Origin of the sequence: Burkholderia sp. USMB20, from assembly GCF_000949135.2 — a bacterium.
GTDB lineage: Bacteria > Pseudomonadota > Gammaproteobacteria > Burkholderiales > Burkholderiaceae > Burkholderia.
Map to the genome: position 1 here is coordinate 339,187 of NZ_JTAN02000005.1, position 57,671 is coordinate 396,857.

Below are 57,671 nucleotides of genomic sequence, written 5' to 3' on the forward strand. Positions count from 1 at the left end.
CGCGTCGAGCCGAGCGACTGGCCGAACGCGTTGATGCGGAACGCGGAGGTCACGCCGAGCGGCCGGTTCAGGTCGACGCTCGCGCGGTAGTGGTCGTCGGTGCCGAGCGTCGTCGACACTTCGGCGGACGGCTTCAGGTTCGCCTTCTTCGACACCTGGTTGATCACGCCGCCCGTCGAGCCGCGCCCGAACAGCATCGACGACGGGCCGTACAGCACCTCGACCGAATCGAGATCGAACGTGTCGCGGTAGTACTGGTTACGGTCGCGGAAGCCGTCGAGATAGATGTCGTTCTGCGCGGTGAAGCCGCGCAGGTTGATGTTGTTGCCGATCTGCCCGCCTTCCGCGCCGCCGATCGTGATGCCCGGCGCATTGCGCAGCGCGTCCTGGAACGACGTGAGCCCCTGCGATTCCAGCAGCGCCTTGTTGATCACCGTGACCGACTGCGGAATGTCGCGCAGCGCGGTGGGGGGTTTCGCGCCGACGGTCGAACGCTCGGCCTGGAAGTCCTGATGCACGGCCTGCCCCGCCACGTTGACCGTCGGCAGCGTGTCGCTCGCGGCCGGCGTCGCACTGCCCGGTTTCGCGGTGACGGCCGGCGCCGACTCGGCGCTCGTGCTCTGCGCGAATGCAGGCGAAGCGATAGGCAAAGCAAAGGCCAGCGCGAGCGCACTCGCGAACGGGGTCTTGTTCGGCATGAAAATCCAGTCGGAATTTGAAACCGCCCCGCGTGGACGCGCGGCGACGCGCGCACGAGGCACGGATACGCTGGCTCGCTGGCCGCCGACGATCAGACCGACGGCGACACTAGCTGGCTACGGTTGACGAGTGACCGGCAGCGCAGTCGTCGCCGCGGTCATGAAAATGAGAATCGGTATCATTCCAGATATTTCTTTTCGTTTCAATTGATACCCGCTTCATCATACGAAAGCACGATGTTTCGAAAAATTACGGAAAGTTTTATGTAATTATATGAATGGCTTTTGTAATTGATCGGAATATTCAGTCTGACAAATTTAGGGCTGGGAGCCTTGTGCAGCAAGGCACTGAAGTATCAGCCTCTTTTCGGATTTCATCCTCGGCGCGCTCGATGATGCGCACCGCTTTCAGCTCCGATACCTCGCATCACGCGAAACGACAGTCGCCGGATTGATTGCTCAGATGATTATCCAGGCCGAATGCCGTTTGGAATTCGATTGAAACAAGAAAGCAATTTGAAATGAATTGCGACGCATGAGGCCGGTTTCCCGTGAACGGCAAACGCATCGCCCCTATGGCGTCGACTCAATGATCGCGCTCCAGCGACGTCATGTTCCGCAAGGTCGGGAACAACCGCATCCATGTCAGCGCGACGGCGATCGTCGCCGCGCCGCCGACGACGATCGCCGCCGGCGCGCCCCACCACGCAGCCGTCACGCCGGATTCGAATTCGCCGAGCTGGTTCGACGTACCGATGAACAGCGAGTTGACGGCGCTCACGCGGCCGAGCATGTCGTCGGGCGTGCGCAGTTGCACGAGCGACAGGCGCACGACGACGCTCACCACGTCCGATGCGCCGAGCGCCGCCAGCGCGACGAGCGACACCACGAAATTGCGTGACAACCCGAACACGATCGTCGCGATGCCGAACGCGATCACGCCGCCGAACATCGCGCGGCCCGGCCGCCCTTTCAGCGGAAAGCGCGTGAGCCACAGCGTGCCCGCGAGCGCGCCGACCGCCGGCGCCGCGCGCAACGCGCCGAGCCCCCACGGCCCGACCTGCAGGATGTCGCGCGCGTAGATCGGCAGCAGCGCGGTCGCGCCGCCGAACAGCACCGCGAACAGGTCGAGCGACAGCGCGCCGAGGATCGCCGGTTCGCGCCGGATGAACGCGATGCCGGAAAACACCGACCGCAGCGTGACCGGTTCGCGCGCCGGCGGCGCACTGCGCAGCGGAATCGTGCCGCTCAGGATGGCCGCGATCGCGAACGCCACGACGCTCGTGCCGAACGCCGCGGGCGCGCCGACGCCATACAGCACCCCGCCGAACGCGGGCCCGAGAATCTGCGCGGCCTGGTTCGCGGACGTCGACAGCGCGGTCGCGCGCGGCAGGTCGCCGCGCGGCACGACGGCCGGCAGCAGCGACGACACCGACGGCGATTCGAACGCACGCGCGGTGCCGACGATCGCGGCCAGCGCATACACGCCCGGGGCGGTGAGCCCGCCTTGCGCCGCGCCGAACAGGAATACGCCGGCGGCCAGCGCCTCGACGCCCTGGCAGATCGTCGCGATGCGCCGGCGGTCGTAGCGGTCGGCCACCTGCCCGACGATGAGCGTCAGCGCGAACATCGGCACGAACTGCGCAAGCCCGACGAGCCCGAGCGCGAACGCGCTGTGCGTGAGCGCATAGACGTACCAGCCGATCGCGACCGACAGGATCTGGAAAGCGAGCGACGACATCACGCGCGTGCCCCAGAAGCGCTGGAACGGTGTGTGGCGGAACAGGTTGGCGGGTAACGGCGACGGCGAAGTGGATTCGGGTAACGGGGTGGTCATCGGCGAGACGTCGTGGAGGAAGGCCGGCGATCGCCGATACGCGATGCGGCCAAAGCGCGATGATAGCTTCAACCAACGAAACCTTGCCGGATGGCTATCGGATGCCGATGCTGATTCGGCCGCCATTGCACGCACCGCGCGGCACAATGCAACGCCGAACCGCGCCGCATCGCGTAAAAAAGGTCTTTCGCCGATTCCCGGGCAGAGGGGGGCCTGCGTTCTGCGTTCTGCGTTCTGCGTTCTGCGTTCTGCGTTCTGCGTTCTGCGTTCTGCGTTCTGCGTTCTGCGTTCTGCGTTCTGCGTTCTGCATTCTGCATTCTGCATTCTGCGTTCATGAGTTTGTACGCGGCGCGGGCAACCTTCAATGCGACAGCGCCGCGGCGTGATCGTGCTCGCGCAGTTGGCCGGGAATCGCGCACTGCGCGAGCCCGCCCGCATCGATCCATGCGCGCGTGCGTTCCGCGGCCCTGTCGATCAGTTGCGCGCACTGCGAGTAATCGTATGACGACACCTCGAGCGGACAGAGCGGCGGCACGACATGGATTTGCGCGCGTGCCGCGTACAGCTCCAGATCGCGCACCAGTTGCCGCGCGATCACGAGCGTCAGCGCGTGCGTCGCGTGCGCGATCGCGCTGCGCGGCGGTACGCGCAACGCACAGGCGAACCCGGCCGGCAGCACGACGATCCGCCTGGCGCCGAGCGCGATCGCAACCGAGATCGGCGTATTGTTCGCGACGCCTCCGTCGACGAGCTCCACGTCGCCGATGCGAACCGACGGAAACACGCCGGGAATCGCCGCGCTGGCTTGCACGGCATCCACGACCGGGCCGGCGGACAGCACGACCTCCGCGCCGCTCAGCACGTCGGTCGCGACGATGTGGAGCGGCAACGCGGCCTGTTCGATCCGCCGGTACGGCAGGTTCGTTTCCAGCAGCACGCGCAGCGCATCGGCCTCGACCAGATGCGGCCGGTTGCGCAGCAGCATCGCGAAGAGGCTGCGCATTGAAAACGGCATGACGTCCTGGCGGCGGATCCTGCACCACAGCGCGGCGAGCATCGCGACGCCATCCGCATCCGGCCGGCCGGCGAAATAGGCGGCATTGATCGCGCCCGCCGACGCGCCGACGACGCAATCGGCCCGTTCGCCGCTCGCCACCAGCTCGCGGAGCATGCCGACCTCGATCGCGCCGAGACTGCCGCCACCGGCGAACACGAAGGCGGTTGTGGGAGTGGGATCGGAAGTCACGGTGCGTCCTCCAGCGGTTGGCTGCGACAGTGCTTTCTCCATGATGGATCGTGCGGCGCCCCGGCTGTCCTGATGAAAACCCTGCCGGCCCGCGGCCCCGGCGGTTCGGTGACGTGCCCGCCGCGTTCCCCGGCATTCCGCGCTGAACAAAAAAAAGCGCGAACCACGGTTCGCGCCAAAGAGAGACCTCGCTGAAGACGTCGAAAAAACTACCTCACCCCGCTCAGAACGAATGCCGCATCCCGATTCGCACGTCGGCCTGCGTCTGCGTCGTCGACGGCGTGAAGCTGTAGCCGACCACCGCATCGACGCCCTGCGACGCGCGCAGGTAATCGCCGGAGATGTACACATCGGTGCGCTTGGACAGCAGGTAGTGCAGGCCGGCCGTGCCCTGGTTCCAGTGGTGGCCTTCGAAGCGCGTGTGCTGGTAGCCCGCGATCAGGCTCAGCGCCGGCGTGAACTGGTACAAGCCGCCGCCTTCATACACCTGCATGTGCGACGACTGGCCGAAACCCTTGATCGTCGTGTACGAGAAGTTCGCGTCGAGCGTCAGCTTGCCGATCGTGTAGCTCGTGCCGACGCCGAACGTGCCTTGGCTGTCGACGTCCATCGCGGTGTTCGCGAACAGGTCGGTGCGCGCGCCGGTCGCCGGATCGACGGTGACGGTCTGCTGGCCGAGGAATGTATGCGTGCCGATCATCGCGTACGGGTCGAACGCGTAGATGCCGTTCGGGTTGTTCAGGCGAGTGTACGCGGCGCCGATCGAGAAGTCGCCCTTCGTGTAGCTCGCGCCCGCGCTCCATGCGCTGTTGCGGTGGAAGTTGCCGGCGACGTTGCCGAACGAATACATCGCGCCGAACTTGACGCCGTTCAGGTCGTTCGACAGGAACTTGACGGAGTTAGGCAGGCGGTCGCCGTTGAAGCGGTCGAAGTCGCCCTGGTGAATCGCGTAGCCGCTGCCCCATGCCGAGATGTTGTAGATCGACACGAGCTCGTTGGTGATGTCGAGCTGGTTGCCGAACGACAGCGTGCCCCAATCGTTCTGGAGACCGACATAAGCCTGCCGCCCGAACTCCGCCCCGCCGAAGCCGAGCTGCCCGTTGCCGAGGTGGAAACCGCTCTCGAGCGCGAACACGGCCTTCAGGCCGCCGCCGAGATCTTCCGTGCCTTTCAGGCCGAAGCGGTTCCCGTACGACACGCCGTCATCGAACTTGACCACGTGCGAACCGCCCGTGTTGTTCACGTACGTGATGCCCGCGTCGAGAATCCCGTACAGCGTCACGCTGCTCTGCGCGTGGCCGATGGCGGGAATACAGGCCGCGCATGCCAGCGCGGCTGCTACGGCAACTTTCTTTTGCTTCATTGTCGACCACCCTCCCTGAACCCTTCGATGGAAAGAACCGTGGCCTGGCGCGCACAGCAATACGCCGGCTGATTCGAATTCGGTACGTCCGCTGGCTTCGGCATTTCGTTTTCCGCAATAACGCAGCCATTGGCGAAAAATACAAACCCATATTTCAGGTCACCCGTCTGAAGGCGACACCAAATGGTCTCGATGCGACCGTTCGGGAAAACACGGAGGCGGGCGGCGCGGCGAGAAACCGGCCGCCCGGAGGCGGTCAGCGGGCGTCGAGGGCCGCGCGCACGGCCGGCAACGCGGGGGCGCCGGCCGCCGTGGTGACGCCGTCGAGCCACGCTTCGACGAGCGCTGGATCGGCCTTCAGCGCATGCTGCGCGGCGAGCGCGGGCGACGTCTTGTGGTCGAGCATGTCGGCGATCATCCGGTTCTCGACGTCGACGGAGAACGTCATCTGCCTGAACAGCCGCGCGAGGTTCGCGCACTGGCCGGCAAAGCCCGCGCGCGTGACCGTGTTGACCGTCGCGCCGCCGTAGTTCGGGCCGAAATACGCGTCGCCGCCCGACAGGTAGGTCAGGTTGAACTTCGTGTTCATCAGGTGCGGCTCCCACGCGAGAAAGACGATCCAGCGCTTGTCGCGCACCGCGCGTTCGACCTGCGTGAGCATCCCCGTCTCGCTCGATTCGACGAGTGACCAGTTCGCCGCGCCGAGCGCATGGTCGGACAGCATCCGCTTGATGTTCTGGTTCGCGGGCGCGCCGGGCTCGATCCCGTAGATCTTGTCGCCGAAGCGGTCCGCGTAGCGCGCGAGATCGGCGAACGTGTGCACGCCGGCCGCCGCGACGTAGTCGGGCACGGCCAGCGTGAACTTCGCGCCGTTCAGGTTCGCGTGCAGCACGTCGATCGACTTCTCGTCGACGAACGGCTTCACGAGCGGCGCCTGCGCGGGCATCCAGTTGCCGAGGAACACGTCGACCTGCCCTTTCTTCAAGCCCTGGTAAGTGATCGGCACCGACAGGTTCGCGACGTCCTGCCGATAGCCGAGCGCCTTCAGCACGACACCGGCCATCGCGTTCGTCGCGTCGATGTCGGTCCAGCCGGGCGCCGCCATCTTCACGTCGCGGCACGTCTGCGGGTCGGCGGCGCGCGCGGGCTGCTGCATCGCCACCACGCACGCGGCCGCGGCGAGCGCGGTGCCCAGGCTCCGGATTGCTGCATTGCATTGCCGTTTCATGATTCGCTTCCTCCGTCGTTCGTCAATGTCCGCTGCGGCCCGTTCAGCGCCCGACGCGCGGAAAGCGCGCCATCGCTTCGAGCGTGTCGAGTTCGATGTGATTGCGCATGTAGCGCTGGCTCGCGTCGGTGAACGGTTGCCAGTCCCACGCCTGGATGCGGCCCTGCGTCGTCGCCGCGTAATGGAAGCGGCGCCGCCGCTGGCTCGCGCGCACCTGCGCGTCGAGTTCCGGCAGGTCCCAGCGGCGCGCGGCCTCCTCGCGGAATGCGGCGAGCACGCCGGCGGCTTCCGGCAGGCCGGCCAGGTTCGTGCGCTCGCGCGGGTCGTCGGCGAGGTTGTAGAGCTGGTCGGGATCGGCCGGGCAATGCACGTATTTCCAGTCGCCGCGGCGGATCATCACGACCGGCGCAACCGCCCCTTCCGCGAGGTATTCGCCGAGCGCGACGTCGTGCGCGGGCGCGCCTTGCAGATGCGGCACGAGGCTCGCGCCGTCGACCGGGTCCGGCCAGCCGCCGGCCGGCGCCGCGCCGGCGAGGTCGACGAGCGTCGGCAGCAAATCGACGTGCGACACCGGCCCGCGCACGCGCGCGGCACCGAAGCGGCCCGGCGCGTGGACGATCAGCGGCACGCGGCAGCCGCCTTCGAAGAACGTCATCTTGTACCAGAGCCCACGCTCGCCGAGCATGTCGCCGTGGTCGGACGTGACGATCACGATCGTGTCGTCGGCGAAGCCGCATTGCTCGAGCGCGGCCAGCACGCTGCCGAATTGCGCGTCGACATAGGACGTCGCGCCGTAGTACGCGCGGCGCGCGGCACGGATCTGCGCGTCGGTCGGCGGCGTGCGGTCGTTTTCGCAGACGAAGCGCAGCCGCTGCGAATGCGGATCGCTCTGCTGCGCATCGAGCCGCACGGCCGGCATGTCGATCTCGTCGTCGTGGTACAGATCCCAGTATTCGCGCGTGATCGCGTACGGATCGTGCGGATGCGTGAGCGACACGACCATGCAGAACGGCCGCGCGTCATGACCGGCCGCGCGCTCGCGCGCGACGTCGTACAGCTTCTGCTTCGCCGCGAACGTGACCTCGTCGTCGAAATCGAGCTGGTTCGTGCGCACGCACGGGCCGGCCTCGAGCACCGAGCTCATGTTGTGATACCAGCTCGGCCGCTCGGTCGGGCGGTCCCAGTCGGGCACCCAGCCGAAGTCGGCCGGATAGATGTCGGTCGTGAGCCGTTCCTCGAAGCCGTGCAGCTGGTCGGGTCCGCAGAAATGCATCTTGCCGGACAGCATCGTACGGTAGCCGCCCGCGCGCAGGTAGTGCGCGAAGGTCAGCGTTTGCGCCGGCAATTCGGCGGCGTTATCGTAGGCGCCGATACCCGACGGCAGCTTGCCGGTCAGCAGCGAGAAGCGCGACGGCGCGCACAGCGGGCTCGCGCAATACGCGGCGTCGAACACCACGCCTTGCGCGGCGAGCCGGTCGAGCGTCGGCGTGCGCGCGACGCGGTTGCCGTAAGCCGGCAACGCGAACGGCGTCAGCTGGTCGGCCATCAGGATCAGGATGTTGGGAGTCGGGTTCGTCATCGGCGGTGTTGGGGAAATCGGTGTTCGAATGGAGCGGCGCGACGCTCGGGCGGCGGCACGGTCGGCATGACGGACGCAGCCTGAAGAAAGTGCCGCGCGCACCGGCCGCGACTGGCTAGAATCGCGGAAGGCCTGGCGCGGCGCCGTGCCGTCCGAAGCACTATCCCCCGCCCGAATTCGCGCGGGAAGGCGTCCGGCCCTTATGAGGCCATTAGAGAGACTTATGTCGAAATCCGAACCGTTACCGTCGATGCAGGCGCTGCGCGCGTTCGAATCGGCCGCCCGTCTCCAGAGCTTCACGGCCGCCGCGCGCGAGCTCGGCTCGACGCAACCGGCTGTCAGCCAGCAGGTGTTCCAGCTCGAAGCGGAACTCGGCGTGCCGCTGTTCGAGCGCAGCCCGCGCGGCGTCACGCTGACGAGCGACGGCCAGTGCCTGTACGAAGCCGTGCGGCTGAGCCTCGACACGCTGCGCGGCGCCACCGCGACGCTGCGCGCGCGCCGCGAGCACGGCGCGCTCACGATCGTCACGGATTTCGGTTTCGCGACCTACTGGCTGATGCCGCGCCTCTCCGGCCTGAAGCGCGTGATGCCTGACGTCGACGTGCGGGTCGTCACCTCGCAGGATTACGACGCGCAGCGCGACCACGCCGACATCGCGGTTCTGTTCGGCGACGGCCACTGGCCGTCGTGCACGGCCGCGCGGCTCTTTCCCGAATCGGTCACGCCCGTCTGCTCGCCGGCGTTCCGCGCTGCGCACGCGCACGTCGCGCGGCCCGAGCACCTGCAGGCGCTGCCGCTGCTGCACGTGCAGGCGACGCGCCCCGAACGCTGGCTGTCGTGGGCCGGCTGGTTCGACGCGCACGGCCTCGACGCGCCGGCCGCCGCGCGCGGCGTGACCTTCAACAGCTATGCACTGGTGATCCACGCGGCGCTGCTCGGCGACGGCGTCGCGCTCGGCTGGTCGCCGCTCGTCGACGAGCTCGTCGCGTCCGGGCAGCTCGTGAAGCTCGTCGACGCACCCGTCGTCACGTCGCGCGGCTACTTCCTCGTGCGGCCGCCGCAGCGGCCCGAGCCGGACGCGACACATGTGTTCCGGCGCTGGCTGCTGGATGCGTGCGCGCCGGCTTGAGCGGGCGGCTGGCCGGCGGAGCGCTGCCTGACGCTTGCTGGAGCGGCTGCGGCTGTCCCATCTGACGCGCGCTGGACTGGCTGCGCCTGCCCCACCTGAGGTCCGGTGGAGCGGCTGTGCCTGCACCGCCTGACGCCCGCTGGAGCCGCTACGACTGCGCCGCCTGACGCTCGCCGGACCGGCTGCGGCTGCACCGCCTGACGCTCGCTGGACCGGCTACGGCTGCACCGCCTGACGCTCGCTGGACCAGCCGCGCCCGCCCCGCCCCGACACCCCGCCCAGCGTCCCCAAAACCCCCGCCTCGAGCCTCGCCGCCGCCCCGCCGCGCTGGCGCGCCGATACCAGCCACACGGCGGGTTGGTTCTATCCGCGCCCGAATCGTCCTGATTTACTTGAGCCTCCCGCTACCCGCGTAGCGTGGCGCCCCGTCGCGCCGCCGCGCGCGCGTTGCGTTCCCTGACATCCGAGGAATCTCATGACCGCCGACTCACGCCCCGATCAATTCGTCCTGACGCTGTCGTGCCCGAGCGCGGCCGGCCAGGTCGCCGCCGTCGTCGGCTTTCTCGAGCGCCATCGCTGCTACGTCGATGCGCTGAACGTGTTCGACGACGATCTCAGCAACCATTTCTTCGTGCGCTGCGTGTTTCATCCGACGGATGAAACGCTGCAGATCGACGCGCTGCGCCAGGAGTTCGGTCCGATCGCGACCGCGCTCGGCGGCGGCGGTGACGGCGACACGCAATGGGCGATCCACGACGTGAACGCGCGCCCGAAGGTGCTGATCATGGTCTCGAAGCTCGAGCACTGCCTCGCGGACCTGTTGTTCCGCTGGCGGATGGGCGAACTGAAGATGGACATCGTCGGCATCGTGTCGAACCATCCGGACTTCGAGCCGCTCGCCACGCAGCACGGGCTGCCGTTCCGCCACTTCCCGATCACCGCCGACACCAAGGCGCAGCAGGAAGCGCAGTGGCTCGACTTCTTCGAGTCGAGCGGCGCCGATCTCGTGATCCTCGCGCGCTACATGCAGGTGCTGTCGCAGGAAACCAGCGCGAAGCTCGCGAACCGCGCGATCAACATCCATCATTCGTTCCTGCCCGGCTTCAAGGGCGCGAAGCCGTATCACCAGGCGCATGCGCGCGGCGTGAAGCTGATCGGCGCGACCGCGCACTTCGTGACCGACGATCTCGACGAAGGCCCGATCATCGAGCAGGTGGTCGAACGCGTCGATCATGCGCTGCGTCCCGAGCAATTGCTCGCGGTGGGCCGCGACGTCGAGTGCATCACGCTCGCGCGCGCGGTGAAGGCGTTCATCGAGCGGCGCGTGTTCCTGAACGGCGACCGGACGGTGGTGTTTCCGTAAGCGCATCCGTTCGGCGCACAGCCAACAAAAAACCCGACCGGCAGCACCTGCCGGTCGGGTTTTTTATCGCGTTGCGTTCGACGCGTCGCGCAACGGCCCCGGGTGCGGTGTCCGGGTTCGTCGCGCGACGCGCGTGCCGCGTTCAGATGCTTACTTGACCCACGCGAAGTAGTACGACAGCCAGATCGTCAGCGCAGCACCGACCAGCGCCGCATACGGCATCAGGTTCAGCCACATCGCGCGCTTCGGCACTTCGAGTTCCATGTCGCGCTGCATCTGCGCGGGGAAACGGCCGCGATCCTGCCAGTAGTGACGATAGAGAAACACCGGCACGATCAGCAGCATCGCGATCAGCCCGTTGCGCAGCGTGCCTTCGCCCTGCAGGTTCGCGCCCGCGCCGACATAGACGAGGTTCGCGTAGCCGCAGACCGAGCCGGCGACGAGCAGCCAGGTCGGGCAGCGGAACGGCCGATCCCAGTTGCCGCGGTCCATGCGGTGGATCCAGCCCGACTGGAGATTCAGGAATACGAACAGCATGTAGCAGACGTTCGAGATCGCCAGCACCGTCATGTAGTCCGACATCATCAGCAACACGAGGTTGAAGCCGAGATCGGTCCACATCGCGCGCGTGGGCGAGCCGTGCTCGTTCACGTGCGACAGGTACTTCGGCAGCCAGCCGTCGACCGATGCCTGGTACAGCGTGCGCGACGAGCCCATCATCGACGTCATCACGATCAGCAGGATCGACAGCATCAGCATCACGACGACCGCGTTCGCGACCCACGCGCCGCCACCGACGATCTTCGCCATCGCGGCCGCGACGCCGGTGCCGTCGCCGATCGCCGGATCGAGCATCGCCTGCGTGCCAAGCGCGCCCTGGAACGCCATCGGCACGAGCGTCATCACGACGAGGCACAGCGCGCCCGACCAGAAGATCGCCTTCGCGGTGTCGCGACGCGGATCGCGGAATTCGCGCGTGTAGCAGACCGCCGTTTCGAAGCCGTACGACGCCCAGCCGGCCATGAACATCGCGCCGAGGGCCATCGTCACGCCCTGCCCGTTCCACGAACCGAAGGTCGCGGTCGTGAGGTTGCCTTGAGCGTCATGACCGAGCGGCAGCAGCGGAAGCAGGTTCGACATCGGCACGTCGCCGGTGACGAACGGCACGATGCCGACGATCAGCAGCGGCGTGAGCGACGCGATGCCGAGAATGCGCTGCGTACGCGCGGCTTTCGACGCACCGCTGTGCTGAAGCTTGAACGTGATGAGAAGCAGAATCGTCGCGATGATGAACGTCGCGTTGATCCGCAGTGAAAGACCGGACTTGATGAACCCGAGATCCGCAACCTTGAACTGCCAGTGCAGCACCGCCGCGTCGGCGGGAAAGAGACTCGTGAGCGCATAGCTCGCCGCGAGGCCGCAGCCGAGCGCGAGCATCGGCGACCACGCGAGCCAGTTGCACCACACGGAAACCGGGGCAATCAGCTTGCTGTAACGGACCCAGCCGATCGCGCCGTATACCGACGCGCCGCCCGATTTATGGGGAAATAGTCCCGATATTTCCGCATAAGTCGCGCTTTGAATCAGCCCCATCGTGATCGCGGCGATCCAGATCGCCCACGCGGGCTGGCCGATCGTCGCGCATACGCCGCCGATCGTGAACAGCACGCCTGCCGGCACGCCGCTCGTCACCCAGAATGCGTCTTTCCAAGTCAGGCCACGATGCAGCGTGTGGCCCGTCGAATCATGTGAGATGGTTGCCTCAACGTCACTGGTGCGATTAGCACGCAGTCCTGCCTGACTCATCCAATTCCTCCTCTCGAGCAGAGTTAGCGCTTCAGCGCTTACTCTGGTCCGATGCAAAGCAGATGACTCCGCACAAGGGCCGTAGTGTAACAACTTATGGGCTTTTTTGCAGAATCAGTAAAAGAAAGCCGGGATATGGCCGCATGAATTCACGATTGTTTCGGATTCCTGCATGCCATTCCCGGCGTATTTATTTATGATGATTCGCGCGACGAATCGCCGCGGTCTTACTGCGCGCCTTCAGTCCACGAATTCACGCGGTCAGCATGCGCGGCAATCCATGCATCGGCGGCCGCTTCCGGCTTCGAACCGTTCTGGATCGCGAGCATCACGCTGTCGATCTCGCCCGGCTTCCACTGGAACTTCTTCAGGAACGCGACGACCGGCTTGGCCTTCGTTTCGAGCTGCGGGTTCGCGACGCTGTCGACGTGCTCCGCGCCGCCGAACACCTTCTTCGGATCCTCGAGGAAGCGCAGCTTCCACTTCGCGAACATCCAGTGCGGCGCCCAGCCGGTCACGATCACCGGCTTGTTCGCGCCGACGGAGCGCGACAGCTCGGCCGTCATCGCGCTGCCCGAACTCGGCATCAGCGTGTAGCTGAGGCCGTAGCTCTTGATCGCTTCGTCGGTCTTGCGCATCACGCCCGCACCCGCATCGATGCCGACGATCCGGCCGCCGAAGCTGCTTTTCTCGGCATTCAGATCTTCGATGCTCTTCGCCTTCACGTAGTCGGGGACGATCAGGCCGATCTTGGCGTCAGGAAAGTTCGCGCCGAGATCGACGACCTTCGACTTGTACTCGCCCCAGTAGGAGCCGTGCGTGACGGGCAGCCATGCGGACAGCGTCGCATCGAGGTCGCCGCGCGCCACGCCCTGCCACATGATCCCGGCAGCCACCGGCACGAGCTGGACCTGGTAACCGAGCTTCTTCTCGATCACGCGTGCCGCGACGTTCGACGTCGCCACGCTGTCGTCCCAGCCTTCGACGTAACCGATCTTCAGCGTGGGCTTCGTATCCGCGAGCGCCGACGCGCTCAATGCCACCATCGCCGACAGTGCGCCGGTCCACAGCAGTTTTCCGAACAACTTCATGGTCGATCTCCTTGAAATGCGCACCGTGCGCGTTGTCTCTCTAGGTTCTTCAACCACAAATCCGCGGTATCGTTGTTTTCCGACGGATGCTTGTCCGGAGGCGACGCAACGCGACGCGACGCGCCCGGACCGGCGATGGCTCGATACGACTACTTGTCGATCACGAGATCCGACAGCGGCTTGCTGCAGCACAGCAGCACCATCCCCTGATCGATCTCGCGCTGGCGGATGCCGCCGTTGTGCTTCATCTCGACCTGCCCCGACACGAGCTTCACCTTGCAGGTGCCGCACATGCCCTGCGTGCACGACGCCGGCAGCCGCACGCCGGACTGGCGCGCCGCGTCGAGCACGTGCTGCTCCGAGCCGCACGCAATCTCGCGATTGCTCTTCGCGAAGCTGACCGTGTACTGCTTCGTCGCGACGTCGCCGTCGTTGGCCGCCGGCGCGAGTTCGGCGATCACCTCGTCGCTCGCGGTCTGCGCGAGCGTCTCGAACGAGAAGCTTTCCTCGTGATACTGCTTGCGGTCGAAGCCGGCTTCGTCGAGCAGGTCGCGCACGGCCTTCATGTACGGCGCGGGGCCGCACGTGAAGATCTCGCGCTCCATGAAGTCCGGTGCGATCAGCTTCAGCAGCGGCAGCGTCAGGAAGCCCGTGACGCCCGGCCAGTTGGTGCGTGCACCGACGCGCTCGACGACGAACGACGTGCGGAAATTCGTATGGTTCGACGCGATCAGGTCGAGCTCGCGCGCGAAGATGATGTCGTCCGGCGTACGTGCGCTGTGCACGAACAGGATGTCGCGATCCTCGGCGAGATCATGATGCGCGCGGCTCATCGACATCAGCGGCGTGACGCCCGAACCGGCCGACAGGAACAGGTACTTGCGCGCCGGATGCCGCGCGCACGTGAATTCGCCGGCCGGGCCGAGCACGCGAACCGACGCGCCCGGCTGCAGGTTGTCGTGCAGCCAGTTCGACACCTTGCCGCCCGGCACGCGCTTCACCGTGATCGAGATCGTGTGCGGCCGCGCGGGCGACGACGAGATCGTGTAGCACCGGTTGATCGTCTCGCCGTCGATGTCGAGTTCGAGCGTGATGAACTGCCCCGGCTCGAAGGAAAACGCACGGCCTTGCGGCGAACGGAAGAAGAAACTCTTCACGTCGTGGGTTTCCTGACGCACGTGGCAGCACACCAGCGTTTCCTCGACGTCGCTCGTCCAGCGCTCAGGCAGCGCGCTCCAGAACGCCGGGTGCGTCACCCGGCTGTCCACCGGCTCGAAATTGGCCGAATCTCGCATCATGTGTAGCTCCACTTGCTGTCTGCTGTACTACGCGCCGATTTTTTCGGCGAGCCGGCCGATGTACCAGGCCGAGAATTTTTCGACGAGACCTTCCGTGTACGGCGAATACGGGCCCGGCTCGTATGCGCTGCTGGTCGCGCCGCGCTGCGAGAATTCGACGAGCGCGCGATCCTGGTCGTTGGTCGCGTTCCACACGGCCGTCAGGTTCTTCACGTCGTAGTCGATGCCTTCCTTCGCATCCTTGTGGACGAGCCACTTGGTGCGCACGAGCGTCTTGCCGGCCGACAGCGGAATCACCGAGAACGTCACGATGTGATCGCTCATGAAGTGATGCCACGAGTTCGGCTGCGTCCAGAACGACAGGCCGCCGAGGTCGGCCTGGTCGAACTGGCCGAGCAGCTTCTTCGATGCGACCTTCGCGTCGAGCGTCTGCGATTCGCCGTGGCGGTCGAGCGGCAGGCGCTGCGTGCGGAAGCCCGTCACGTCGAGCAGCTTTTCGATTTCGGCGGACGGCAGGCCCATCTCGGCCCACTCCTTGCCGCGGCGCACGCAGGTTTCAGCGAACGCGTCCATGCCTTCGGCGTTCGCGTCGGAGCGCTGGTAGCCGAAGCCGTATTCGTACAGCGAGATCGTCAGCTCGGGATGGTTCGCGACGCAGTGATAGCACTCGCGGTTGTTCTCCATCGTGAGCTTCCAGTTGCCTTCCTCAATGATGTCGATCTGCGCGGCGATCTTCGTGTTCGGCAGATCGTGCGGCAGCAGATACGGCTCCATCTGGGCGCGCAGCTGCGCGAAATCGACCGGCGGCTCCTCGGCGAGGCAGATGAAGATCAGGCCCGCGAGGTTCTGCACGTGCACCGACTTCAGGCTGTGCTTGCAGCGGTCGAACTTCTCGCCCATGTGCTCGGCGAACATCAGCTGGCCGGTCAGGTTGTAGGTCCAGCTGTGGTACGGGCACACGATGTTGCCGACCGAGCCTTTATCCTCGTTGCACAGGCGCGCGCCGCGGTGGCGGCACACGTTGTGGAACGCGCGGATTTCCATGTCGTCGTCGCGCACGATCAGGATCGAGTCGCTGCCCAGTTCCACGGTCACGTAGTCGCCCGGCTCGGGAATGTCCGGTTCGACCGCGACCTGGATCCAGTGCTGGCGGAAAATCGCCTCCATGTCGAGGGCGAAGATGTCCTCGCTCGTGTAGAACGGCGCCTCGAGGCTGTAACCTTCCTTGCGTCGCTCGATCAGTGCACGAATGTCTGCCGATACTTTCATCGTTTGCTCCGGATTCCTTGCGTCCCAGTGTGGTTGCCGACAGGCATCAAAATCAGTAGTCGATGAGCTGATGCTCGCGCAAATACGCGAGGATCACTTGTGCTTTTTCGACTGAACTCCCTTCATTTACGACGTTGCCGCCGCGGCTTTCGGTCGTGGTCGCGGACAGCATCCGGGCATGCCCCGAGCGCTTCTCGGCGGCGACCAGCTTTACGGGTTTACGCTCGATCGGGCCGACCTTCCAGGCCGCCGCATCGGCGTCCGCGCCGGTCGACGTGAGTGCCGGGCGGATCGCGCCGGCGCGCAGCCGCGCATACGCGTAGCGCGGCGCCACGTTGGCGAGCGGATGGACCGCGACGACGGCCGGCAGCGCCGCGTCGACGCGCCGCCGCAGCCCTTTCGGCAAGAATTGCCGGACCGCCGCGCGCCCGCCGTCGACCGTCACGTCGACGGCCGAGCCGACGAGCGGATAGCCGAGCGCCGCGGCGACGCGATACGGCAGCATCCCGGTGTCGTACGCGCCCTCGGCGCGCGTGCCGGTCAGCACGAGGTCGTAGCCTTCGACGCGCGCGGCGAGCGCATGCGCGGCGTCGTCGCCGTCGTGGCAGGCCAGCACCTCGACCTGCCGCGCGCCGAGCGCGAGGTATTCAGCAAGCGCTTCATTCGCGGGATCGCCCGCATGGATCACGTCGAGCTGCGCGCGATGCCGCTCCGCGAGCTGGCGGCCGACCTCGAGCGCGGCCGCGTCGTTGCGGCTGTAGCGCGCGGTGCCGCTGACGGGGTGCCGGCCGACGGACACGAGCACCGCGATGCGTTGCAACTGGCGGGGGGCGTTCATGCTGCGACTCCTTCGGTTTCACGCGAGCCGACCGCGGCCGGCGATTGTCCGCGCGACGCGCGCGCGACCTGCACCTGTTCGATCAGCGCGGCGATCGTCGCCTGCGCGTCGCCCACCACCGTCAGGTTCGCGCGCTTCGCGATCGGCGCGCTGCCGTCGAGGTTCACCGCGATCACGTGACGGCAGTCCTTGATCCCCTGCAAGTGCTGAACCGCGCCCGAGATGCCGAACGCGATGTACACGCTCGCCTCGACCGTCTTGCCGGTCGCGCCCACCTGCTTGTCGCGCGTGAAGTGACCGTTGTCGACCGCGACGCGGCTCGCGCCGATCGCCGCGCCGAACGCGCCGGCCAGTTGCTCGAACGCGCCGATGTCGGACACGCCGTTGCCGGCCGACACGATGAAGTCGGCTTCCTCCAGCGCGACCTGCGCCGCGTCGATTTCCTCGAGGCCGAGATCGCGGTACGGCTGCGCCGCGTCGCCGGCCGGGCGGATGAAGTCGGCCGCCAGGCGCTCGCCCGCGCCGACGAACGGCAGTTTCGCCTCGACCGCGTTCTGCGCGAGCAGGATCACGTCGGGCAGCCCGCGCGTCGCGAACGCGCGGCCGGCCTGCGCATACGCGCCGACATGCTTCGCGTCGATCTCGACCACGTGGGTCGCGACGCTCGCGCCGGCGGCCGCCGCGTACCGCCGGCCGAGATCGCCGTCGCCGGTCGCGTTGTCGGGCACGAACACGTGCTTCGGCGCGAGCGCCGCGGCGCATGCCTGCAAGGCTTGCAATTCGCTTTCGGGCGCAAACGCGCGACGGTCGAAGTCGGCCAGCTCGATCAGCTTGTCGACGCCGAGTTCGGCGGCGTCATCCTTCAGTTCGCCGAATGCCAGCAGCGCGACTTCCGTCTGCGCGTCGGCGAGCACCGCGGCGGCGGCGATCGCCTGCCGCGCATGATCGTCGAGCGCGCCGCGCTCGGCGTGCGCCACCACCAGCATCACGTGCTTCGGGTCCTGCACCGCGCGGCGCGGCTTCGCGGCCGCGGCGCCGTGGCCGTGCGCGGACCACTGCGCGGCGCTCGCATCGGCGCTGCCTTCCTCGCCGAGCGTGATGCGCTTCAGGCCCGCGGCCGTGATGATGAACGGCCGGCGCGGATCGATTCGTTTGATCGGGTTCATCGATTCACTCCAGCGAAGCGGCAACGAGTTCGGCCACGTCGAGCACGTCGGGGCGCGGGCCCACGACGCCTTCGAGCATCGCCGTGCAGTTCGGGCATCCGACCGCGACCACGTCCGCGCCGATCGCGCGCGCGTCGGCGATGCGGATGTCGGGAATACGCTGCTTGCCCGGGATATCGGTCAGCGGCGCACCGCCGCCACCGCCGCAGCAGCGCCCGCGCATGCCGTTGCGCTCCATCTCGACGACCTGGATGCCGATCGTCTTCAGCAGCTTGCGCGGCGATTCCGTCTCGCCGTTGTAGCGGCCGAGATAGCACGGGTCGTGATACGTGGTGCGCTTCTCGCGCAGCGACTCGACAGCCTTCGGCGCGATCTTGCCGCTGTCGGCCAGCTCCGCGAGGTAGGTCGTGTGATGCTTGACCGTCACGCGCAGCCCGAGCGCGCGGTATTCGTTGCGCAGGCTGTGCATCACGTGCGGGTCGGCCGTCACGATCTGCTTGTACGACAGCGAGCCGAGCGTGCCGATCAGGCGCTTCGCCATCTGCTGGAACGTCGCTTCGTCGCCGAGGCGGCGTGCGACGTCGCCGGTGTCGGTCTCGGTCCCGCCGAGTACCGCGTAGTCGACGCCCGCCTTGTTCAGCACCTTGACGAACGCGCGCAGCGTGCGCTGGTAACGCATGTCGAACGCGCCTTCACCCGCGACGAAGAGCACGTCGACCGGCTTGCCCGGTTGCGCGACCGGCGCGTTCAGGTCGACCGACCAGTCGTAGCGCGCAGCCGTGTCGTAGCCGCCCATCGTGCCGGTCTCGCGCAGGTTCGCGAGCACTTCCTGGCCCTTGCCCGGCACCGTGCCGTGCACCAGCGTGCGGTTGCGGCGCATGTCGACGATCGCGTCGACGTGCTCGATCAGCATCGGGCACTCCTGCACGCATGCGCGGCAGGTGGTGCACGACCACAGCGTCTGCTCCTCGATCAGGCCCGACACGATCGGGCCGTTCGGCTCGCCGCGATGCTGGCCGACCGCGAGGCCCGGCGTCGGGCTGCCGGCGTATGCGGCATCGGTGCCGCCCGCCATCCCGACGACGAGATCCTGGATCAGTTTCTTCGGGTTCAGCGGCTGGCCCGATGCGAACGCGGGGCACGCGGCTTCGCACTTGCCGCACTGCACGCACGCATCGAAGCTCAGCAGCTGGTTCCAGCGGAATTCGACCGGCTTCGCGACGCCATACTCCTCGTGCTCGATGTCCGGCAGCTTCAGCGCGGTCGGCGGCGTGGCCGTGCCGTTGCCCGTGAACGATTCACGGGTGGCCGCGAAACGCTCCTGGCGCGGGTGGAACGCAAGGTGCAGCAGGCCGGCGATCGCGTGCTTCATCGGGCCGCCCTTCGCGGCGCCGACGGTCATCGTGAAGGCGCCGGCGCCGATCAGCAGCGCGCAGAGCACCGCGAACGCACCCGACATCGCGCCGGTCGGCACGACCATGAACAGCACGAGGCCGAGCGCGAACGAGCCGAGCAGCCAGGGCAGCGCGTTCCACGGGCCGCGCGACAGGCGCGCCGGCACGTCCTTCGCCGCGCGGCGGCGCCAGACGAACACCACGCCGACGAGCATCGCGAGCGCCGCGAGGAAGATCAGCTTGTCGAGCCACGGCGAGTAGATCGCGAGGCCGTAGTTGACGAACACCAGCGCGAGCGCGGCGATCGCGCCGCCGGCGGTCGCGACGTGGGTCTTCGCGATGTACGGATCGCGGGCGACCACGTGGTGCAGGTCGACGAAGTAGCGCTTCGGGATCGTGAACAGGTTCGCGATGCCGAACGAGCCGGGCGCCGTCGCGCGCCCGAGACGCCAGTAGGACGAGCGCTTCGCGACCGCGAACGCGAGCCCCGCCACCGACAGCCACAGCAGTGCGGTAATGAGGAAAGCCGGATTCATTTTTTAGAAATCCTTGACGAGGCGCAGCGAGTCGTAGATCGCACCGTGGACGTTGTGCATCGAGATGCAGTCGCCGACACGGAACAGCAGGAAGCGGCCGTTGCCCAGTTCTTCCGACAGGCACGGCTGCGGCTCGGCCGCGAACAGCGTGTGCGGATCGATCTGGCCGCGGTTCACCGACTCCGGCTTGAGCTTCCAGTACAGCTCGTCGTTCGGCGACGAACCGTTCTCGATCACGACCTGGTCGACCGCGCGCTCTTCCAGCTCCTCGGTGTATTCGTTGCGCAGCACGGCGATGATCTTGCCGTCTTCCTCGTACACGCGATCGAGCATCGTGTTCGGCGTCGGGATCACGCCGAGCGCATACAGGCGGCGATAGAAGATCGGGAACGTCGTGCCGCCGCAATCGTCGGCCACCTTCACGTCGGGCGTCACGACCTCGACCTTCGAGCCGCGGCTCGCCATGAAGTCGGCCACGCCGGCGCCCGCATGCGTGCTCACGCCGTCGAACAGCAGCACGTTCTGCTTCGGCTCGACCTTGCCGGTCAGGATGTCCCACGAGCTGACCGCGAGACCTTCGGCCACGCCCCACGCCGGCACCTGCCACGTGAAGCTCGAACCGCCGGTCGCGAGCACGACGATGTCCGGCTTCTCGGCCATGATCATCTTCTCGTCGGCGGCGACGCCGAGGCGCCGGTCGACGCCGAGACGCTTGGTTTCCATGTCGAACCAGCGGATGATCCCCGACATCTGTTCGCGCTGCGGCGCCTTCGCGGCGATCATCACCTGGCCGCCGACTTCGGCGTTCTTCTCGAACAGCACGACGTCGTGGCCGCGCAGCTTCGCGACGCGTGCGGCCTCGAGCCCCGCGGGGCCCGCGCCGACCACCACCACCTTGCGCTTCGGGCCGCGCGACTTCTCGATGATGTGCGGCATCGTCGCTTCGCGCGACGTCGCGGCGTTCTGGATGCACAGCACGTCGAGGCCGTTGTACTGGCGGTCGATGCAGTAGTTCGCGCCGACGCACTGCTTGATTTCGTCCTCGCGGCCGTCGCGGATCTTGATCACCATGTGCGGATCGGCGATCTGCGCGCGCGTCATGCCGACCAGGTCGATCATGCCGTTCGCGAGCAGGCGCTCGGCCTGGCCCGCGTCGCGAATGCTCTGTGCGTGCATCACGGGAATCTTCACCACCGACTTGATGCCGGCCGCGAGGTGCACGAACGGCTCCGGCGGCAGCGCCATCGGCGGCATGCAGTTCGCGATCGTGTTGTGCGTGTCGCCGCCCGAGCCGACCACGCTCAGGTAGTCGATCAGGCCCGTCTCCGACATCGCCTGCGCGATTTCCTTCAGCGCTTCGTGATCGAGACCGTCCTCGTGGAATTCGTCGCCGCACATCCGCAGGCCGACGCAGAAGTCCTTGCCGACCGCTTCGCGCACGGCCGTCAGCACTTCGATGCCGAAGCGCAGACGGTTCTCGAGGCTGCCGCCCCATTCGTCGGTGCGGTGGTTCGAACGCTTGCTCCAGAACTGGTCGATCAGGTGCTGGTGCGCGGCGGAGATTTCGATGCCGTCCATGCCGGCTGCCTTCACGCGCTTCGCGGCGGCCGCGAAGTCGCCGATGATGCGGCGGATTTCCTCGATCTCGATGATCTTCGCGTTACCGCGGTGCACCGGCTCGCGCACGCCCGACGGCGACATCAGGTGCGGCCAGTGCTCGCCGTGGAACGACGAGCGGCGGCCCATGTGCGTCGCCTGGATCATGATCTTCGCGCCGTGCTTGTGCATCGTGTCGGCGAGACGCGTGAGCGGGTCGATGATCTTGTCGTTCGACAGGTTCACCGACTTCCACCAGCCCTGCGGGCTGTCGATCGACACGGGGCTCGAGCCGCCGCAGATCGCGAGGCCGACGCCACCCTTCGCCTTCTCTTCGTAGTAGCGGATGTAGCGGTCGCCCGGCAGGCCGCCCGGCTCGGCATACACCTCCGCGTGCGCGGTGCTGACGATCCGGTTGCGCAGCGTCAGCTGGTTCAGCTGCATGGGTTTGAACAGGTGGGGATAACGCATCGCAGGCGACCTCTGGCGTTCGAATGTCTCGTGTTGCGGGTGTTGTTTGTTGCTGTGTCGTGGGGTCGGCGCGTCAGTGCGCGATCGGCGACACTTCGAAGACGCAGTGATCGTGGTGCTCGGCCGCACACTGCACTTCCTTCGACTGCGCGCGCGGCGCGCCCTTGCCTTCCGGCGTCGTGTCGTTGACCCAGTCCATCGCGCCGGCGAACCAGCCCGCGAACATGTAGCAGAGCTTGCCTTCCTTGCCCGGCTGCTGGAGCACGAACGACGAGTGGCGCAGCTCGATCTTCGCGCGTGCGCTGGCCGGATCGGCCTCGATGATCGAGAACAGGCCCCAGCCGCGTTGCGACAGGCGCTTCAGGTAGTGCTCGAACACCGCCATGCCGGTGAGGCCGTGCAGCTTCGCTTCCTTGTCGCACCAGTGATACGCGGACTTGTAGCCGGCCTTGTAGAGGATCTCGGCATACGCCTCGACGCCGAGCGCTTCCTCGACGGCGACGTGGTTGTTCGTGAAGAAGTGGCGCGGCACGTACAGCATCGGCAGCGCGTCGGTGGTCCAGACGCCGGTATCGGGATCGACGTTGATCGGCAGTTGCGGTTGCATCGTGGTGACTCCGTGAGGAAAATTGGCCGCGCGGCTCAGGCGCAGGCACGACATCGTCCGCGTGCCCGCGCGACAGGCGCCGGCACGTCCCGATTGTTCTAGTGTTGAATCGCGGGTGGCGGTTCGGCTCGGCAGGCGCTTACGCGCCCCACACGTCCTTGAACACGCGCACCCAGTTCTCGCCCATGATCTTGCGGATGCGCGACTCCTTCCAGCCGTGGCGTTCCATCGCCGCGGTCAGGTTCGGGAATTCGCCGATCGTGCGGATGCCGTCCGGGTTGATCACCTTGCCGAAGTTCGTCAGCTGGCGATAGCGGCCCTTGTCATGCGTCAGCATGTCGAAGAATTCTTTCGCGAAATCCTGCGTGAAGTCCGTGCCGATGCCGACCGCGTCTTCGCCGATCAGGTTCACGACGTAGTCGATCGCCTCGATGTAGTCGTCGATGTTCGCCTCGATGCCGCGCTTCAGGAACGGCGCGAACATCGTCACGCCGACGAAGCCGCCGGCGTCGGCGATTTCCTTCAACTGCGCGTCGCTCTTGTTGCGCGGATGTTCCTTCAGGCCCGACGGCAGGCAGTGCGAGTAGCACACCGGCTTCTTCGAGAACGCGATCGCTTCCGACGACGTGTTGCCGCCCACATGCGACAGGTCGACCATGATGCCGACGCGGTTCATTTCGGTGATCACTTCGCGGCCGAAGTCCGACAGGCCGCCGTCGCGCTCGTAGCAGCCGGTGCCGACCAGGTTCTGCGTGTTGTAGCAGAGCTGCACGACGCGCACGCCCATGTCGGCGAACGCCTCGATGTAGCCGAGGTTGTCCTCGAACGCATGCGCGTTCTGGAAGCCGAGGATGATCCCCGTCTTGCCTTCCTTCTTCGCGCGGAAGATGTCGTCGGTCGTGCGCACCAGCGTCAGCAGTTCGCCGTTCTCGCGGATCTTCTGCTTCATCACGCCGATGTTGTCGACGGTCTTGGTGAAGTTCTCCCACACCGATACCGTGCAGTTCGCGGCCGTGATGCCGCCCTTGCGCATGTCCTCGAACACCGGCTTCTCGAACTTCGAGATGTTCAGTCCGTCGATGATGATGCTGTCCTGATGCAGCGTGCTCATATCTGCCTCTCGCTCCAGTCTCTGCTGTATGTGGGGTCGTCGATCAGTAAATCGGGAAGCGCTCGCAAAGCGCGAAAATCTCGCGGCGCACGCGCTGTTCGGTCGCGTGGTCGCCTTCGGGGTTCGCGCGCAGCGCGTCGAACACCTCGAGAATCAGGCGGCCGACTTCGCGGAACTCCGCGACGCCGAAGCCGCGCGTCGTGCCGGCCGGCGTGCCGAGACGGATGCCCGACGTGACGGTCGGCTTCTCGGTGTCGAACGGAATGCCGTTCTTGTTGCAGGTGATGCCCGCGCGCTCAAGCGCCTGCTCGACCGGCGCGCCCTTCAGGCCCTTCGGGCGCAGGTCGACCAGCAGCAGGTGGTTGTCGGTGCCGCCGGTGACGAGGTCGACGCCGCCCGCCTTCAGCACTTCGCCGAGGGCCTGCGCGTTCGCGAGCACGTTGTCGATGTAGGTCTTGAAGTCCGCATGCAGCACTTCGCCGAACGCGACGGCCTTGCCGGCGATCACGTGCATCAGCGGGCCGCCCTGCAGGCCGGGGAACACGGCCGAGTTGATCTTCTTCGCGATCTCTTCGTCGTTGGTCAGCACGAAGCCGCCGCGCGGGCCGCGCAGCGTCTTGTGCGTGGTCGACGTGACGACGTGCGCGTGCTCGACCGGATTCGCATGGCGGCCGGCGGCGATCACGCCCGCGATGTGCGCCATGTCGACCATCAGCTTCGCGCCGACGCTGTCGGCGATCGCACGGAAGCGGGCGAAGTCCAGCGCGCGCGGATATGCCGAGAAGCCGGCGATGATCAGGCTCGGCTTGTGCTCGTGCGCGAGTGCCTCGACCTGGTCGTAGTCGATCCGCATCGTGTCGCGGTTCACGCCGTACTGCACGGCGTTGAACCACTTGCCCGACAGCGCCGGCTTCGCGCCGTGCGTCAGGTGGCCGCCGGCGTCCAGCGACATGCCGAGCACCGTGTCGCCCGGCTTCGCGAGCGCGAGCATCACCGAACCGTTCGCCTGCGCGCCCGAGTGCGGCTGCACGTTCGCATAGCCGGCGTTGAAGATCTGCTTCACGCGCTCGATCGCCAGCGCCTCCACCTCGTCCGCGAACTCGCAGCCGCCGTAGTAACGCTTGCCCGGATAGCCTTCCGCATACTTGTTGGTCAGCACCGAACCCTGGGCCTCCAGCACCGCGCGCGACACGATGTTTTCCGACGCGATCAGCTCGACCTGCGACTGCTGGCGCTCGAGCTCCTTCAGGATGGCGCTGCGCACCGGCGCGTCGCGCTCGGCGAGGGGCTGCGAGAAGAAAGGCTGGGTGTTCGACATAGTGCGTCCGTGACGAAGAATAAAGGGCGTGAAACCGAAGCTCGAGGCCCGCCGTACCTGGGTTTCCAGCGCATCCAGTGCAAGGCTGCCGACGGCTCTATTCTTGTCGTTCGGATTTTCGACGGATTGATGAATTTAGACGCGTTCTTTACCTTTTCCGCCATGCGCGTCCGTTTTGTACAAGTGACCGGTCGTGCTTTTTGGGATGACCAGGCAAGCCGGCGTGTGCAGTGAATTCGCGATTCACCGATGGACAGGCACTTCGCCGGTGCCTGTGCTGTGCTTCCCGGGTGCAGCGCGGCCCGCTTACGGTGCAGTGCAGCATCCGCCCCGCGCCCATACAACGTATGGAGCTAGGGTTTAGCCGTATGGCACGGTTGTTGCGCTCGCTCCCACAATACGGCAGCCCGATCCGTGCCTCGGGCTAAAAGCTATTAGAGATTCAAGGAACGCTCCCCATGTCGCCCGACCGCACAGCGTCGCTGTCCCACTTCGCGTTCATGCCTTTACCGAACTTCACGATGATCGCGTTCACCAATGCGATCGAGGTGCTTCGGATGGCGAACTACCTGAGCGGCCAGCCGCTCTACCGCTGGTCGATCATCAGCCCGGACGGCGGCCCGGTCACGGCGAGCAATGGCCTCACGGTCGACACGGGCCCGGCCGAGTGCGTCGGGCAGCCGGATATCGTATTCGTGTGCGGCGGCGTCGACGTGCAGCGCGCGACCACGCCCGCCCATCTGTCGACGCTGCGCCGCTTCGCGCGTTCGGGCATTCCGCTCGGCAGCCTGTGCACGGGCACCTATGCGCTCGCGAAGTCGGGGCTGCTCGCGGGCTACGCGTGCGCGATCCACTGGGAAAACATGTCGGCGCTGAAGGAAGAGTTTCCGGACACGCGCTTCCTGAAGGAACTGTTCGTGGTCGACCGCGATCGCATCACGTGCACGGGCGGCGTCGCGCCGCTCGACATGATGCTGAACCTGATCGCCGCGCGGATAGGCACGCCGCGCGTCACGCAGATCGCCGAGCAGTTCATCGTCGAACACGTGCGCGACACGAGCGCGCAACAGCGAATGCCGCTCGTCGCGCGGCTCGGCTCGGCGAACAAGTCGCTGTTCGAAGTGATTTCGCTGATGGAGAACAACATCGAGGAACCGCTGTCGCGCGAGGAGCTCGCGCGGCTCGCGAACATGTCGCAGCGGCAGCTGCAGCGCCTGTTCCGCGAACACCTCGGGATGACGCCCACGCACTATTACCTGACGCTGCGGCTGCGCCGCGCACGCGAGCTGCTGCTGCAGACCGACATGTCGATCATGCACATCACGATGGCGTGCGGCTTCCAGTCGGCGTGCCACTTCAGCAAGAGCTATCGCGATGCGTTCGGCGTCGCGCCGACGCGCGAACGCCGCAAGCAGGTCGCGCCGCTCGCGCAGGGCGCGGCGGCATCCGCGCCGGCGTTTCCGGCGCATGTGATTCATGCGTGACGCACGAGTCGCGCGATAAAAAAAAGCGGCCTCGAAGGCCGCTTTTTGCTGGTGCTTACGATCCCCACACCTGCATTTCGTCGAGCGAGTACCCCCACTGCGTCGCCCGCTTCGTACCGAGCATCCGCACGTAACGCCCCTGCGCATTCAGGTTCGGCAACGTGACGTGACCGTACGACACGCCGTTGTTCGTCGAGTAGACCGTCGTCCAGTTCGCGTTGTCGTTCGACGTCTGGATCTGGTACACGAGCGCGCCCGCGTCCCAGTAGAGATCGACGCTGCTGATCTTCTTCACCGCGCCGAGATCGACGGAGATCCATTGCGGATCGACGCCCGCGCCTTCCGGCGAATCCCAGCGCGTGCTGGTCGTGTTGCCGTCGAACGCCTTGTCCGCCGTCAGCGATGTGTTGTAGCTCGCCGACGCGGCAGCCGGCCGCCCTTGCGACAGCAGCGTCGGCTGCGCGGCGGCCGGGCCGCCGTAGTAGCTCGAGCCGAGCTTCGCCTTGGTCGTGTCCGCGTTCACGCCGAACTGCGACAGGCTCCAGCGCTGGCCGGTCGTCACGTCGCCGACGTAGAGCTGGTAGCCGCCCGCCGTCGTCGACGAGAAGAACACGTAGTTCGTGCCGGTCACCGGCGCCGGATCCGAGTTGTTGCTCACGCAGTCGTTGATCGGCAGCGCGTTCGGCGTCGATGCCGGGTCCGCGGTCTTCGTGTAGATCTGGTCCGCGCCGCCGCTATCCTTCCAGCGTGCATAGAACACCATGCCGTCGCCGCGTACGATCGGATAGTAGGTCTGCAGACCGGCCGGATGATCGAACGTGGCGGTCGCGCCGGTCGCGATCGTGCGCTTCATCAGCCCCATGTTCGAGCCGGTGCCCGTCGCGTAGTAGACGGCGCTCGCGTCCGGCGCGAGGAACGGCATCGAGTATTCGGCGCCGGCCGGTGCGTTCGTCAGGCTCACGACCGACGTGAACACCGGGCCCGCGCTCGTGTACGACAGCGTGCCCTGCTTCACGTCGCCGTTCTGCTTGAACACGAGCGTCTTGCCGTCGGCGCTGAATTTCGGATCTTCGTTGCGCGTCGCGCCGGTGCTGTTCGTCAGGTTGACGGGCGGCGTGCCGGCGCCGAGCTGCAGCATGAACACGTTCCATGCGCCGTTGCTGATGCCCATGAACGCGAGCCACTTGCCGTCGGGGCTGAACACGCCGTTCATCGGATCGGTGATGCCCCAGCTGCTCTTGCTCAGCTGCGTGAGCGTATGGGCCGAAAAATCGTACAGGAACAGCTGGCTCGTGCCGTCGCCGTAGTTGACGTAGCTGTGATAGACGAGCTTGCCGGTCAGCGCCGCGGGAAACGACGCGTTGGATTGAGTCGGAGGATTGCTGATGCAGGCCGCTTCGGCGGCACCACTGGACAGGTTGAGAGCGATGCCGGCCACGAGGCCCGCAGCGAGGAACTTCGATTTCACGCTGATTGCTTCCGGGAAAGGTAGGGACGGAGCGGCCCGGGTCCCGCACACGGTGCACGGGGTTCACGGGTCCGCCATCGGAGGGCGCGAACTCGGTATCGATCACGCATCGGGAATGAAACTTGCGCAGAATGCCTGCTCGCTCGTCTGAAGAAAAGGCTCAAAGTGAGTCGAAAACAACCGGATCAGCGACAGGCGCATCAGCGTTTGAGGGCGGGATTGAACGCGGCGGAGGCCGTGCTACTCTTTTTTCACGACGGCCGCGATCGGCCGGAGGGCAGGCATGAAGCGTTATGCGGCGCTGGCTCAGACGATTGGCGACGCGATCCGGCGTGGCGACCTCGGGCCCGGCGCGCGTATCCCGACCGTGCGCGCAGCGTGCCGCGCTTACCGTGTAAGTCCATCCACCGTGTTTCGCGCGTACTACAAGCTCGAAAGCGAGGGCCTGATCACCGCGCGTGCGCGCTCCGGATATTTCGTTGCGAACCTGGATGACAAGCGCGTGCGCGCGGGTCACGACACCCCGCGCAAACCGGCTGCGCCGCAGGCCGGCGACAACGATGTGCTGTTCCGCTTGCTCGACTCGCTCAAATTCGACGACATCGTGCCGCTGGGTTCCGCATTCGCGAGCTATTCGCTGTTTCCGATGAGCAGCCTGTGGCGGTATGCGGCGGCGGCGGCCCGCAACATGGACCGCGCGAAACTGCTGGCCGGACTGCCGCCCGGCCATGAAGCGCTGCGCCGCCAGATCGCACTGCGCTACCTGAACGCGGGCGCGTCATTGCCGATGGAAGAGATCGTCATCACGACCGGCGCGGCCGAAGCGCTGACGCTGAGCCTGCAGGCGCTCACGCGCCCCGGCGACATCGTCGCGATCGAACGTCCGGCCTACCACGCGGTACTGCAGGCCGTGCGGCGGCTGCATCTGAAGGCCATCGAAATTCCGGTGGATCCGCGCACCGGCCTCGATCTCGATGCGCTCGCCGACGCGCTCGACACGCATCCGGTGCGCGCCTGCTGGTTCATGACCTCGTTCCACAACCCGACCGGCGCGACGCTGCCCGACGAGCGCAAGCGCGCGCTGATCGACCTGCTCGCGTCGCACCGCGTGCCGCTGATCGAGGACGACGTGTTCGGCGAACTGCACTTCGGCCCGACGCCCACGCGGCCCGCGAAGCTGTACGACGAAAGCGGGCTGGTGCTGCATTGCGGTTCGTTCTCGAAGTGCCTCGCCCCCGGTTTCCGGGTCGGCTGGGTCGCGGCCGGACGCTACGTGAAGCAGATCAGGCAGGTGAAGAACGCGAGCGCGCCGGCGGCCGACGTGCCCGCGCAGATGGCTGTATCCCGCTACCTGCTCAACGGCGCGTACGACCGCTTCCTGCGCAGGCTCCGCCGCAACCTGGCGGCGCACCAGGCACAGATGCTGGCGGCCGTCCGCGCGTACTTCCCGCCCGACACGGCGGTGCATGCCCCGCGCGGCGGGTATTTCCTGTGGATCGAATTGCCGCCGCACGTGGATGCGATGCGGTTGTTCGGCGACGCGATGAAAAACGGCGTCAGCCTCGCGCCCGGGCCGATTTTTTCCATGACGGGCGCCTTTCACCGCTACGTCCGGCTGAACTACGGCCGGCCGTGGACCCCTGCCGTCGAGGACGCGATGCAGACCCTCGGGACGCTCGCGCGGCGGCAACGACAGACGAGGTAGCAACGACCATGCAAGTCCTGCCCATCCGGAAAGTCCGCACGCGCGACACGTTGCGCGGCGCACTGAACCTGCGCGCCGAGCCGCGCGATGCCGTCAGCCAGCGCTGCCGGCAATGCGGCTTCATGGCATTCCGCGCCACCGAGCAATGCCCCGTCTGCGGACTCGGGGACTGGCCGTTCGCGCCGCTGCGCGAATCGAGCGAATCGAGCGACCAGAGCAACCGGAGCGACGAAGCGCAGGCCGCTCCTCCGCACGACGCGCTCCCCGTCCCGACATGGTCGTCGCGCATCGGCGCCGCGGTGCGCAGCGCGGCGATCCGGCGGCCGAGCGCGTCGAGCGCGCCGCTGCTGAGCATCCTGACCCTCGTGCTGCTGGTCGGCGGCTATGTGACGTTCGACCGGACGTGCAAGGCCGACCCGGTCTGCCGCGGCCAGGGCGCGCCGGCGCCAGCGGCAAACGACGCCAGTCTGCATGCGGCCGACGCCCAGACGTTGCCGGTCGTGCCCGCGCCCGTCTATGCATTTCATCCGGCCGACCACCCGGCGCTCGACACCGACCGGCTTGCCGCCGCCGACCGGCTGGACGCAACCGATCGAGCAGGCTATGCCGGCACGAGCCGGCACATGACCGGACGCACGGCAACCACGGTCGCGCGGCACGCACCGGCGGTGCGCGCGCGCAGCGGTACTCGCGTCGTCAACTGGAAAGGCGGCGCTACCGCGACGCGACACGCGCACGCGATCCGCCGCGTGAGCCTGCATACGCGCCACGGTCGGCGCGCGACGGCAAGCGCGACCCAAGTGGCCATGGTCTATCGCGCGCACTGAGCGCCGGGCGCGCCGGAATTCGGCGCGATCGCGGCCGCGATGCTGTCGTACGGGATCGCCGCATACGACTCGAAGCGCAAGCCGGCGAGCGTCCGGCCGTTCGTGTCGGCGTTCGGCAGCCGGTTGGTCGCGGCGATCGGTCTCGTGCCGCACGCCATATCGCAGCAATCGCGGGCCGCAGCGATCAGGGTTCGCCTGCGCCGGCAGCGCCCGCCCACAGCAAAAACGGGCGGCACCGTTTCCGGTACCGCCCGTTTCATGTTCCGCCCGTTCGTGCGTCAGGCCGCCAGCAAGCCGTGCGGATCGATCACGAATTTGCGCGGCGCGCCGCCGTCGAACTTCTTGTAGCCTTCCGGCGCCTGATCGAGCGAGATCACCTCGACGTTGACGATCTTCGCGATCGGCAGACGGTCGAACAGGATGGCCTGCATCAGGTTGCGGTTGTACTTCAGCACCGGCGTCTGGCCCGTGAAGAACGAATGCGACTTCGCCCAGCCGAGGCCGAAGCGGATGCTCAGGCTGCCGTGCTGCGCGGCCTTGTCCTTCGCGCCCGGATCGTCCGTCACGTACAGGCCCGGAATGCCGATCGCGCCGGCAGGACGCGTGATTTCCATCAGCGAGTTCAGCACCGTCGCGGGCGCTTCCTCCGAATGGCCCGACGAACCGTGGCCGTGCGCCTCGAAGCCGACGCAGTCGACCGCGCAGTCGATCTCCGGCACGCCGAGGATCTGCTCGATCTGCTCGCCGAGCGACGCGTCCTTCGACAGGTCGACCGTCTCGAAGCCCATCGCCCGCGCGTGCGCGAGGCGTTCCGCGTTCATGTCGCCGACGATCGTGACCGCCGCGCCGAGCAGGCGCGCCGATGCGGCCGCCGCCATCCCGACCGGGCCCGCGCCCGCGATGTAGACCGTCGAGCCCGGCTTCACGCCCGCGCTCACCGCGCCGTGATAACCGGTCGGCAGAATGTCGGACAGGCAGGTCAGGTCGCGGATCTTCGCCATCGCCTGGTCGCGGTCCGGGAATTTCAGCAGGTTGAAGTCGGCGTACGGCACGAGCACGTACTCGGCCTGGCCGCCGATCCAGCCGCCCATGTCGACGTAGCCGTATGCGCCGCCGGCTCGCGACGGATTCACGTTCAGGCACACGCCCGTATGCGTGTCCTTGCACATCGCGCAGCGGCCGCACGCGACGTTGAAGGGCACCGACACGAGATCGCCGATCTTCAGCGTCTCGACGTCGCGGCCCACCTCGACCACTTCGCCCGTGATCTCGTGACCGAGCACGAGGCCGATCGGCGCGGTCGTGCGGCCGCGCACCATGTGCTGGTCGGAACCGCAGATGTTCGTGCTGACCACTTTCAGGATCACGCCGTGGCCGATCGCGCGGCCGGTCGGATCGACCATCTTCGGATAATCGATCTTCTGAACTTCGACCTTGCCCGGCCCAAGATAGACGACACCTCGATTGCTGCTCATCGTATTGTCTCCATGTCTCGTTGGATGGCGCTGCTGTGCGCCGGCAGATGCGGTGCTACGCAACGTGCTGTTCGAGAGTAGTCCCGGAGGTGGGGGCGTCGATGTCTCAAACGCGACACGCGTTTGATCGGTGCCGACATCGGTGGCGGAAATGCGAAAGTCGGGCCGGAAAAGGGGTTCGGGGTGGGGGCTGCAGGAGATGCAGGCCGCGAGGCCGCCGGAGCCGCCGATCGGCGCGAACGACCCGCCAATGCGTGCGTTGGTCGGGTGCGTTGGTCGGGTGCGTTGATTGGTACCTTGATCGGGGCCTTGATCGTGCCTTGATCGTGCCTTGATCGGGGCCTTGATCCGGGGGCGCCGATCGGGTGCCCTATTGGGGCGCGTTGGTCGGATGCACCGGTCACCCGCCCCCGCCATCTGTCACCCGGATTGGTTCGTGCGTTTTCTGCGTGCGTCGGCGTCGGAAACTCACCCGCCCTGATTCTCGCGGACGATCGCGGCAGCAGCCGCTTCCGCGTCGCTTGCGACACCGTCGTGCATGCGCGTGCTGACGGCCGGCGTCGGCGGTTCGCTGTCGAGCGCATGGCCGTCGCGGTTACGCGTATCGACCGTCGCGCGCATCGACAGCCCGACCCGCAGCGGATGCGCGGCCAGATCGCGGGGATCGAGCGCGATCACGACCGGCACGCGCTGCACGACCTTGATCCAGTTGCCGGCCGCGTTCTGCGACGGCAGCATCGAGAACGCGCTGCCGGTGCCGGCCGAGAAGCCCTGCACGCGACCGCGATAGACGACGCGCGACCCGTACAGGTCCGACACCACGTCGACCGGCTGGCCGACGCGCATGTGGCGGATCTGCCCTTCCTTGAAATTCGCCTCGATCCACAGCCGGTTCAACTGCACGATCGACATCAGCGGCACGCCGGGCCCGACTTGCTGGCCCGCCTGCACCGAACGCTGGCCGACCGTGCCGTCGACCGGCGCGACGATCGTCGTGCGCTTCAGGTTCCGGTACGCGAGCTTGAACTGCGCGGCGGCCTGCACGACGGCCGGGCTCTCGTCGACCGGCAGCTTGCTGCCGAGCGCGCGTGCGGCGTCGAGCTGCGCCTGCGCGGCCGCGAGGTTCGCCTGTGCGCCGGCGACGGCCGCGCGGGCGCGCGCCAGCTCCTCCGGCGCGACGATCTCGACCGACGCGCCCGAACGCGCGGCAAGCGCGCGCTGCGCGAGCGACAGGTCTGCCTGGCGCGCGTTCACGGCTGCCACGTACATCGTGTTCGAGATCTTTGCGTTCGCGACCTGCCGCACGGCCTGCGCGAGTTGCGCCTTCGCCTGCGCGAACGCGACGGACGCTTCCGTATCGTCGAGCCGCACGAGCGTCTGCCCGGCACGCACGGGCTGCGTATCGGCGACCAGTACGTCGGTCACGGCGCCCGGAATCTGTGCGGCGACCTGCACGATGCTGCCGGCGACGTACGCGTCGTCGGTATCCTCGTAATAGCGGTCGCGTAGCAGCCAGAACGCGATCCAGACGAGCGCGGCGAGCATCACGATCGCGAAGAACAGCATGAAGCGCTTGCGACGCGTCGCGCGGCGCGCGTCGAGTGCCGGGTCGTTCAGGGCGGCCGGCTGCGCCGCGGTGTGAAGGTTGTCGTGGTGCATCAGTCGCTTTGCGTAACGATCAGGCGGTCATGCTGGAACAGGGGGAGCGCGGACGCGCGCGTGTCGGCGGCGACGGTGGGGGGCGCGTGGCGCGAGCCGACGCCGAGGCTCGTGTTCGTGTTCGTGTTCGTGTTCGTGCTCGTGCTCGTGCTCGTGCTCGTGTTCGTTCTCGTGTTCGTGTTCGTGCTGGTATTTGCGCTGGTGCTCGTGTTCGCGCTGGTACTCATACTCACGGCATCGGCAGCCGGACTACGCGGCGCGACCGACACCGCCGGCGGATCGATCCGCGCGGCACGCGGCGCGGCGCCGCTACCTGCCGCGGCCGCGCGCCGCGCTTGCGCGCTGCTGTCCGCCGAGCTACCGCGGGCAGCGGCGTTCACCGTCGCGCCGCGTTTCGTCCGCGCGCCTTGCGCGGTACGCGCCGCGGGCATCGCCGCACCCGCAGTCGTTGCGCTCGCATCGAACCCGCCGCCGAGCGCACCGACCAGCCCGACGCGCAGCGTCCGCTGCCGCCCGAGCAGCGCGATCAGCTGCGCACGCTCGTCGATCAGCGTGAGGTCCGCGACATCGACATCCTTCTGCATCAACACGCCGCGCCGATGGCGATCGGCCGCGATCTGCACGATCTTCTGCGCGGCGGCGACGGCATCCTGCTGCTGCACGACGAGCGTCTGCGCGGTCTGCAGCGACGTGACGATTTGCGCGACCTGCCCGAGCGCGTCGTCGACGGTCTTGTTGTACAGCCCGATCGCGACGTCGGCCTGCGCGACGTCCGCGCCGAGCTTCGCCTTCAGCCGGCCGCGATCGAACACCGGCAGCGAGATCGCCGGGCCGACGGAGCCGGCGAGCGAATCGCGCGAGAACAGCGACGCGGGTGTCAGCGCGAACACGCCGCCGAGCGCGACGAGGTTCACGTCCGGATAGAACTGCGCTCGCGTCGAATCGGCATTCGCGAACGCGGCTTCGACGCGCAACCGCGCGGCGACGATGTCGGGCCGGCGGCCGAGCAGATCGGCCGGCAGCCGCGCGGGCAGCGCGCCGCCGGGGAATGCGCCGACGCGCGGCCGCTGCAACGCGAGCCCGCGCTCCGGCCCGCGGCCGGACAGCACGCCCAGCTGCAATTGCGCGAGCTTGATCTGCTCGTCGTTCAGCGCGATCTGTGCGAGCAGGCGGCTGCGCTTGATCGACGCGTCGCTCGCGTCGTACGCATTGTCGAGGCCGCGCGCGGTGCGCTCGCGCAGCACGGCCGTCACGCGCTGGCTGATCTTCAGCTTCTGCTGCAGCAGATCGCGCACCGCGTACGCCTCATCGAGCTGGCAATACACGGTGACGATCGCGACCGCGAGCGTGAGCCGCACCTGCTCGGCCTCGACACCGGCCGCGTCGCGCAGCGACATCAGGCTCTTCGTCGCCGCGCGGTTCTTGCCCCACAGGTCGAGCTGGTAGTTCAGCCCGACGAACACCGACGACGGCGACACGACCGGATCGCCGAAGATCTCGACCGGCACGCGATAACCGCCCGCCGTCACGTCGGCGATGTCGCCCGGCTTCGGCATCCGCGCGCGGCTGACCGTCGCGCCGGCCGTGCCGGTCAAGCCCGTCAGCGAATCGAACTGCTGAAGCTGCGACTGCGCGATCCGCAGCCGCGCCTGCGCGACCTGCAGATCCGGATTGTTCTGCGATGCCTCCACGACCAGTTCGTCGAGCTGCGGATCCTGCAGCTGCTTCACCCAGTCGGGCGCGGGCCATGCGCCATCCGCGCCGGGCCCCGCGGTGCGAGCGAGCGCGTCGCCGGCCGGTGCGCGCAGCGACAGCGACGGCAGGAACCCCGACGGCACGCAGCCGCCCAGCGCCAGCAGCGCGGCGGCCGCGACGATCGCCCAGCCACCCTGCCCGCGCCGCGCCGGCCGAGCAGCTCGCGCCGCTTTCATGATGCGTTCCATCGCCGCCCTCACCCCCGCTGGACGCGCCGCGCGCGTGCGGCGAGACGCGGCCGCGTGCGCTCGAGCGGACCGAGCCGCCCGAACAGGCCGTCGGCGATGCCGAACGCGATGCCCGCGAGCTTGGCGCGCTTGTCGCGCTCGACGAGCGCGATCTGCACGACCTGCCACACGGTCAGCAGGTTCGGCACGATCGCCACCGGAAAGCGCAACCCGTACTGCATCCCGAGCTGCACCGCATTGCGTGCGCTGTAGTAGCGCCGTTGCCACGAGTGATTCATCGACGTCATTTCGAAAGGGCCGAACGCGTGCCGCTGCTTCGCGCCGATCCGGTGCGGCAGCACCAGCGACGGCACGACGTAGAGCGGCACGTTGCGCGCAAGCGCGCGGAAGCTGTACTCGGTATCGACGTGATCGATGAACAGCGTCTCGTCGAAGCGGCCGAGCACGTCGAACGCGGCGCGCGACACGACGCAGCCCGACGAGATCAGGAACGCGCAGCGCTGCGGCGGCGCGTCGGGCGCGAGATGCAGCCGGCGCAACGCGATCCCGTCGGTCGCGAGTTCGGGCAGGAAGCTGCGCGCGTTCTCGTCGAAGATGCGCGGGCCGGCCAGGAACGCGCGCCCCGCGAGCCCCGTGCAGGCGTCGCGCATCGTCGCGAAGTAACCGGCCGGCACCGACGAATCCTGGTCGAACAGCGCGACCGCGTCGACGTCGTCGCGAAACAGCGCCGCGAGCCCCGCGTTGTAGGCGCCCGCGATGCCGCCGCGATTGCCGTGATGCAGCAGCGCGATGCCGTCGCGCGCGCACACCTCGCGAGCGCGCGCATCGGGCTGCGGCGTGTTGTCGACGACCAGCAGCGCGTCGCACGCGTGCCGCCACGCGCCGAGCGCCGCGAGCTGCGCGTCGCTCGGGTGGTACAGGATCACGAGTGCGCCGAGTGTCGTCATGTCGCTCTCCTCAATGTCCGAACGAAGCGGCCGCGCCGCGCTTCGGCCGCGTGAGCCACATCATCGCGGCGAGCACGAGGCAGGTCATGCTCGCCATCCAGAACATGTCGCCCGTCGCCATCATGTACGCCTGCTGCATCACGACCTGATGCAGCGTGGACAGCTCGCGCACGCCGTCCACGCCCATCGCGTTCAGCGTGTGCACGAAGCGCTGCGTGTTCGCCGACGCGTGCGTGACCGATTGCGACACGACGTCGTAGTGATAGGTCGCGCGGTTGTCCCACAGCGTCACGCTCATCGCGGTGCCGAATGCGGCGGACAACGTGCGCAGGAAGTTCGACAGGCTCGACGCGGCCGCGAGCCGGTCGTCCGGGATGCGCGACAGCGTCGCGGCCGTCAGCGGAATGAAGAAACACGGCAGCCCGATTCCCTGGATCAACCCGGGCGCGGCGATCTGCGCGAACGTCATCTTCAGCGTGAAATGCGCGTCCCATGCGAGCACGGCCGCAAATATCAGGAATCCGAACGTCGCAAGCACACGCGCGTCGAAGCGATGCGCGTGCAGGCCGACGAGAATCGAGAACACGAGCGCGAGCACGCCGAGCGACGCGGTGGCGAGCCCCGCGTGGAACGCGTTGTAGCCCATCACCGCCTGCATCCACAGCGGGAACACGACGCCCACCACCGAGAAGCTCATCATCCCGAGCGAGATGATCAGCACGCAGAACGAGAACGTGCGGTCGCGAAACAGGCTGAGGTCGACGACCGGATGCGCGTCGCCGGCTTCCCAGATCAGCAGCGACACGATCGCGAGCGCCGCGACCACCGCGAGCGTGACGATCAGCGGCGAATCGAACCAGCCCTTGTCATGGCCGAGATCGAGCATCGCCTGCAGCGAACCGACGCCGATCACGAGCAGCACGATGCCCGGCACGTCGATTGGGCCGGCCGCGCCGCGCTGCGCGTCGGGGCGCAGCATCGCGGTGCAGACGGCGAACGAGAACAGCCCGATCGGCAAATTGATCAGGAAGATCCACGGCCACGAGAAGCTGTCGACGATCCAGCCGCCGACCACCGGCCCGAAGATCGGCGCGAGCAGCACCGTCATCGCCCACAGCGCGAGCGCGACCGTGCGCTTGTCCGGCGGGAACGTGCGCAGCAGGATCGTCTGCGACAGCGGCACCATCGGCCCCGAGCACAGCCCCTGCAGCGCGCGGCAGACCACCAGCACGTGCAGGTCGCGCGCGAGCCCGCACAGCAGCGACGTCAGCGTGAACAGCAGCACCGCGCCGACGAACAGCCGCAGCTCGCCGACGCGCCGCGCGAGCCAGCCGGTCAGCGGCACCGCGATCGCGGCCGCGACCGAATACGAGCTGATCACCCACGTGCCCTGGCTATTCGACACGCCGAGACTGCCGGAAATCGCCGGCACCGCGACGTTCGTCACGGTCGAGTCGAGCACTTCGATGAAGGTGGCGAGCGACAGCGCGAACGTCAGCAGCGCGAGCCGCGCACCGCGCACCGGCCGCGCGGCGGCTGCGGGTTCGCGTGCATCGACGGCGGCGGGCGCGTCCTGAAGCGGCGCTGCGGTACTCATGCGCCCGCCGTCGCGAGGTAGGCCTGCACCCGCGCGCGTCCGTGGTTCGGTGCGAAGCGCTCGATGAAATCGGCGGCGCGCTCGCAGCCGTCCGGCGCCGCATCGATCAGCGCACGCGTGCGTTCCGCATGCACCGCGAATTCCGGCTCGTCCAGCACGCGTGCGAGCGCCGCACCGAGACGCGCGCCGTCGACGGGACCGTCGATGCGCACGCCGGCGCCGCTCGCCGCGACGCGCTGCGCATTGTCGAACTGGTCGTGCGCGAACGGCGTCACGACCTGCGGGATCCCGGCTTCGAACGCGAGCGCCGCGGTGCCGATTCCGCCGTGATGCACGAGCGCGCGGCAACGCGGCAGCAGCGCGCGCATCGGCACGAAGCGGCGCACCAGCAGCCGGTCGCCGTCCGGTGCCGCATCGTGCGGGCTCAGCAGGATGCCGCGCGCGCCGGTGGCATGCAGCGCGTCCGCGACCGCGCGCGCATACGCGGCGTGATCGACCCGTGTCGACCCGGCCGTGAACATGACGGGCGGCTCACCGGCCGCGAGGAACGCGTCGAGCGCGCGATCGTCGTCGGGCGTCGCGATGTCGTTGAACAGCGGAAAACCGCTTTGCAGATGACCGGCCGGCCAGTCGCGCTGCGCCGGTGCGAACCAGTCGGGAAACAGGCACAGCACGCCGTCGGTCGAATGCAGCCAGCGGCCGAGCACGCGCCGCGCGGGCGCGAGCCCGAGCTCGCGGCGCACCGCGTTGAGCGCCGGCCCGCACACGCGGTCGAGCACCTGCCGCTCGATCAGCGTCATCAGCGCCGCCTTCACCGGCAGCGGCCAGCGCGCGGGAATGGTCAGGCGCGGATGCGTCGGCGGCACGTGCGCGGACAGCAGCGTCGACGGCGACACCTGCACCGACACGTACGGCGTGCCGTGCAGCTCCTGCATGAAGCGCGCGGAAAATGCCCACAACGTGCCGACCAGCACGGTGTCGCGATCGGTCAGCGCGCGCAGCGCGTCGTAGTGCGGACGCAGCACGGGCGCGATCACCTGCCACAGCGTGCGAAACGACGTGCGCGGATCCCACAGCGCCGGGTTCGCCATCGCGGCCTCGTACTCGGCCGCGGTGCCGACCGGCACGAACGTGAAGCCGCAGCGGCGCGCGGCCGCCTCGAACGGCGGATGCGTGCAGAACACGACGTCGTGGCCACGCGTCGCGAGCGCGCGCGCGACGCCGAGCAGCGGATGCACGTCGCCCGCCGAGCCGATCGCGGTCACGATCACCTTCGCCATCGCGCGCCTCGCGGGAGTCAGTAGAAGCCGGGGATCAGCGCCGCGACCTCGCGGCGATACTGCGTGTACGCCGGCCCGAAATGGCCGGTCAGCCAGCTCTCTTCGACACGCACCTTGTACGCGAGCGACGCGAACACGAGCGCGACGCCGAGCGCGCCGCGCCACTCGCCGCCGATCAGCGCGGCGCCGACCAGCGCGATCAGGCAGCCGGTGTAGATCGGATGACGCACGAGGCCGTACGGGCCCGTGCGAACGAGTTCGTGGTTTTCCTTCAGCGTGACCGACACGCTCCAGTTCGTGCCGAGATGCAGCCGCGCCCACACGGAGAACAGCAGCCCCGCGACGAGCACCGCGAGCCCGCATTGCGCCTGCAGGCCGAAGCGCTGCCAGTCGGGCACGAGCGCCTGCCACGACGGATCGGGCAGGATGATCAGCGCGCCGCCGACGATCAGCGGAATCGACTGCAGCGTGCGCGAGCGCGACGCCTCCTTGCGCACGGTCGTCTTCACGGCCTGCGACGTCGCGATCCAGTAGGCGAGCCAGATGGCCCACGGAGCGACGATGGCGATGGTCTGAACGATATTCACGGCTGGCCTGCCTCGTGTGGATGAGAATTCGGATGTATCCGGTGCGCGACGTGCTGCGTTACGACGACAGCGCCGGCATCGGCGCGGACACGCACGCATGCGCGGCGCCGAGCGCGATGCCCGCGGCAACGGGCGGCGCGTCGCAGAAGTAGTCGAGCAGCGCCGCCCGCGTGGCTTCGCGCTGCGCGCGGCCTTCGATGTCGAGGAAATGGCCGGCGTCGGGAATCGTCGCGAAGCGTGCGCGCGGCACGTGCGCGGCCAGTTGGCGAACGTCGGCCGGCGTCGTGTATTCGTCGCGCTCGCCGTTCAGGAACAGCAGCTCGCAGCCGATGTTCGAGAACTCGCTCAGGTAGCGCTCCGGCTGCAGCGACAGGATCTGGTCGACGTGGAACGCGACCTGGTCCTGCTCGTCGCGCGGCAGCCGCGTCAGATACCGGTAGTTGTACAGCTTCATGATGCGCGGCAGGTAGCGGCCGACCGTATCGTTCAGCAGCTGCGCGGCCTTCAGGTTCTCGCCGGCCGCGATGTGGTCGCGGGCACGCGTCACGTAGTCGACCATCGCGTCGTTCAGGAACGGCGAGAACGAGCAGATCGCCGCGCGCCGCACGCTCGGGCAGCCGCGCGCGAGCGCGAACAGCGACGCGACGCCGCCCCACGATACCGACACGAGAAACGCGGGCGCGAAACGCTCGACCAGATGCTGGAGGATCGCGGCCTCGTCGTCCTTGGTCAGGATGAAGCAGCCGGGGTTGTGCTGGCGCGACTGCCCCGCGTACGGCAGGTCGAAGCAGATCGTGTTCATCCGCTCGCCGAGATACTGGACGGTCTGCCCGAACGAGGCGGTCGTCGCGAGCGCGCCGTTGACGAGCATCGCCGTGTCGAACGACGGATCGAACACGTTCCGTTCGACGTAGACCTTCAGACCATTCGGTAGCGGGACCACGTATTTTTCGGTCGGCATCGTCGTTCTCCGGTGGATGCGGCGTCTCGGCGTCGCGGCATGCTGCAGGTGCGCAATGGCGGGCGCCGGCCCTGTCGCGGTCGTTGGCCGCGCCCATTGCCGACGCACCGCGGGAATAACCCGCGGCGCCGATTCATTCCTTGTGGTGCGGCGCCATACTAATACGGGCAATATTACTTACTCAAGTCATTCCAACGATCCCCTCTACTCCACCTGGAAATACGCCAGATTCGAATATTTTTGGCATTTTTTATGGTATGCGGAATCGATCAGAAGGTGGCGGCAATCGTTTGCGAGCGAGCCTTAAATCAATGGCACAACCAAATCATTTCCTTTAAATTCAAATAGATAAAATGTTTTAATCGATCGATTGAAGCGAGTTTTCAGAAATTTCCGTTAGCGGCGCCGGGCAATCGAATTTCCGGATTTACGAGAATTTCACATAGCTCGACATTCTTTCGTTAAGTAATAAATCGAATCCGGAAACATTCGCGGCCATTGCACCGTCTTTACTGAAACCGTTTTAAACAAACTTCAAATTATTTAACCACCTTTCAATCTGTTTTTCCGCACGTGCACAATCGCGGCGGCATCGTCGGCTTGGTTCCTCCACCCTTCCATCTACCGTCGGACCCCGATTTTTTATTGATTGAACGGTCAATAAAAAACCGCTAAGCTCTCGACTTCCAGGAACGGCCCGTCCGGGCGAAGGAGTCGCAATGCCGAAAGTCGGAATGCGGGAGATTCGTCGCGCGCAGTTGATCGACGCGACGCTGCGCTCGATCGACGAAGCCGGCCTGCCCGGCACGACGCTCGCCTCGGTCGCGCAGCGCGCGAACATCTCGACGGGGATCGTCAGCCACTACTTCGGCGACAAGGACGGCCTGCTCGAAGCCACGATGCGGCACGTGCTGCGCGATCTGTGGGCGGCCACCACGCGCCGCCGCGTCGCCGCCCGCAAGGACCCGCGCTCCCGGCTGCGCGCGATCGCCGCCGCGAACTTCGACGTCACGCAGGTCAGCACGCCCGTGATGAAGACCTGGCTCGCGTTCTGGTCGCAGAGCATGCACGACGCGATGCTCAAGCGCCTGCAGCACGTGAACACGCGGCGCCTCCATTCGAACCTGTGCGCGGAATTCGCCAAGGCGCTGCCGCGCGCGAAAGCACGGGAAGCCGCCAGCGGCCTCGCCGCGCTGATCGACGGCCTGTGGCTGCGCGGCGCGCTCGCCGGCGGCCCGATCGACACCCGGGCTGCACTGAAGCTCACCCACGATTACATCGACCTGCTGCTCGCGTCCGACTGACGCGTCGCGCACTCGCCCTCAAGGAGATCCTCATGTCCGTATACGGTTTGCAGCGCCTCTACATCGGCGGCGGTTACGTCGACGCCACCAGCGGCAAGACTTTCGACACCTTCGATCCCGCCACCGGCGAACTGCTCGCGCAGGTGCAGCAGGCGAGCGCGGCCGACGTCGACCGCGCGGTCGCATCGGCGCAGGAAGGCCAGCGCGAATGGGCCGCGATGACCGCGATGCAGCGCTCGCGCATCCTCCGGCGCGCGGTCGACCTGCTGCGCGAACGCAACGACGAACTCGCGGCGATCGAGACGCGCGACACCGGCAAGCCGATCGGCGAGACGCTCGCGGTCGACATCGTCACCGGCGCGGACGTGATCGAGTACTACGCGGGCCTCGCGACCGCGATCGAAGGGCTGCAGGTGCCGCTGCGCGCCGAGTCGTTCGTCTATACGCGCCGCGAGCCGCTCGGCGTGTGCGCGGGCATCGGCGCATGGAACTACCCGATCCAGATCGCCTGCTGGAAGACCGCACCCGCGCTCGCGGCCGGCAACGCGATGGTGTTCAAGCCGAGCGAGGTCACGCCGCTCACCGCGCTGAAGCTCGCGGAAATCTATACGGAAGCCGGCGTGCCGGCCGGCGTGTTCAACGTCGTGCAGGGCGACGGTTCGGTCGGCGCGCTGCTGACCGGCCATCCGGACATCGCGAAGGTGTCGTTTACCGGCGGCGTCGAGACCGGCAAGAAGGTGATGTCGCTGGCCGGCGCATCGTCGCTGAAGGAAGTGACGATGGAGCTCGGCGGCAAGTCGCCGCTGATCGTGTTCGAGGATGCCGACCTCGACCGCGCCGCCGACATCGCGGTCACCGCCAACTTCTTCAGCTCGGGCCAGGTCTGCACCAACGGCACGCGCGTGTTCGTGCACGGCTCGGTGAAGGACGCGTTCACGCAGAAGGTGCTCGAACGCGTGAAGCGCATCCGCGTCGGCAAGCCGACCGATGCCGACACCAACTTCGGCCCGCTCGTGTCGGCCGCGCAGCTCGACAAGGTGCTCGGCTTCATCGAGAGCGGCAAGGCCGAAGGCGCGAAGCTGCTCGCGGGCGGCACGCGCCTGACCGACGGCCACTTCGGCAACGGCCAGTACGTCGCGCCGACCGTGTTCGGCGACTGCCGCGACGACATGAAGATCGTGCGCGAGGAGATTTTCGGGCCGGTGATGAGCATCCTCGAATTCGCATCGGAAGACGAAGTGATCGCCCGCGCGAACGACACGCACTACGGCCTCGCGGCCGGCGTCGTGACCGAGAACCTGTCGCGCGCGCACCGCACGATCCACCGCCTCGAAGCCGGCATCTGCTGGATCAACACGTGGGGCGAATCGCCGGCCGAGATGCCGGTTGGCGGATACAAGCAATCCGGTGTCGGACGCGAGAACGGCATCACGACGCTCGAACACTACACTCGAATCAAGTCGGTACAGGTCGAGCTCGGCCGTTACAACCCGGTGTTTTGAGAACGAGAGGAGATTCCCCGTCATGACGACACGCGAATACGACTACATCATCTGCGGCGCGGGCTCCGCGGGCAACGTGCTCGCGACGCGCCTGACGGAAGATCCGAATGTCACGGTGCTGCTGCTCGAAGCGGGCGGCCCCGACTACCGCTTCGACTTCCGTACGCAGATGCCGGCGGCGCTCGCCTATCCGCTGCAGGGCCGTCGCTACAACTGGGCCTACGAGACCGACCCCGAGCCGCACATGGACAACCGCCGGATGGAATGCGGCCGCGGCAAGGGGCTCGGCGGCTCGTCGCTGATCAACGGGATGTGCTACATCCGCGGCAACGCGCTCGACTACGACAACTGGTCGACGCACAAGGGGCTCGAGAACTGGACCTATCTCGACTGCCTGCCGTACTTCAAGAAGGCCGAGACGCGCGACGTCGGCCCGAACGATTACCACGGCGGCGACGGCCCCGTGTCGGTCACGACCAGCAAGCCGGGCGTGAATCCGCTGTTCGAGGCGATGGTCGATGCGGGCGTGCAGGCCGGTTATCCGCGCACCGACGACCTGAACGGTTATCAGCAGGAAGGGTTCGGCCCGATGGACCGCACCGTCACGCCGAAGGGCCGTCGCGCGAGCACCGCGCGCGGCTATCTCGACCAGGCGCGCGCGCGGCCGAACCTCGAGATCGTCACGCACGCGCTCGCCGATCGCATCCTGTTCGACGGCAAGCGCGCATCGGGGGTCACGTACCTGCGCGGCAGCGAGCGCGCGACCGCGCATGCGCGCCGCGAAGTGCTCGTGTGCAGCGGCGCGATCGCATCGCCGCAACTGCTGCAGCGCTCGGGCGTCGGCCCCGGCGCGTGGCTGAAGGAACTCGACATCCCCGTCGTGCTCGACCTGCCCGGCGTCGGCCAGAACCTGCAGGATCACCTGGAGATGTACATCCAGTACGAGTGCAAGGAGCCGGTGTCGCTGTATCCGGCGCTCAAGTGGTGGAACCAGCCGAAGATCGGCCTCGAATGGATGCTGAACGGCACCGGCCTCGGCGCGACCAACCACTTCGAGGCGGGCGGCTTCATCCGCACGCGCGACGACGACCTGTGGCCGAACATCCAGTATCACTTCCTGCCCGTCGCGATCAACTACAACGGCTCGAACGCGATCGAGATGCACGGTTTCCAGGCGCACGTCGGTTCGATGCGTTCGCCGAGCCGCGGCCGCGTGAAGCTGCGCTCGCGCGACCCGAACGATCATCCGAGCATCCTGTTCAACTACATGGCCGAAGCGCTCGACTGGCGCGAGTTCCGCGATGCGATCCGCGCGACGCGCGAGATCATGCGGCAGCCCGCGCTCGACCGCTATCGCGGCCGCGAGCTGAACCCGGGCGCCGATTGCAAGACCGACAAGGAACTCGACGCGTTCGTGCGGGCCCGCGCTGAAACCGCGTTCCATCCGTCGTGCTCGTGCAAAATGGGTTACGACGACATGGCCGTGGTCGACGAGGAAGGCCGCGTGCACGGGCTCGACGGGCTGCGCGTGGTCGACGCGTCGATCATGCCGATCATCACGACCGGCAACCTGAACGCGCCGACGATCATGATTGCAGAGAAGATCGCCGACAAGATCCGCGGACGCAAGCCGCTCGCGCGTGTCGACGTGCCTTACTTCGTCGCGAACGGCGCGATGGCGCGCAATGTCGCGAAGGCGGTTCGGCAGCCGGAAACGGCATAACCGCGCAAGCGCCCTCCCCGGGCGCAGCAGCAACCTGCACGGCTCGCGGCGTTCTCGCCGCGAGCCGTTTTTCATTTCATCGGGCGCGCTCGGCGCCCGTATTGAACCGCGTGGTCGCAGCCGCCCTCGGCCGCACGCGTTTCGCGCGCACGATCGGATTCGATCGCGACGTCAGGCTCATCGCGCCGCGCAAGCGATCGAACGCGACATTCTCCGTCGGTCCGAAGCGGCCGACCGCCGGCCACGCGAGCGCTTCATCGAGCCACGTCTGCCACGCGTCGCCGTGAAAGCGCCGCGCGAATTCGCGCACGATGCCCGGCGCCGCGATCACGATGCCCGCCAGCAGGTAATACGCCCAGAAACTGCCCGCGCCGACGAGCCGGTCGAGACGGCATACGGACACCGCCGCGAACAGACCGTCCATCGACGCGAGATCGGTGCGCCGTTCGCGAATCGCGCGCGCAACGAGGTTGTGCCGACCGCCGTACGCAGCGAAGGACACCCCGTTGCCGGCGGCAAGCTCCGCGCAGAACATCACGAGCGCGGCCATCTCGTCGACGCGCGCGGCATCGTCGCGCGGCCCGCAGATGCGCAGCACGATTGCGTCGATGATCGCCCCGGGCCGGGCCGACGGCGCCACGCAGGCCGCCGCGACGGCCGCGCGTCGTTCTCTCAGGTTCTTCGCGGGCGGTGCTTCGCCGTTCGCGGATGGTTCCCGTACTTCGTGCTCGCCGCCATCGTCGCCGCCGGGTTCGACACCGCCGGCAATCCGCTCGAGCGCGGCCCAGCCGTCGTCGGGATCGTCGAAAGCCCATGCATCGACGAAGCCGTGCGCCGACTCGAATACCGCGCGCGATCCGCGGCAGCGTCGCTCGGCATCCGCGAGCTGTGCCGTGTCGGGAACGTGCAGGCACGCGCCGAGCGGATCGCTCGCGTCGCACGCGCAACCGCCGCCGTCCGTTGCAATCCACGGCGCGAGTTCGTGCAGGACGGCGATCGCTTCGCGCGACGGGTTCGCACCGGCTCGCCCGCGGGCCGCGCGCGCCGGCAGGACGGCCGGTGCATCGGCGTCGACCGTCGCCACGCAAACCGCTTCGTTCAGGTGTTCGATCAGGTACTGCAGCCACGCGGCCGTGCGCAGCCGGTCGAGCGTCGCACCGCGGGCATCGCCATACTTCGCTGGGTCGGTAAGCATCGGGGGTCCGCAATGGTTGTCTTGTGTCGGTCGAAGCAGGCGGCACGGTGCGCCGCACCGGCCCCCTGCACGGCCGCCCGCCTCGGATCGCAAGGCAGGCGGCCCGCCGGCCGTCGCGCCGCTACGCGCGACGACGCGGATGCATCGCGAAACCGGAACGCCCGCCCGCGCATTCCTGCACGGCCCTCATTCATCGCGGGCGTCCGGCCTCGATCAGGTGCCGCTTACTGCACGTGGAACTTCGGCGACGTGGCAACCGTGCCGCTGACCGTACAGTCCGGCGTCAGCACCGCGTTGTTGAACGTCAGCGACGAGTTCGGATCGCTCCACGTCGTCACGATCTTGCTCGGCCCGCAGGTACCGAGCAGCGTCACGGTCACCTTCGCGTTGTTGATCGTCAGTTGCGTCGTGCTGTCGGCCTGCCCCGTCCACGGTGCCGCGCTGGTCGCACTGCCGCTGATCAGGCCGCACGTCGCGCCGCCCGCGAACGTCGTCGACGTGATGTTGACGATGCCCGTCGAGCTGATCGTGCCGTTGAACGTCGCGTTGCAGCTCGCGTTGATCGCCCCCTTGGCCAGGACCGTGAGGCCCGTCGCGGAGAACGGCTCCCCGTTCGGGTTCATCGCGTGCCCGTCGACGCGCGAAACGGTCACGGCGAAAGCAGGCGCGGCCGAAACCACGGTGAATGCCACTGCAGCAACAAGCGATACGAGTTTGCGAATGCTCATTTGAACTGCCCCCTCTCTCTTCACAAATGGCGGCACGCCGCCAGGAACGCGACACGCCGGCCGGATTCGCCCGGCCGCGCGGTCGCAGGAAGCCGCCGGCGTGCGCGATGCACGCCGGACGGCTCAGAACCTGTAGGAAACACCGACGAACGTGATCAGCGGGTCCGCCTTCAGCCGAGTGCGCGTGGTCGCGAGCGTCGAGCCGTCGGCGGCCTTGATCACGAGCGACGAGTAGGTCTTCAGCGGCATGTAGGTCAGCGTCGCCGTGAGCCCCCAGTGCTTGTCGATCGCATAGCTCGCGCCGACGTTGTAGACCGGCGTGAACGACGACGACGCCTTGCCCTCCACCGACGTCGGCCCCGGCTTGCTGGCGCCGGCCGCGAGCACGCTGCCGAGGTTCTCGTTGATGTCCTTCGCGAAGTTGCCGTTCAGTTCGATGTTGCTGAACCAGCTGTAGGCCACGCCGATCCCGACGAACGGGCGGAACTTCGCGGTCGGTGCATTGAAGTAGTACTGCAGAATGATCGTCGGGCTCCATTGCCGCGCGTTCTTCACGGCCGGCTGGTTCGCCGGCTTGTCCATGTCGACGCTGCCGAGCGAACCGGCCGGACCCGGCGGCCTGATCACGCCGTGACCGGTCAGCGTGAACTCGGGCGGCACGCCGAGCACCGACGTCACCGCGATGTGGTCGGTGAAGAAATGCGTGAGCGTGAGGCCGACCGTATCGGCGTTGTTGACCGTCAGGCTCGTGCCCGGCGACGTGAACGAACCGGGCAGCCGCAGCGGCCCGTTGATCGGCATGCTCGCGAGATTCGTCGTCAGCCCGTTGGTCGAATCCTGCGGCATGATGTGCAGCCAGCCCAGCGTCGCGACGTTGTCGCCCGCCTGCTGGGCCGATGCGAGCGTCGACACGCCTGCGACGACACCCGCGACAATCAGCTTCTTCATCAAGTCTCCCCTCGTTTCGTCCGGGCACCGCGCCGTTGCGCGCGGCACCGCCGTATCTCCATCCATGCGCGGTTACTGCACGAACGCACCGACCGTGAAGTACGGATTGCGCGTATCGGCCATGTCGAGGAACCCGAACACGCCGCCGGTGAACACGAACTTGCCGGTCGCCGGCCCCGACGCCGCGTCCGCGTGCACGGTCGTCACGACGCCCGGCACCTTCTGCGTGTAGTCGAGGTTCAGCGCGCGCGTGAGCGCGGCCTGCGATGCGTTGAACGGATCGAGCAGCGTCGCCTGCGCACCGACGAGCGCGGTCGCGCGATAGTTGAACGCACTGTCGACGCCCGTGTACTCGCCGTTCTGCGAGCCCTGCGCGATCGCCGCCTGCGGGCTCAGGAGCGAGATGCCCGATTCGTCGTCGGCGCTCGGCGGGCCCTGCGTGAGGTCCGCGTTCGCGGCGCCCGTGCGGATGAAAACCGGCACGAGCTGGTTGCGCAGCTTGCCGACGATCAGGATCCCCTTGCCGGCCTTCGCCGGATCGAGCGCGGCGAGCGTCGGCGCAAGCTGCGGCTGGTAGTTCAGCGACTGGAACGCCGGTGCGTCCGCGCGCAGCGTGAATGGCTGGTTCACGGTCGCGCTCGACGCGAGCGGCTGACCGCCGTTCTTCTTGCCGAAGTTGTCGGTCTCGACATAGCTGCCGTCCGCATGGATCGTCACCTGCTGGTCGAGCGCCACCGGCTGGAAATTCTGCGACGGCACCTGGTGGTAGCCGAGCTGGTTGTACGTGCCGGCGATCTTCGACAGATCGGTTTCGAGCGACGAGAAGCTGATGAACGGGTAGTACGGGAATGTCGTCTTCGGAATCCTGCCGACACCGATCACGCCGTCGAACTGGATCGTCGCGCCGGGAATCGCGCCGCCGAGCACACCTTCGCCGAGGAACAGGCGCGCCGGACGGCTCGGATCGAGGCTCGCGTTCTGCATCCGGAACGTGCACTGGTTCAGCTTCACGGTCGGCAGGCCCGTTTCGTCGACCAGCGTGCCGTCGACGACGTTGGCCGGCGCGGTGTCGCGCGTCGGTTGCACGGTGCCGGTGGCGGTCGGCACCGGCGAGGCGAGGTAGGTCATCCGGTACGTCATCTTCGTCGTGTCGAGCTGCACCTTCACGAGTTCGCCCGAGCCGGAGCCGCCGACGAACACCGTGCCGTAGTCGATGGCCTGCGGGCACAGCCGGACCACCGGTGCGGGCGGCGGGTCGCCATCACCGCCGCAGGCAGCCAGCACGGGCGCGAGCGACGCCGCGGCCATCCAATGCTTCACATTCATAGGATTCCTCTTGAATTTCGATTCGCCGGCGGCGACGCGTGCGCCGCCGGTGTTCCGGGTTCAGTCCGCGGTTACTGGACGAACGCGCCGACCGTAAAGAACGGATTGACCTTGCTGTTGTTGACGACCATCGCGTAGACGTTCCCGGCCGTCACGAGCCAGCCCGTGTCGCCCTTGCCGAAGATCGCCACGTTGCCGTTCGCCCCCTTCGCGTCGAAGTCCTGCGAGGCCGTGACCTTGATCTTGCCGGGCGTCGCCTGCGTGTAGTCGAGCGCGAACTGCGATGTGACCGACGACGTCTGCGGATCGATGAACGCTGCGGTGGCGCCCTGGAACAGCGTCGACGTATAGTTCGCGGCCATCGTCGACACGGCGGTGCCGTCGTTGCAGCTGCCGGCCTGCGCCAGGAAGAAAGTGCCGTCGAAGGTGCCGGGCAGATCCGGATGCGGGACGTTGTTGTTGAAGCTCGGCCCCGACGTCGCGATCGCGAACGTCGCGGTACTGGGTGCCACGACGCCGCATGCGGACGCGCTCGTTGCGCCGATGAACCCGCCTTTCAGCGAATTCGCGCCGACGGCCGTGGTCCGCGACAGCATCGAGATCCCCACCTCGGCATCGGCGACCGATGCCAGCAGGTTGCTCGCGTCGATATGCGTGTAGCCAACGCGAATCACGATCGGCACCAGCACGCCGTTCAGCTTGCCGACGATCATGATGCCCTTCGCCTGACTCGGCGCGACGATGACGATTGCCGAGCCCTGCCCCGCGAACGGATAGATGAGGTTTCCGCCCGCCTTCGCCACCGGGTGGCTCACGAACACGTTGTCGGGCGAACCGTCCGTATTCTTGCGCAACGCCCACGGCGTCCCGGTGGTCTGGCACGAGTAGTCGCTGCCCGCCGTGATGGTGCACGAGCCGTCGGCATTGAACGTCTGGTTCCAGTTGACGACATCGGGTTGCCAGCCGACGGCGCCCGTGCTGCTCTGCGCGCTGCCGCCGACCGGCGACAGGTGGATGCCGAGTTCGTTGTAGTTGCCGGCGACCTTCGAGAAGTCGGTTTCGGTGTCGGTGAAGCCGATGAACGGATAGAAATCGAAGGTGCGCGACGGCACGGTGCCGAGCACGACGCCCGGGAACGGCTCGAGACCGGCGAACGCGATCGTCGCGCCCGGAATCCCGCCGCCGACCACCCCGTTGCCGACGAACAGCATCGGCGGGTCCGCGCGATTGATCGTCACCGCATATGCGCCGTCGCTCGTCGCGCCGCTGTCGAGCACGAACGCGCAGCGGTTCTGCTCGGCGGTCGGCAGATTGGCCGGATGGTGAAACGCGCCGCTGATCGTCAGGCCCGCACGCGTGTCGTTGACCTGCCCCGCCGACGTCGGCACCGACGACTCGATGAACTGCATCTGGTAAGTCAGCTTCGTCGTGTCGAACTTCACCTTCACGTATTCGCCGCTGCCGGCGCCGCCCGTGTAGGTCGTCGTGTAGTCGAGCGAATCCGGACACAGCTTCTTCACGACGGGCGGTGTCGTCTCGGCGCCGCTCGGCCCGCATGCGCTGCCCGAGCACTGCGGCACGTTGATCGGGCCCGGATCGTCGCCGCCGCCGCAACCGGCGACGAACGGCAGCGCCAGCACGGCGCACGACAGGATCGCCTTCCGCCATTCAGGAATGCAAAACATCAACCCCTCCTTTTGAGCTACGACAGGTCTCGTCCGGACGGGCTGCGTGGCCCGCCGGTTGGTATCGCGCCGCCGCGACGGCGCGCGGCGCATGACGATGCGCGCAATGCGCGCCGCGTTGCCGGTCGGGCAAAGGTGATCAGGACCGCCGCGGCAGGCAAGCGCTCTCCGGCGGCGCCGTCATGCGGCACGGCACCGTCGGAGCAATCGAAACGGGAAGTGGAGCGTCGCTACAGCGGCAACGCGATGTGATGACGCAGGCACGCGACTGGCGTCGCGCCCGCATCCGGCGAACAGCAGCAAAACGGCCGTCCGGCCGGCCCCTCGGAAAGGCGTCTCATGGTGTGGTCTCCATACGTACGCTTGATTCGTTATCGTGATGCGTCGTTGGTCGAGACTATGATCGGACGATACGCACAAGTAAATGGATGCAGAGTTCCAAACGCGCCGAACCGCGCACGCCTAGTGCGAGCAGGGCGTTTGACAATTTTTCAAACGGCCTTCATTTTATTTGCTCAGACAAATACCGGGGCTGTACAACGCGCGTTCGAATAAGGGCGGCCGACCCGCGCGAGGCCCGGCGTGCGGGCCTCAGGCGGGCCGCACGCACGAGGGCGCACGCTCACACGTCGATGATCGCAAGCGTGCCGTGGCTGCCCGGCAGCACCGCGTGACGCGTGCCGGCGACCGCGAGATACATCTGTCCGGCCTCGACCACGACCGTCTGCGCGTCGACCTCGAGCATCAGCCTGCCGTCGAGCACCAGCAGGCCCTCGTTGTAATCGTGCACTTCGGCTTCGTACGGCTGCGCGTCCATGCGCAGCACCTTGATCCGGGCCGGGCCGACTTCGCCGACGATCGTGGATTGCCATGCGACGGCCTGGGCCGCCGCGACAGACTTGAAATCGATCAAAGACATGCGCACCGCTCCTGGGACGTGAGAGGAACGCATTATCGCGAGCGCGGCGCACGCCGTCCCGGTACGGCGCGGCGTCGACCGGGCAGCACAGTCGTGCCGGCCGCCAAGCGCTCATGCGAGCGTCATCCGATTGCCCGAAAACCGCGCGCATTGTTCACTCGATACCAATAAAGCGTCGCTTTATTGAGTCAGGCGTGCGCATTTCACGCAAATCCCGCACCGGCATCGCATGTCCTTGCCGTCGAAATGCATTTCCATCTTCCGATTGCTAATATGGCGGTCCTGCGATCCCGCACCACAACGCCGTTCGACATGACGCCCGTTCGCCATGCCGCCCCCGCCCCGCCGCTTCGCTGCGGCGGCTCCGGGCACGCGCGGCGCGCAGCGTCGGGCCGACCGGCCGTGCCATCCGTGAGCATGCAACCGATCCTTTCCGTCTCCGACCTCTCCAAGACATACGCGTCCGGCTTCCAGGCGCTGAAGCACGTGACCCTCGACATCCGCCCCGGCGAGATCTTCGCGCTGCTGGGCCCGAACGGCGCGGGCAAGACCACGCTGATCGGCTCGATCTGCGGCATCGTCACGCCGACCGAAGGCCGCGTGACGGTCGGCGGTCACGACATCCGCGACCAGTACCGCGCCGCCCGCGAAATGATCGGCCTCGTGCCGCAGGAGCTGACCACCGACGCGTTCGAAACCGTCTGGGCGACGGTATCGTTCAGCCGCGGCCTGTTCGGCAAGGCGCCCGATCCCGCGTACATCGAGAAGACGCTGAAGGCGCTGTCGCTGTGGGACAAGCGCGACAACAAGCTGATGACGCTGTCGGGCGGCATGAAGCGCCGCGTGATGATCGCGAAGGCGCTGTCGCACGAGCCGCGCATCCTGTTCCTCGACGAGCCGACGGCCGGCGTCGACGTCGAGCTGCGCCGCGACATGTGGAAGCTGGTCGACTCGCTGCGCGAAAGCGGCGTGACGATCCTGCTGACCACGCACTACATCGAGGAGGCCGAGGAAATGGCCGACCGGATCGGCATCATCCTCGGCGGCGAGCTCGTGCTCGTCGAAGAGAAGCGCGAGCTGATGCGCAAGCTCGGCAAGAAGCAGCTGACCGTGCAGCTCGAGCATCCGCTCGCGACCGTGCCGGCCGATCTCGAAACGTTCGGGCTCGAACGCGCGGACGACGGCAACGCGCTCGTCTACACCTACGACTCGCAGCGCGACGACGCGAGCATCGCGACGCTGATCAACGCGCTCGGCTCGGCCGGCATCGGTTTTCGCGACCTGCATACGACGCAGAGCTCGCTCGAGGACATTTTCGTCAGCCTGATCGACAACCGCCGCAACGGCGCACAAGGGGCGTAACGCACATGGCGAACATGAATTTACATGGCATCCGCGCGATTTACCGCGCCGAAATGGCCCGCACGCGCCGCACGCTGATGCAGAGCATCATCGCGCCGGTGATCTCGACGTCGCTGTACTTCGTCGTGTTCGGCTCGGCGATCGGATCGCGCATCAGCGACGTGAACGGCATCGGCTACGGGTCGTTCATCGTGCCGGGCCTCGTGATGCTGTCGCTGCTGTCGCAGAGCATCTCGAACGCGTCGTTCGGCATCTACTTCCCGCGCTTCACGGGCACGATCTACGAGATCCTGTCCGCGCCCGTGTCGTACTGGGAGATCGTGATCGCCTATGTGGGTGCGGCCGCATCGAAGTCGCTGTTGCTCGGGCTGATCATCCTCGCGACGGCCGGCCTGTTCGTGCCGCTGCACATCCTGCATCCGTTCTGGATGGTGCTGTTCCTCGTGCTGACGTCGATCACCTTCAGCCTGTTCGGCTTCGTGATCGGCATCTGGGCCGACAGCTTCGAGAAGCTGCAGCTCGTGCCGCTCCTGATCATCACGCCGCTCACGTTCCTCGGCGGCAGCTTCTATTCGGTCGACATGCTGCCGCCCGCGTGGCGCATCGTCACGCTGTTCAACCCGATCGTCTATCTGATCAGCGGCTTCCGCTGGTCGTTCTACGGGCTGGCCGACGTGCACGTGGGAATCAGCCTCGCGGCGACCTCGCTGTTCCTCGCGATCCTGCTTGCAGTCGTCGCGTGGATGTTCCGCACCGGCTACAAGCTGAAAAACTGACGCGGCTCGGCCGCGGGGGCGCCGCGGTTCGCGGATCCGCGGCCGCGCTGCTAGACTGGATCGGAAGATCGACTGCTGCCGTCTGCCGCGCCGCAACCCGCGACGCGCGGACGGCCCGGCTCCCTTCCCTGCGCGAGGATCCCCGATGAGCGCCTCCCGAATCGACGTCGTCCGCGACGGCCTGTTTCGCGCCACGTCCTACGTCGAAACGCTGAACCTGAGCTTCAGCCAGTTCTTCGTACGATCGCCGCACGGCGACGTGCTGTGCGTCGAAACGGGCACCCGTTCCAATTTCACGCAACTGAGCGCGGCACTCAACACCATCGGCATCGCGCCGTCGATGGTCAGCAGCGTGATCGTCCCGCACTTCGAGGCCGACGAAATGGGCGCGCTGCCCGACTTCCTCGCGGCCAACCCGGCGCTCGTCGCGTACGGACATCCGATGTGTACCTGGGGGCTTGCCGACGTGTTCGGCGTGCATGCGGTTCCGCTGACAGACGGTGAACGGAGGACGCTGTCGGGCATCGACGTCGTGCCGGTCTTCACGAAACACGTGCATCAGTGGGATTCGCTCGTGGTGTACCTGCCGGCGTACAAGGCGCTGCTGTCGTCGGACATCCTGATGCGCTTCGGCCGCGAGGATGCCGACGATCCGCTACCCGCGATCCTCGACGCGATCACGCGCTCGGACTACCTGCCGTCGCTCGCGCACCTGGCGAGCGCGCTGCGCCGCATCCAGGCGCTCGATCTCGACATCATCCTGCCGATGCACGGCCCGGCGATCACGCACGACATTGCGCGCGTGATCGCCGGTGTGATCGCGCATTGCGACGCGGCCGCGGCATAGCGCACGCGCTGTCGCGTGCGGCAGCCGGCAGTCCGTCGCCCGTCGCCGGTCAGGCGCCGGTCACGACGAATTCGGCGGACGCCTTGCTCTGGACCGCGGCCATCACCGCGAGTTCGCGCTTGCTGCGCGGTTCGCCGGCCACGACGCCAGTCGCATGCTTGGCCTTCGCGCCGAGCGGAAAGAACACGAACGACGCGCCGGCCGGCGCATCCGGCTCGGCCCGCAGGCGTTTGTTCAGAATCTTCAGGTACTTTTTCTTCGAGACTTCCTTCGTTGCCATGGCGCCCTCCGCATGAACGTAATGCAGACCAGCATACCAGTTTTGACCGGCGGCTCCAGCGCGCCGCGGCGCGATCGACCTGCACCGGAATCAACCGGCTTGCGCGACTCGCCGCGTCATCGGGCATCGAGATTTTTTTTCGCGCGATGTCGATTCGCGCGATCGTCGCGCGTCGTAGTGTCGTAACCGATCGATTTGCCGTCCGCATGGCCGGCCGGTCGCGGATCTTCCCTTTCCCGTTCAAGGAGTCACAACGATGCGCGTCATGGTAATCGTCAAGGCAACGGCCATTTCCGAATCGGGCGCAATGCCCGATACCGAACTGCTGGCCGCGATGGGCCGGTACAACGAGGAACTCGTGAAGGCCGGCGTGATGCTGGCCGGCGAAGGGCTGCACCCGAGTTCGCGCGGCAAGCGCGTGCACTTCTCCGGCAAGGACCGGACCGTCATCGACGGCCCGTTCGCCGAAACCAAGGAACTGATCGCCGGCTACTGGCTGTGGCAGGTCGACTCGATGGAAGAAGCCGTCGAATGGGTCAAGCGCTGTCCGAACCCGATGCCGATCGAATCGGACATCGAGATCCGCCAGGTGTTCTCGCCCGAGGATTTCGGCGCGGAATTCACGCCCGAGCTGCAGGAGCAGGAAGCGCGGCTGCGCGCGCAACTCGGCGACGGCACGAAGGCGCCGCCGGCCGGGAACTGACGGAGCGCACTGACCTGCCCGCCGGGCGGGCCGCCTCGCAGCCGTGCGCGGCGACCCGCCCGGAAAGTCTCGGGTCGATCGCGCCCCGGCACCGCGCCACCCGCCGTTCCAGCCTGCCCTTCGGCGCTTTTTTTTTCACCTCCGTTGTCGATTTCCCTGCTTGCCGGCCGTCCTGATGTCGTAAGCCCGTTCGCCTTCCGGCGGACGATCATCCGACCACCCACCCCAAGGAGATACGACCATGCGCGTCCTGGTAATCGTCAAGGCCACCGCCGATTCCGAATCCGGCCGAATGCCCGACCCTGAAATGTTCGCTGCGATGGGCCGCTTCAACGAGGAGCTGGCGAAAGCCGGCATCCTGCTGATCGCCGACGGCTTGCAGCCGAGCATGCGCGGCAAGCGCGTCCACTTTGCCGGCAAGAACCGCACCGTCATCGACGGCCCGTTCGCCGAAACGAAGGAGCTCGTCGCCGGCTTCTGGCTGTGGCAGGTGAAATCGATGGAAGAAGCGGTCGAATGGGTGAAGCGCTGCCCGAATCCGATGCGCGGCGACTCCGACATCGAAATCCGCCCGCTGTTCGAAGCCGAGGACTTCAGCCCGGCATTCACGGCCGAACTGCAGGCGCTGAAAGCGACACTGAGCGCGCAAGCCGAGGCCGGGAAGCGCACGTAAGCCGTGTGGCGTCTGGCGACTCCACGTGACCGCCGGGCGCCTTCGCTACCCGCCGACGCGGCACGGCTCACGCGCGATTGCGCGGCACCGCGAGCCGCTCGACCGCTCCGGCGGTCACGTCCCAGAACATCCCGGCATTGCCGTACGCCCGCGCGGCAAGCATCGCGCCATAGACCAGCGACACGAACGTCGCGGCCTCGGTCTGCACCGACACGCCCGGCTGCACGACGCCGTCTTTCACCCCGGTGTCGAGCACGCGCACCAGCCACGCCGCAAGGTCGTCGAAATGCGCCTTCACCGCCCGCGCGACTTCGTCGGGCAGCGCCGGCAACTCCGCGCCGAGCATGCCGGCGACGCAGAACGGCGCGCTGTCGTCCGCGATGCAGCGTTCCCAGTAGCCGATGTATGCGCGCATCTGCACCAGCGCGTCGGCACCGCTCGCGTCGAGCAACGCCATGTCGGCATCGAATTTCGCCTGCGACTGCTGCAGCACGGCGACCGCCAGATCCGCCTTCGTCGGAAAGTGGTGGTGAATGCTCGCCTTCCTGATGTCGATCGCGTCGGCGATGTCGGCATAACTGAATCCGCTGTAGCCGCGCCGCATGATCAGTTGCCGCCCGGCTTCGAGTATGCGGCCCGCCGTACTGTCCCCCGATACCGTCATTTTGCCTACCATCTAGTCGGATGAAAAACATGGATAGTTTACCTCCCTGAGATACTCTTTTCCAGCCGTGATTTCTTCTTGCACACCACCCTACCTACTAGTAGGATGACTTCATCGACGGAACAAGACGCCTGTCGATATCCGACGGTTCCTACCCTG

48 protein-coding genes (1 of these 48 running past the window's edge) are annotated in these 57,671 nt (G+C 67.2%); 14 read left to right on the top strand and 34 right to left on the bottom strand.

Features of this window, described 5'->3' with window-relative positions; all coding sequences use genetic code 11:
- From PL79_RS09410 to betC, 6 genes are all read right to left on the bottom strand, one after another.
- On the bottom strand, positions 1 to 698 hold the 5' portion of the coding sequence (locus PL79_RS09410) for a TonB-dependent receptor (protein ID WP_044847752.1). It extends 1,498 nt beyond the left edge of the window; 698 of the gene's 2,196 nt are visible here — the first part of the coding sequence; its start codon is at positions 696 to 698; its stop codon lies off the left edge, out of view.
- Positions 699 to 1,284: 586 nt separating this feature from the next.
- Complete coding sequence (locus PL79_RS09415; RefSeq protein WP_044847751.1) at positions 1,285 to 2,535, bottom strand: MFS transporter; 1,251 nt, start codon at positions 2,533 to 2,535, stop codon at positions 1,285 to 1,287.
- Positions 2,536 to 2,896: 361 nt separating this feature from the next.
- Complete coding sequence (locus tag PL79_RS09425; RefSeq protein ID WP_044844446.1) at positions 2,897 to 3,781, bottom strand: patatin-like phospholipase family protein; 885 nt, start codon at positions 3,779 to 3,781, stop codon at positions 2,897 to 2,899.
- A 223-nt stretch (positions 3,782 to 4,004) separates the two neighbouring features.
- On the bottom strand, positions 4,005 to 5,144 hold the full coding sequence (locus tag PL79_RS09430; RefSeq protein ID WP_044844349.1) for a porin: 1,140 nt from the start codon (positions 5,142 to 5,144) through the stop codon (positions 4,005 to 4,007).
- A gap of 256 nt (positions 5,145 to 5,400) precedes the next feature.
- A complete protein-coding gene (choX, locus tag PL79_RS09435; RefSeq protein ID WP_044844350.1) occupies positions 5,401 to 6,372 on the bottom strand; it encodes a choline ABC transporter substrate-binding protein in 972 nt (323 codons plus the stop codon).
- A 43-nt stretch (positions 6,373 to 6,415) separates the two neighbouring features.
- The gene (gene betC, locus PL79_RS09440; RefSeq protein WP_044844351.1) at positions 6,416 to 7,951 is read right to left on the bottom strand and encodes a choline-sulfatase; all 1,536 of its coding nucleotides are present in this window, start codon (positions 7,949 to 7,951) and stop codon (positions 6,416 to 6,418) included.
- A gap of 202 nt (positions 7,952 to 8,153) precedes the next feature.
- On the opposite strand from betC, the gene PL79_RS09450 reads away from it, so the two are divergent.
- Together PL79_RS09450 and purU are read left to right on the top strand one after the other, a co-directional pair.
- Positions 8,154 to 9,080 carry a choline sulfate utilization transcriptional regulator gene (locus PL79_RS09450; protein ID WP_082088476.1) on the top strand — a complete coding sequence of 309 codons (927 nt, stop codon included), beginning with the start codon at positions 8,154 to 8,156 and terminating at the stop codon, positions 9,078 to 9,080.
- Between the two features lie 475 nt (positions 9,081 to 9,555).
- Positions 9,556 to 10,443: a formyltetrahydrofolate deformylase gene (gene purU / locus PL79_RS09455; RefSeq protein ID WP_044844353.1), complete on the top strand. Its 888-nt coding sequence runs from the start codon at positions 9,556 to 9,558 to the stop codon at positions 10,441 to 10,443.
- Between the two features lie 150 nt (positions 10,444 to 10,593).
- On the opposite strand, the gene PL79_RS09460 is transcribed toward purU, so the two are convergent.
- The 11 genes from PL79_RS09460 to PL79_RS09510 all read right to left on the bottom strand — a co-directional run bounded on the left by PL79_RS09460 (position 10,594) and on the right by PL79_RS09510 (position 24,944).
- Entirely contained in the window at positions 10,594 to 12,249 is a 1,656-nt protein-coding gene (locus PL79_RS09460; protein ID WP_044844354.1) for an APC family permease, read from the bottom strand.
- Positions 12,250 to 12,476: 227 nt separating this feature from the next.
- Complete coding sequence (locus tag PL79_RS09465; protein WP_044844355.1) at positions 12,477 to 13,340, bottom strand: glycine betaine ABC transporter substrate-binding protein; 864 nt, start codon at positions 13,338 to 13,340, stop codon at positions 12,477 to 12,479.
- A gap of 149 nt (positions 13,341 to 13,489) precedes the next feature.
- Positions 13,490 to 14,638, bottom strand: coding sequence for a hybrid-cluster NAD(P)-dependent oxidoreductase (locus tag PL79_RS09470; protein ID WP_044844356.1), 1,149 nt, complete (start codon positions 14,636 to 14,638; stop codon positions 13,490 to 13,492).
- A gap of 27 nt (positions 14,639 to 14,665) precedes the next feature.
- Positions 14,666 to 15,907: an aromatic ring-hydroxylating oxygenase subunit alpha gene (locus PL79_RS09475; protein ID WP_044844357.1), complete on the bottom strand. Its 1,242-nt coding sequence runs from the start codon at positions 15,905 to 15,907 to the stop codon at positions 14,666 to 14,668.
- A gap of 52 nt (positions 15,908 to 15,959) precedes the next feature.
- Positions 15,960 to 16,745, bottom strand: coding sequence for an electron transfer flavoprotein subunit beta/FixA family protein (locus PL79_RS09480; protein ID WP_044844358.1), 786 nt, complete (start codon positions 16,743 to 16,745; stop codon positions 15,960 to 15,962).
- A complete protein-coding gene (locus PL79_RS09485; RefSeq protein WP_044844359.1) occupies positions 16,742 to 17,911 on the bottom strand; it encodes an electron transfer flavoprotein subunit alpha/FixB family protein in 1,170 nt (389 codons plus the stop codon). Before PL79_RS09485 ends, PL79_RS09480 begins: the two co-directional genes overlap by 4 nt.
- A 4-nt stretch (positions 17,912 to 17,915) precedes the next feature.
- The gene (locus PL79_RS09490) at positions 17,916 to 19,841 is read right to left on the bottom strand and encodes a (Fe-S)-binding protein (protein ID WP_044844360.1); all 1,926 of its coding nucleotides are present in this window, start codon (positions 19,839 to 19,841) and stop codon (positions 17,916 to 17,918) included.
- Positions 19,842 to 19,844: 3 nt separating this feature from the next.
- Entirely contained in the window at positions 19,845 to 21,908 is a 2,064-nt protein-coding gene (locus PL79_RS09495; protein ID WP_044844361.1) for an NADH:flavin oxidoreductase, read from the bottom strand.
- Positions 21,909 to 21,981: 73 nt separating this feature from the next.
- Positions 21,982 to 22,515 (bottom strand): DUF5943 domain-containing protein, encoded by a 534-nt coding sequence (locus PL79_RS09500; protein ID WP_006488993.1) that lies wholly within the window; start codon positions 22,513 to 22,515, stop codon positions 21,982 to 21,984.
- 139 nt (positions 22,516 to 22,654) lie between these two features.
- Positions 22,655 to 23,626, bottom strand: coding sequence for a dipeptidase (locus PL79_RS09505; protein WP_044844362.1), 972 nt, complete (start codon positions 23,624 to 23,626; stop codon positions 22,655 to 22,657).
- Between the two features lie 43 nt (positions 23,627 to 23,669).
- On the bottom strand, positions 23,670 to 24,944 hold the full coding sequence (locus PL79_RS09510) for a serine hydroxymethyltransferase (protein ID WP_044844363.1): 1,275 nt from the start codon (positions 24,942 to 24,944) through the stop codon (positions 23,670 to 23,672).
- Between the two features lie 9 nt (positions 24,945 to 24,953).
- Here PL79_RS09510 and PL79_RS09515 point away from each other — a divergent pair, with 9 nt between their 5' ends.
- Both PL79_RS09515 and PL79_RS09520 read left to right on the top strand, forming a co-directional pair.
- On the top strand, positions 24,954 to 25,178 hold the full coding sequence (locus PL79_RS09515) for a hypothetical protein (RefSeq protein WP_082088477.1): 225 nt from the start codon (positions 24,954 to 24,956) through the stop codon (positions 25,176 to 25,178).
- Positions 25,179 to 25,402: 224 nt separating this feature from the next.
- Positions 25,403 to 26,428: a GlxA family transcriptional regulator gene (locus PL79_RS09520; protein ID WP_044844364.1), complete on the top strand. Its 1,026-nt coding sequence runs from the start codon at positions 25,403 to 25,405 to the stop codon at positions 26,426 to 26,428.
- A gap of 55 nt (positions 26,429 to 26,483) precedes the next feature.
- Here the strand turns inward: PL79_RS09520 and PL79_RS09525 are convergent, their stop codons facing one another.
- Positions 26,484 to 27,896 (bottom strand): discoidin domain-containing protein, encoded by a 1,413-nt coding sequence (locus PL79_RS09525; RefSeq protein WP_044844365.1) that lies wholly within the window; start codon positions 27,894 to 27,896, stop codon positions 26,484 to 26,486.
- Between the two features lie 283 nt (positions 27,897 to 28,179).
- Between PL79_RS09525 and PL79_RS09530 the strand changes: the two genes are divergently transcribed.
- Complete coding sequence (locus PL79_RS09530) at positions 28,180 to 29,601, top strand: aminotransferase-like domain-containing protein (protein WP_044844366.1); 1,422 nt, start codon at positions 28,180 to 28,182, stop codon at positions 29,599 to 29,601.
- A gap of 8 nt (positions 29,602 to 29,609) precedes the next feature.
- Positions 29,610 to 30,428, top strand: a complete 819-nt coding sequence (locus PL79_RS09535) for a hypothetical protein (protein ID WP_044844367.1) — start codon at positions 29,610 to 29,612, stop codon at positions 30,426 to 30,428.
- Between the two features lie 278 nt (positions 30,429 to 30,706).
- On the opposite strand, the gene fdhA is transcribed toward PL79_RS09535, so the two are convergent.
- The 8 genes from fdhA to PL79_RS09580 form a co-directional block, all read right to left on the bottom strand.
- Positions 30,707 to 31,903 (bottom strand): formaldehyde dehydrogenase, glutathione-independent, encoded by a 1,197-nt coding sequence (gene fdhA / locus PL79_RS09545; RefSeq protein WP_044844368.1) that lies wholly within the window; start codon positions 31,901 to 31,903, stop codon positions 30,707 to 30,709.
- A gap of 468 nt (positions 31,904 to 32,371) precedes the next feature.
- Complete coding sequence (locus tag PL79_RS09550; RefSeq protein ID WP_044844369.1) at positions 32,372 to 33,562, bottom strand: HlyD family secretion protein; 1,191 nt, start codon at positions 33,560 to 33,562, stop codon at positions 32,372 to 32,374.
- Positions 33,562 to 35,505 carry an efflux transporter outer membrane subunit gene (locus PL79_RS09555; protein WP_044844370.1) on the bottom strand — a complete coding sequence of 648 codons (1,944 nt, stop codon included), beginning with the start codon at positions 35,503 to 35,505 and terminating at the stop codon, positions 33,562 to 33,564. Before PL79_RS09555 ends, PL79_RS09550 begins: the two co-directional genes overlap by 1 nt.
- An 8-nt stretch (positions 35,506 to 35,513) precedes the next feature.
- The gene (locus tag PL79_RS09560) at positions 35,514 to 36,452 is read right to left on the bottom strand and encodes a glycosyltransferase family 2 protein (RefSeq protein WP_044844371.1); all 939 of its coding nucleotides are present in this window, start codon (positions 36,450 to 36,452) and stop codon (positions 35,514 to 35,516) included.
- A gap of 10 nt (positions 36,453 to 36,462) precedes the next feature.
- Entirely contained in the window at positions 36,463 to 38,049 is a 1,587-nt protein-coding gene (locus PL79_RS09565; protein ID WP_044844372.1) for a DHA2 family efflux MFS transporter permease subunit, read from the bottom strand.
- The gene (locus PL79_RS09570) at positions 38,046 to 39,329 is read right to left on the bottom strand and encodes a glycosyltransferase (RefSeq protein ID WP_044844373.1); all 1,284 of its coding nucleotides are present in this window, start codon (positions 39,327 to 39,329) and stop codon (positions 38,046 to 38,048) included. Before PL79_RS09570 ends, PL79_RS09565 begins: the two co-directional genes overlap by 4 nt.
- A gap of 17 nt (positions 39,330 to 39,346) precedes the next feature.
- On the bottom strand, positions 39,347 to 39,916 hold the full coding sequence (locus PL79_RS09575) for a methyltransferase family protein (protein ID WP_044844374.1): 570 nt from the start codon (positions 39,914 to 39,916) through the stop codon (positions 39,347 to 39,349).
- 58 nt (positions 39,917 to 39,974) lie between these two features.
- Complete coding sequence (locus PL79_RS09580) at positions 39,975 to 40,877, bottom strand: alpha/beta fold hydrolase (RefSeq protein WP_044844375.1); 903 nt, start codon at positions 40,875 to 40,877, stop codon at positions 39,975 to 39,977.
- Positions 40,878 to 41,596: 719 nt separating this feature from the next.
- Between PL79_RS09580 and betI the strand changes: the two genes are divergently transcribed.
- Genes betI through betA form a run of 3 tightly spaced genes read left to right on the top strand, consistent with a single transcriptional unit; the run spans position 41,597 to position 45,406 of the window.
- The gene (gene betI / locus PL79_RS09585; RefSeq protein WP_044844376.1) at positions 41,597 to 42,181 is read left to right on the top strand and encodes a transcriptional regulator BetI; all 585 of its coding nucleotides are present in this window, start codon (positions 41,597 to 41,599) and stop codon (positions 42,179 to 42,181) included.
- 32 nt (positions 42,182 to 42,213) lie between these two features.
- Positions 42,214 to 43,683 (top strand): betaine-aldehyde dehydrogenase, encoded by a 1,470-nt coding sequence (gene betB, locus PL79_RS09590; RefSeq protein WP_044844377.1) that lies wholly within the window; start codon positions 42,214 to 42,216, stop codon positions 43,681 to 43,683.
- Between the two features lie 22 nt (positions 43,684 to 43,705).
- Positions 43,706 to 45,406 carry a choline dehydrogenase gene (gene betA, locus PL79_RS09595; RefSeq protein ID WP_044844378.1) on the top strand — a complete coding sequence of 567 codons (1,701 nt, stop codon included), beginning with the start codon at positions 43,706 to 43,708 and terminating at the stop codon, positions 45,404 to 45,406.
- Between the two features lie 76 nt (positions 45,407 to 45,482).
- Here betA and PL79_RS09600 read toward each other — a convergent pair whose 3' ends face one another.
- The 6 genes from PL79_RS09600 to PL79_RS09625 form a co-directional block, all read right to left on the bottom strand.
- Complete coding sequence (locus tag PL79_RS09600) at positions 45,483 to 46,601, bottom strand: hypothetical protein (RefSeq protein ID WP_044844379.1); 1,119 nt, start codon at positions 46,599 to 46,601, stop codon at positions 45,483 to 45,485.
- Between the two features lie 224 nt (positions 46,602 to 46,825).
- Positions 46,826 to 47,329 carry a hypothetical protein gene (locus tag PL79_RS09605; protein ID WP_044844380.1) on the bottom strand — a complete coding sequence of 168 codons (504 nt, stop codon included), beginning with the start codon at positions 47,327 to 47,329 and terminating at the stop codon, positions 46,826 to 46,828.
- A gap of 123 nt (positions 47,330 to 47,452) precedes the next feature.
- Positions 47,453 to 48,277, bottom strand: a complete 825-nt coding sequence (locus PL79_RS09610; protein WP_044844381.1) for an OmpW/AlkL family protein — start codon at positions 48,275 to 48,277, stop codon at positions 47,453 to 47,455.
- A gap of 72 nt (positions 48,278 to 48,349) precedes the next feature.
- Positions 48,350 to 49,603 carry a DUF2957 domain-containing protein gene (locus PL79_RS09615; protein ID WP_044844382.1) on the bottom strand — a complete coding sequence of 418 codons (1,254 nt, stop codon included), beginning with the start codon at positions 49,601 to 49,603 and terminating at the stop codon, positions 48,350 to 48,352.
- Positions 49,604 to 49,674: 71 nt separating this feature from the next.
- Entirely contained in the window at positions 49,675 to 51,288 is a 1,614-nt protein-coding gene (locus PL79_RS09620) for a DUF2957 domain-containing protein (RefSeq protein WP_044844383.1), read from the bottom strand.
- A 622-nt stretch (positions 51,289 to 51,910) separates the two neighbouring features.
- Entirely contained in the window at positions 51,911 to 52,207 is a 297-nt protein-coding gene (locus PL79_RS09625) for a cupin domain-containing protein (protein ID WP_044844384.1), read from the bottom strand.
- A 417-nt stretch (positions 52,208 to 52,624) separates the two neighbouring features.
- Between PL79_RS09625 and PL79_RS09635 the strand changes: the two genes are divergently transcribed.
- From PL79_RS09635 to PL79_RS09645, 3 genes are all read left to right on the top strand, one after another.
- Positions 52,625 to 53,569, top strand: a complete 945-nt coding sequence (locus PL79_RS09635) for an ABC transporter ATP-binding protein (protein WP_044844385.1) — start codon at positions 52,625 to 52,627, stop codon at positions 53,567 to 53,569.
- 5 nt (positions 53,570 to 53,574) lie between these two features.
- Positions 53,575 to 54,345, top strand: a complete 771-nt coding sequence (locus PL79_RS09640; RefSeq protein ID WP_044844386.1) for an ABC transporter permease — start codon at positions 53,575 to 53,577, stop codon at positions 54,343 to 54,345.
- 145 nt (positions 54,346 to 54,490) lie between these two features.
- A complete protein-coding gene (locus tag PL79_RS09645) occupies positions 54,491 to 55,192 on the top strand; it encodes an MBL fold metallo-hydrolase (protein ID WP_044844387.1) in 702 nt (233 codons plus the stop codon).
- A gap of 49 nt (positions 55,193 to 55,241) precedes the next feature.
- Here the strand turns inward: PL79_RS09645 and PL79_RS09650 are convergent, their stop codons facing one another.
- Entirely contained in the window at positions 55,242 to 55,472 is a 231-nt protein-coding gene (locus tag PL79_RS09650) for a hypothetical protein (RefSeq protein WP_044844388.1), read from the bottom strand.
- A 256-nt stretch (positions 55,473 to 55,728) separates the two neighbouring features.
- Here PL79_RS09650 and PL79_RS09655 point away from each other — a divergent pair, with 256 nt between their 5' ends.
- Entirely contained in the window at positions 55,729 to 56,175 is a 447-nt protein-coding gene (locus PL79_RS09655; protein WP_044844389.1) for a YciI family protein, read from the top strand.
- A gap of 241 nt (positions 56,176 to 56,416) precedes the next feature.
- A complete protein-coding gene (locus PL79_RS09660; protein WP_044844390.1) occupies positions 56,417 to 56,848 on the top strand; it encodes a YciI family protein in 432 nt (143 codons plus the stop codon).
- Positions 56,849 to 56,915: 67 nt separating this feature from the next.
- Here the strand turns inward: PL79_RS09660 and PL79_RS09665 are convergent, their stop codons facing one another.
- Positions 56,916 to 57,512, bottom strand: coding sequence for a TetR/AcrR family transcriptional regulator (locus tag PL79_RS09665; protein ID WP_044844391.1), 597 nt, complete (start codon positions 57,510 to 57,512; stop codon positions 56,916 to 56,918).
- Positions 57,513 to 57,671 lie beyond the last annotated feature (159 nt).

Coding starts and splice junctions, on each gene's coding strand:
- PL79_RS09505 (WP_044844362.1), bottom strand. CDS start 23,626: ATGAGCACGCTGCATCAGGACAGCATCATCATCGACGGACTGAACATC.
- PL79_RS09465 (WP_044844355.1), bottom strand. CDS start 13,340: ATGAAGTTGTTCGGAAAACTGCTGTGGACCGGCGCACTGTCGGCGATG.
- PL79_RS09480 (WP_044844358.1), bottom strand. CDS start 16,745: ATGAACGCCCCCCGCCAGTTGCAACGCATCGCGGTGCTCGTGTCCGTC.
- PL79_RS09580 (WP_044844375.1), bottom strand. CDS start 40,877: ATGCCGACCGAAAAATACGTGGTCCCGCTACCGAATGGTCTGAAGGTC.
- PL79_RS09510 (WP_044844363.1), bottom strand. CDS start 24,944: ATGTCGAACACCCAGCCTTTCTTCTCGCAGCCCCTCGCCGAGCGCGAC.
- PL79_RS09650 (WP_044844388.1), bottom strand. CDS start 55,472: ATGGCAACGAAGGAAGTCTCGAAGAAAAAGTACCTGAAGATTCTGAAC.
- PL79_RS09605 (WP_044844380.1), bottom strand. CDS start 47,329: ATGAGCATTCGCAAACTCGTATCGCTTGTTGCTGCAGTGGCATTCACC.
- PL79_RS09635 (WP_044844385.1), top strand. CDS start 52,625: ATGCAACCGATCCTTTCCGTCTCCGACCTCTCCAAGACATACGCGTCC.
- PL79_RS09535 (WP_044844367.1), top strand. CDS start 29,610: ATGCAAGTCCTGCCCATCCGGAAAGTCCGCACGCGCGACACGTTGCGC.
- PL79_RS09565 (WP_044844372.1), bottom strand. CDS start 38,049: ATGAGTACCGCAGCGCCGCTTCAGGACGCGCCCGCCGCCGTCGATGCA.
- PL79_RS09520 (WP_044844364.1), top strand. CDS start 25,403: ATGTCGCCCGACCGCACAGCGTCGCTGTCCCACTTCGCGTTCATGCCT.
- PL79_RS09615 (WP_044844382.1), bottom strand. CDS start 49,603: ATGAATGTGAAGCATTGGATGGCCGCGGCGTCGCTCGCGCCCGTGCTG.
- betI (WP_044844376.1), top strand. CDS start 41,597: ATGCCGAAAGTCGGAATGCGGGAGATTCGTCGCGCGCAGTTGATCGAC.
- PL79_RS09610 (WP_044844381.1), bottom strand. CDS start 48,277: ATGAAGAAGCTGATTGTCGCGGGTGTCGTCGCAGGCGTGTCGACGCTC.
- purU (WP_044844353.1), top strand. CDS start 9,556: ATGACCGCCGACTCACGCCCCGATCAATTCGTCCTGACGCTGTCGTGC.
- fdhA (WP_044844368.1), bottom strand. CDS start 31,903: ATGAGCAGCAATCGAGGTGTCGTCTATCTTGGGCCGGGCAAGGTCGAA.
- PL79_RS09485 (WP_044844359.1), bottom strand. CDS start 17,911: ATGAACCCGATCAAACGAATCGATCCGCGCCGGCCGTTCATCATCACG.
- choX (WP_044844350.1), bottom strand. CDS start 6,372: ATGAAACGGCAATGCAATGCAGCAATCCGGAGCCTGGGCACCGCGCTC.
- PL79_RS09640 (WP_044844386.1), top strand. CDS start 53,575: ATGGCGAACATGAATTTACATGGCATCCGCGCGATTTACCGCGCCGAA.
- PL79_RS09655 (WP_044844389.1), top strand. CDS start 55,729: ATGCGCGTCATGGTAATCGTCAAGGCAACGGCCATTTCCGAATCGGGC.
- PL79_RS09550 (WP_044844369.1), bottom strand. CDS start 33,562: ATGCACCACGACAACCTTCACACCGCGGCGCAGCCGGCCGCCCTGAAC.
- PL79_RS09625 (WP_044844384.1), bottom strand. CDS start 52,207: ATGTCTTTGATCGATTTCAAGTCTGTCGCGGCGGCCCAGGCCGTCGCA.
- PL79_RS09500 (WP_006488993.1), bottom strand. CDS start 22,515: ATGCAACCGCAACTGCCGATCAACGTCGATCCCGATACCGGCGTCTGG.
- betA (WP_044844378.1), top strand. CDS start 43,706: ATGACGACACGCGAATACGACTACATCATCTGCGGCGCGGGCTCCGCG.
- betC (WP_044844351.1), bottom strand. CDS start 7,951: ATGACGAACCCGACTCCCAACATCCTGATCCTGATGGCCGACCAGCTG.
- PL79_RS09530 (WP_044844366.1), top strand. CDS start 28,180: ATGAAGCGTTATGCGGCGCTGGCTCAGACGATTGGCGACGCGATCCGG.
- PL79_RS09490 (WP_044844360.1), bottom strand. CDS start 19,841: ATGAATCCGGCTTTCCTCATTACCGCACTGCTGTGGCTGTCGGTGGCG.
- PL79_RS09470 (WP_044844356.1), bottom strand. CDS start 14,638: ATGATGCGAGATTCGGCCAATTTCGAGCCGGTGGACAGCCGGGTGACG.
- PL79_RS09495 (WP_044844361.1), bottom strand. CDS start 21,908: ATGCGTTATCCCCACCTGTTCAAACCCATGCAGCTGAACCAGCTGACG.
- PL79_RS09415 (WP_044847751.1), bottom strand. CDS start 2,535: ATGACCACCCCGTTACCCGAATCCACTTCGCCGTCGCCGTTACCCGCC.
- PL79_RS09620 (WP_044844383.1), bottom strand. CDS start 51,288: ATGTTTTGCATTCCTGAATGGCGGAAGGCGATCCTGTCGTGCGCCGTG.
- PL79_RS09665 (WP_044844391.1), bottom strand. CDS start 57,512: ATGACGGTATCGGGGGACAGTACGGCGGGCCGCATACTCGAAGCCGGG.
- PL79_RS09555 (WP_044844370.1), bottom strand. CDS start 35,505: ATGGAACGCATCATGAAAGCGGCGCGAGCTGCTCGGCCGGCGCGGCGC.
- PL79_RS09430 (WP_044844349.1), bottom strand. CDS start 5,144: ATGAAGCAAAAGAAAGTTGCCGTAGCAGCCGCGCTGGCATGCGCGGCC.
- PL79_RS09600 (WP_044844379.1), bottom strand. CDS start 46,601: ATGCTTACCGACCCAGCGAAGTATGGCGATGCCCGCGGTGCGACGCTC.
- PL79_RS09660 (WP_044844390.1), top strand. CDS start 56,417: ATGCGCGTCCTGGTAATCGTCAAGGCCACCGCCGATTCCGAATCCGGC.
- PL79_RS09450 (WP_082088476.1), top strand. CDS start 8,154: ATGAGGCCATTAGAGAGACTTATGTCGAAATCCGAACCGTTACCGTCG.
- PL79_RS09475 (WP_044844357.1), bottom strand. CDS start 15,907: ATGAAAGTATCGGCAGACATTCGTGCACTGATCGAGCGACGCAAGGAA.
- PL79_RS09570 (WP_044844373.1), bottom strand. CDS start 39,329: ATGGCGAAGGTGATCGTGACCGCGATCGGCTCGGCGGGCGACGTGCAT.
- PL79_RS09645 (WP_044844387.1), top strand. CDS start 54,491: ATGAGCGCCTCCCGAATCGACGTCGTCCGCGACGGCCTGTTTCGCGCC.
- betB (WP_044844377.1), top strand. CDS start 42,214: ATGTCCGTATACGGTTTGCAGCGCCTCTACATCGGCGGCGGTTACGTC.
- PL79_RS09460 (WP_044844354.1), bottom strand. CDS start 12,249: ATGAGTCAGGCAGGACTGCGTGCTAATCGCACCAGTGACGTTGAGGCA.
- PL79_RS09560 (WP_044844371.1), bottom strand. CDS start 36,452: ATGACGACACTCGGCGCACTCGTGATCCTGTACCACCCGAGCGACGCG.